Raw genomic sequence first — 57,371 nt, 5'->3', positions numbered from 1 at the left:
CGCCGTGCTGGGGGCGCTTATGGGCGTCTTTGGCGCCGAGCTGAACCTGCAGGCTCGCCTGCAGTCGCCTTGGATTCTCGTGCCTTTCGCGTTGTTTTTCGTCGCCTTCGCTCTCGCCATGTTCGGGCTGTTCGAGCTTCGTTTACCGCAAGCGGTCGGCGATCGCCTCGAACGCGTTGCTGGAAACGCCAAGGGCGGGTCGTTTGTTGGCGCCGCACTGCTTGGCGCCGTATCCAGCTTGCTCGTCTCGCCATGCGTTTCAGCCCCGCTAGCAGGCGCGCTGCTCTATATCAGCGCCAGCGGCGATGCGCTGGGCGGTGGGCTCAAGCTGCTTGCCCTCGGCCTGGGCATGGGCACGCCTCTGATTCTATTTGCCATCGGAGGCGGCGCATTGTTCCCAAAGAGCGGCCCGTGGATGTTAACCGTGCGCAACGTCTTCGGCGTATTGCTGCTGGCAGTTGCCGTCTGGATGCTTGAACGGGTCCTGCCTGGCTCGGTGTCGCTTGCGCTGTGGGGCTTGCTGGCCGCTGGTACAGCGCTGTTTCTCGGTACGCTTGAGCTCACACCGAAGAATACGCAGCAGAAACTTGCACAGCTTCTTGGCCTGGCGTTGCTCGTGTACGCGTTGGCAGCTTGGGTCGGTGCGCTACAAGGAGGCTCAGACCCGTTGCGCCCGCTACCCCAGCCGATGTCCGCTGTGGGCGCCACCTCGGCCAGCAAAACGGAAATCTGGCGCACGGTTTCCACCCCGGCTGAACTCGACGCCGAACTTGACGCCGCGCAGGCCGCCGGTCAGCCACTGCTGCTCGACTGGTATGCCGACTGGTGCATCAGCTGCAAGGTAATCGAACGTGAGGTTCTCGCAGCAGCACAGATTGTCCCCCGCCTAGCCGACTACCGCTTGGTCCGCTTCGACATAACCGACAGCAACCGCGAGCAGCGTGCACTGCTTGACCGCTATAACCTTTTCGGCCCGCCTGCGGTTCTTTTCTTCGATCGCACCGGAAACGAATTGACTGATGTCAGGGTGGTCGGTGAGATTGATGCCAAACAGTTCGCCGCACGGCTAGATCTAGCCGAAGCATCTCTTTAGAGCGATCCCTGCCGCAATCTCCAGACATAATGTCGGTATTTACGCCGATCAAGACATGACTGGACAGTCAGCACTGGGTTCGTGCATAGTTTTTCCCCTAACCGATGAGCGTCCCGCGACGCCTTCCGGACAGAACAACAAGGAATACTCATGGCAACGTTTCTGGTCCTCCACGGCCCGAATCTGAATATGCTTGGCACTCGCGAACCCGGGGTCTATGGGAACACCACACTGGCGAAGATCAATCATGATCTGGAGCAGCGAGCCCGAGATGCAGGCCACCACTTGATGCACCTGCAATCCAACGCCGAGTACGAGCTGATCGAGCGAATCCATGCTGCACGCAGCGAAGGCGTCGACTTTATATTGATCAATCCCGCCGCTTTTACGCATACGAGCGTTGCGCTACGTGACGCGCTGCTGGCGGTGAGCATCCCATTCATCGAAGTGCACCTTTCAAACGTGCACAAGCGTGAACCTTTCCGCCATCACTCTTATTTCTCGGATGTCGCGGTAGGAGTGATCTGCGGCCTTGGCGCCATTGGCTACCGCCTGGCATTGGAGGCCGCCCTGGAACAACTCGCTGCTTCCTGACAGGACCGTGCGCGACTCGCGCCCAGCCTCGAAGAAGCGCACAGCAATGCCCTTTGAACTTACCTCTGGAGTCACCGCTTCATGGATATTCGCAAAGTCAAGAAACTGATCGAGCTGCTGGAAGAGTCCGGTATCGATGAACTGGAAATTCACGAAGGCGAAGAGTCAGTTCGCATCAGCCGTCACAGCAAGCAGGCCGCAGTGCAGCAGCCCTATTTCGCTCAGGCCCCGATGCCAGCGCCAGCAGCCGCTCCTGCCGCAGCACCAGCAGCCGACACCGCACCGGCTCAGCCAAAGCTAAACGGCACCGTAGTTCGTTCGCCGATGGTCGGCACCTTCTACCGCGCCTCTTCTCCAGAAGCGGCAAGCTTTGTTGAAGTCGGCCAGAGCGTTAAAAAAGGCGACATTCTCTGCATCGTCGAAGCTATGAAGATGATGAACCACATCGAGGCCGAAACCAGCGGCACCATCGAATCCATCCTGGTGGAGAATGGTCAGCCGGTCGAATACGACCAGCCGCTGTTCACCATCGTTTGAACCGCGGAGAGCCAGCGATGTTGGAAAAAGTACTAATCGCCAACCGCGGCGAGATTGCCCTGCGGATTTTGCGAGCCTGCAAAGAGCTGGGGATCAAGACCGTCGCGGTTCACTCCACCGCCGACCGGGAGCTGATGCACCTGGCCTTGGCCGACGAGTCAGTCTGCATCGGCCCGGCCCTCGCGACCAACTCCTACCTGCACATTCCCTCGATTATTGCCGCCGCAGAGGTAACCGGTGCCACGGCGATACATCCGGGCTATGGCTTTTTGGCTGAAAACGCCGACTTCGCCGAACAAGTGGAAAAGTCCGGCTTTGCCTTCGTTGGCCCTAAAGCGGAAACGATTCGCCTGATGGGTGACAAGGTGTCGGCCAAGGATGCAATGATCAAAGCCGGCGTACCTGTAGTCCCTGGCTCTGACGGGCCGCTGCCGGAAGATGAAGCCGAAGCGCTGCGCATCGCTCGCGAAGTTGGCTATCCGGTGATCATCAAGGCTGCCGGTGGTGGCGGCGGGCGCGGTATGCGCGTGGTTCACCATGAGGAAGAGTTGATCAAGTCGGCCAAGCTGACACGCACCGAAGCGGGAGCGGCGTTTGGCAATCCGATGGTTTATCTCGAGAAGTTCCTGGGCAACCCACGCCACGTAGAAGTTCAGGTGTTGTCCGATGGCCAAGGCAACGCTGTGCATCTTGGCGACCGCGACTGCTCGCTTCAGCGCCGCCATCAAAAGGTTCTGGAAGAAGCACCTGCCCCGTACATTGACGAAAAGGCACGCGCTGAAGTACTCAAACGCTGCACCGACGCCTGCGTCGAGATCGGCTACCGGGGCGCCGGTACTTTCGAGTTCCTGTACGAAGACGGTCGTTTCTATTTCATTGAAATGAATACCCGTGTCCAGGTGGAGCATCCGGTGACCGAAATGGTGACTGGCGTCGACATCGTCAAAGAGATGCTCAGCATTGCGGCTGGCAATAAGCTCTCAATCAAGCAGGAAGACGTGGTCATTCGCGGACATTCGCTGGAATGCAGGATCAACGCCGAAGACCCCTCAAACTTCCTGCCCAGCCCCGGCAAAGTGAAGCACTTCCATGCGCCTGGCGGCAATGGAGTGCGTGTCGACTCGCACCTGTACAGCGGCTATTCGGTACCACCGAACTACGATTCGCTGATTGGCAAGCTGATCACATACGGTGCAACGCGTGAAGAAGCCATGGCCCGCATGCGCAACGCTCTGGACGAAATCGTAGTCGACGGCATTAAGACCAACATTCCGCTTCACCGGGATCTTGTCCGTGATGACGGATTCTGCAAAGGCGGCGTGAACATCCATTACCTGGAAAAGAAGCTGGGAATGGACAAGCACTGATACGGTGCTGAGCTTGAAGAAATGGGGCTGCCGACTGGCAGCCCTTTTCTTTTCTCGGATCAGCCAGATGGAAGCTGCCAGCCTGCTCCAGTAACATTTCAACCCTCTGACCGCTGTCCCGGTCGTTCGCTCCGAGAGGTTCCAATGCCCTGGTTACAACTTCGTCTTGCCATCTCCCCCGAACAGGCGGAATCCCTCGAAGACGCGCTTCTGGGCGTTGGTGCTGTGTCGGTAACCTTCATGGACGCCGAAGACCAGCCAATATTCGAACCCGACCTCAATACGACACCGCTATGGTCACACACCCATTTGCTGGCACTGTTCGAAGGCGATACGGATGAAAGCAATCTGCTGGCCCACCTGCGGCTGCTTACAGGCGGCGCATTGCCTGAGTATCAGCTTGAGCGCATCGAAGATCAGGACTGGGAACGCAGCTGGATGGATAACTTTCATCCAATCCGTTTCGGCAGACGTCTATGGATCGTGCCAAGCTGGCATGCTGCTCCAGAGCCGGACGCCGTGAATTTGCTGCTCGACCCCGGCTTGGCGTTTGGCACTGGCACTCACCCGACCACAGCGCTCTGCCTGGAGTGGTTGGACGGCCAGCCGCTTGAGGGGCTGGAGGTACTGGATTTCGGCTGTGGCTCGGGCATCCTCGCTATCGCTGCCCTGCTCTTAGGCGCAAAGCAAGCGGTGGGAACAGACATTGATGTCCAAGCCTTGGAGGCATCGCGTGACAATGCCGGGCGCAACGGCATCGATCCGATGCGCTTTCCGTTGTATCTGCCTGAACAGCTTCCCGAGACACAGGCCGATGTGGTCGTCGCCAACATCCTGGCTGGCCCGCTGGTCACGCTGGCCCCGCGCATTATTGAAAGGGTCAAGCCCGGCGGCCGCCTGGCTCTGTCCGGCATATTGGCCGAGCAGTCCGAAGAGGTTCGTGCTGCCTATGCAGGCCAATTCGACCTCGATCCAACTGCAGAGAAGGATGGCTGGGTTCGGATAACCGGAAGGCGCCATCTTTGATACAAGTCCCAGCCCAAACAGCTATATCGATCCAGAGGAGTGCAGTTTGACGGTGCGCATGCGCTAGACTACCGGCATTTCCGCCGGACCAACGCATGACCAGCTTCGTCACTCAGTGCCCACATTGCCAGACCAGCTTTCGTGTCAACCGCACCCAGCTTGCTGCTGCGCAGGGTGTGGTGCGGTGTGGTGCCTGCATGGAGCTGTTCAACGCTGCCCGCTATCTGCAGCAGGCGGACATTACAGGTAGCACACCCGAGAGCCCGGACGCCTCGAACCCCGCAGCCTTCAACGAAACGTTACCCAACATCCGCCTGCGCGCTGAGCATCCGGAGAAAAAAGACGACACGCTGTGGATCCACGATGATTTGGATCTGGATAGCCTGGACCTCGACGAGGAACTGGCGAAGCTTGAGCGACAGGAGCTTGAGCTGTCCCGAGAGTTGCTGCAACTGGCGCCAAAAGCGAGGGACCAACAGCAGGTCCATCCAGCAGCGAAGGAAGACGACGAGGCGTGGGCAGAGCAGCTGCTGAAAGCGGAATCGGTACCCCATATCGGAGTCGAACCGCTCCAGGAGGACCTGGCTGATGGAACCGAACCCACCATCGACACTCCGGCCTTTCGCTTTGCCCCGGTGACTGCCGATCACCCTGCTCCGCCTAGTCCCCTGGCTCCCTCCAACGACCACGTCGTCGCTCAACTGAAATCACCGGGACGCGCCGAACCCGTTTTCGAGGGTTTAGCCGACCCCGACGATGGCTTGCCGCACCCCACGCCTGCAAGCAGATCAGGAGGCGACGACGAAGATGCGTCAAGCCTATCGGCACGCGACAGGCCCAGTGATCGGCTTTTCGATCTTGAAGACGAGCCGTTGCAGCTCGATTGGGAGGCCCGGAGGCGCCCTTGGGGACGCTGGCTGGGCTGGGGTTTCCTGAATCTAATTGCCTTGCTCGCACTCGCGGGTCAGTACGTCACCTATAATTTTGACGAGTTGGCGCGCCAGGATGAGTACCGACCATGGCTCGAGCGCATCTGCCCCGCTCTCGGTTGTGAGCTTCCGCCAAGGGTGGACATCAGCCAGATCAAAAGCAGCAATCTGGTAGTGCGCAGCCATCCCGAATTCGCTGGGGCACTCGTGGTCGATGCGATAATCTACAACCGCGCGCCGTTCCCGCAGCCGTTCCCGCTACTTGAAGTTCGTTTCGCCGATATTCAGGGCAAGACTTTGGCGCAACGGGTCTTCAAACCCGGGGAATACCTCTCCGGCGAGCTGGCTGGTCAGTTACAGATGCCTTCACAAATTCCAATTCATATCGCCTTGGACATCCTTGATCCTGGCATCAGCGCCGTGAATTACAGTCTCGCCTTCCGGTCTCCCGACTAGGAATCGGCTACGCCTGGATAGCCGCTGGCGGTTAGCGTGAGCTCGTTCGGCCCACGTCCTTCGGTCGGTTATAGGCCCGGGGACTGTTCAGATTTTGTTCAAAACAGTCTTTAACCCGTCACCCGTAGCGGGTATTATGCACACCCTTTTTTGCTGTCCCGATCGACCTAACAAGCAGGCTCCAGGCAGGGAATCTTCATGTCAGCGGTATGCATCGGCCCCTATGTTCTTCCAAATCGATTGATTCTCGCGCCAATGGCTGGCGTGACGGATCAGCCGTTTCGCCAGTTATGTCGACGCTTGGGTGCAGGCATGGTGGTGTCGGAAATGGTGACCAGCGATGTTCGGCTATGGAACAGCCGCAAATCGCGGCTGCGCTTGATACATGAAGGTGATCCAGAGCCCCGCTCGGTGCAGATCGCTGGTGGCGATCCACAGATGCTCGCCGACGCCGCCGTTCGCAATGTCGAACTGGGAGCACAGATCATCGACATCAACATGGGGTGCCCAGCCAAGAAGGTTTGCAACAAGGCAGCTGGCTCCGCGCTCATGAAGGATGAACGGCTAGTTTCAGAAATCCTCAGGGCCGTTGTCGGCGCGGTTGATGTGCCGGTGACCCTGAAGATCCGCACCGGCTGGGACAGAGAGAACAAGAACGGACTGACAGTTGCGAGAATCGCTGAACAGTCCGGTATCGCTGCATTAGCTGTACACGGCCGTACCCGTGCGGATCTGTACACCGGCGAGGCGGAATACGAAACAGTTGCTGCTATCAAGCAAGCCGTCTCGATTCCGGTATTTGCCAACGGGGATATCGATACACCACATAAAGCCAGTCAGGTACTTGAAAAAACCGGGGCAGATGCGCTGCTTATCGGCCGAGCGGCTCAAGGGCAGCCTTGGATCTTTCGCGAGATCAACCACTATCTGGCTACTGGCGAGCTGATGCCGCCGCCAGGATTGAGTGAGGTAGAGCGAATCCTGCTGCAGCATCTTGAAGCGCTACATAGCTTTTATGGCGATGTGATGGGCGTGCGTATCGCCCGAAAGCACGTCAGTTGGTATCTGGCAACACTACCCGGCGCGCTTGAATATCGCCGCCGGTTCAATGGTTTGGAAGACAGGGAAGCGCAATGCGCCAGTGTTCGCGAGTTCTTTGCGGAACGCCGAACAAACCCTGATTCGGGGGAAGGAAAAGGGGTGGCTGCATGACGCTGTTGAACGAAACATTGTTAACTGGAACAACATCCGTGAGCGACAACGTGAACCTCAAGCAACACCTCAACACGCCGAGCGAAGCAGGCCAGACCCTGCGTGGCAGTGTCGAAAAGGCGTTGCATAACTACTTCGCCCATCTAGAAGGCGCGGACGTTACCGACGTTTACAACCTCGTGCTTTCCGAGGTGGAAGCCCCACTGCTGGAAACCGTGATGAATTATGTCAAAGGCAACCAGACCAAGGCCTCTGAACTGCTGGGCCTTAACCGCGGAACCTTGCGCAAGAAACTCAAGCAGTACGATCTTCTCTGATCAGCGGCACGCTCCGATGGAACGGTGCAAGCCGTCTCCCGGGAGCACTCCGCTTGTAGCCTGTAGCTCCTAGGAAATGTCTATGACCGACCAAAGCACCCGCCTACCCGTCCGCCGCGCGTTGATCAGCGTGTCCGATAAAACGGGCGTTGTTGATTTCGCCCGCGAACTCGTCGCCATGGGCGTCGAAATCCTGTCCACCGGCGGTACCTTCAAGCTGCTGCGTGACAACGACATCGCTGCGGTCGAAGTGGCGGATTACACAGGCTTTCCGGAGATGATGGACGGCCGGGTTAAAACCCTGCACCCCAAGATCCACGGCGGCATACTTGGTCGGCGCGACTTGGACGGTGCCGTCATGAGCGAGCATGGCATCAACCCGATCGACCTGGTTGCGGTCAACCTCTATCCCTTTGCCGCAACTGTCGCCAAGCCTGGCTGCACGCTCCCGGATGCAATCGAGAACATCGACATCGGCGGCCCGACCATGGTCCGCAGCGCAGCGAAGAATCACAAGGATGTCGCTATCGTCGTCAACGCCGATGATTACGCCGACGTTATTGAGAACATCAAGAGTGGCGGTCTGACCTATTCCCAGCGCTTCGATCTGGCGTTGAAAGCCTTCGAGCACACCGCGTCCTATGACGGCATGATCGCCAACTACCTGGGCACGATCGACCAGAGCGTTGAAACACTTTCCACCGAAGGGCGCAGCCTGCTTCCTCGCACCTTCACCACGCAATTCGTCAAGGCGCAAGACATGCGCTACGGCGAGAACCCGCATCAGATCGCGGCGTTCTACGTCGAAACCGCCGACGAAGCGTGCGTTGCCACTGCCCGTCAATTGCAGGGCAAGGAATTGTCCTTCAATAACGTCGCCGATACCGACGCTGCCCTCGAGTGTGTAAAGAGCTTCGTCAAGCCGGCCTGCGTTATCGTCAAACACGCCAACCCTTGCGGCGTCGCAGTGGTTCCGGAAAACGAAGGCGGTATCCGCCAGGCTTACGAGCTGGCCTATGCCACCGACAGCGAGTCGGCATTTGGCGGCATCATCGCCTTCAACCGCGAACTTGACGGCGAAACAGCAAAAGCCATCGTAGAGCGCCAGTTCGTCGAGGTAATCATTGCCCCAAGCATTTCAGCCGATGCCCGCGAAGTCGTAGCCAGTAAAGCCAATGTACGCCTGCTTGAGTGCGGCCAGTGGCCAGCGGAGCGCGCGCCTGGTTGGGATTTCAAGCGAGTCAATGGTGGGCTGCTGGTACAGAGCCGCGACATCGGCATGATCAACCAAGCCGACCTCAAGGTCGTCACTCAGCGCGCGCCATCGGAGCAGGAGATTCACGACCTGATCTTTGCATGGAAGGTGGCAAAGTTCGTTAAGTCCAACGCCATTGTCTACGCCAAGCACCGGCAGACTGTCGGTGTAGGTGCAGGCCAGATGAGCCGTGTCAATTCTGCTCGTATCGCCGCTATCAAGGCTGAGCATGCCGGCCTGCCAGTTCCTGGTGCCGTCATGGCAAGTGACGCTTTTTTCCCGTTCCGCGACGGCATCGACAACGCGGCCAAAGCCGGCATCACGGCGGTGATTCAACCAGGCGGTTCGATGCGCGACGCCGAAGTGATTGCCGCTGCTGACGAGGCAGGCATCGCCATGGTGTTTACCGGCATGCGGCATTTCAGACATTAAAGCCCGCAGGCCTGAGGCCGACGGAGCTGGGCGCACTGCTTCAGCTCCTATGGCCTCGGGCTTTCAGCGCTCAGACGAGAGAATCAAGCATGAAGGTACTGATCATCGGCAGCGGCGGTCGTGAGCACGCTCTGGCCTGGAAGGTCGCGCAGGATCCACGCGTCGAGAAAGTTTTCGTCGCACCCGGTAACGCCGGCACCGCTACAGAAGCAAAATGCGAGAACGTCGCCATCGACGTGCTGGCCATCGAACAGCTGGCTGACTTCGCCGAACAGAACGTGCAGTTGACCATCGTCGGCCCGGAAGCTCCTCTGGTAAAAGGCGTAGTCGATCTTTTCCGCACACGCGGTCTCGACTGTTTCGGGCCGACCGCTGCCGCCGCACAACTGGAAGGCTCCAAGGCATTTACCAAGGATTTCCTGGCCCGCCATAAGATCCCTACCGCCGACTACCAAAACTTCACCGAGATCGCACCTGCACTCGCCTATCTGCAAGCCAAAGGTGCCCCGATCGTGATCAAGGCCGATGGCCTGGCCGCTGGCAAGGGCGTGATCGTTGCCATGACCCTGGCCGAAGCAGAAGAAGCCGTGCGCGACATGCTCTCCGGCAACGCCTTTGGCGACGCCGGCGCGCGGGTAGTGATCGAAGAGTATCTCGACGGCGAAGAAGCGAGCTTCATCGTAATGGTCGACGGCACCAACGTCTTGCCGATGGCAACCAGTCAGGACCACAAGCGTGTAGGCGATGGCGACACCGGCCCTAATACGGGCGGAATGGGCGCTTATTCGCCAGCACCGGTGGTGACCGCCGAGGTTCATCAGCGGGTGATGGATGAAGTCATCTGGCCGACCGTCAAGGGCATGGCTGCCGAAGGCAACGTCTATACTGGCTTTCTGTACGCGGGGCTGATGATTGATCGCCATGGCGCGCCCAAGGTTATCGAATTCAACTGCCGCTTTGGCGATCCGGAAACCCAGCCGATCATGCTGCGCCTGCAGTCAAGTTTGGTATTGCTGGTAGAAGCGGCTCTGGCCAAGGCGCTGAACAAGATCGAGGCGCAGTGGGACTCGCGACCGAGCCTTGGCGTGGTGCTCGCCGCCGGCGGTTATCCTGGGGATTACGAAAAAGGCGCGGCGATTCGCGGCCTTGACGCCGCAGCTCAACTGGAAGGCAAGGTCTTTCATGCCGGGACTGCGTTGAAAGATGGAACGGTGAGAACTTCCGGTGGGCGCGTACTCTGCGCCACTGCCCTTGGCGATACGGTGTCCGAAGCCCAGCAGAATGCCTATGGGTTGGCTGCGCGTATCGAGTGGGACGGACACTTTTATCGTCACGATATCGGGTATCGTGCAATCGCCCGTGAACAAGGCGAACGCTAAGCAGGACTATTATTGCTGCAATGTGCGCAACGGCAAACCTTAACGGCCGTTGCGCACATTACCGGACGCCAGGGCGATGGCTATAATCCACCGTCACACACTTGAAGGGACTTCAATCGTGCGTCGACTCCGAGTCGCCATTGCTTTTACCTTCAGTCTGTTACTGGCTGCGCTGACCGCTTGGCCGGCATTCGCAGCTACTCCTGAGCCGACTCTCCTTACCACGTCTACCGAGGCCATTGGCGTAACAGAGCCCAACTGGCGCTTGCTCATTGACCAGTCTGGCCTTCTGACCCTTGAGGAGATTCTGGACCAGCGCAACCTGTTTCAGCGTATCGACGAATATTCGTATGCTGCACCTGCAACCGATAATGCCGTCTGGCTACAGGTAACCCTTCCCGCTTTCACAGATCCTAACTGGCTGCGAATCTTTGCGCCCCGCGTGCAATACCTGGATTTTTACCTCCTCCGCGACGGCGAGCTTGAAAGGCACGTGGAAACTGGCGAGCTGAGGCCGCTCGAGTCACGGCCGTTGCCCACTCGTTCATACCTGTTTTCGTTGCCCAACGACAACGAGCCTCGCGAAGCCTATATACGGTTACAGTCGTCACACCCAATCATGGCCTGGTTTCGGACGGTCGACGAAGCCGGTCTTGTCGAGCTGGCGCGTCCGGCTTATTTGTTCGGTGCGCTATTTGGTGCACTGGCCCTTCTGACGATCTACAACCTGCTGCGCTTCGCCTATACATTGAGCTACAGCCACATCTGGCTCGCATTGCTGCACGGCGCATTGCTGACCAGTGCGGTAGCCAACCTTGGCCTGCTGGCGGTTTGGTCACCCACGCTGATCTACAGTCAGCCGCTGATTGCAGATATGGCGGCATTGCTGACCTGCGTTTCCATACTGGCTTTCACCTATGGTTTCTTCCATCACCGAAAGCTTCGCTGGGTAACCTGGCTGCTTGCGCTCGAAGCAGCGCTGGTCATTGCCTTGGCGGCGACCATCCTCTTTGCCGACCGACTCTGGTTCAGTTGGCTGATATACGTCATGGTGCTGGGTACCGCCATCAGCGTTACCGTCATCGCTATCCACCACTGGCGACAGAGCTACGAGCCCGCCCGCCTCCTGGTTGCAGGCATGCTGCTATTCGATGGTGGCTTCGTCTCGGTACTGCCGGTTCTGCTGGGCTTCAATCAGTTCGATCCCGACTGGCTGACGGGGATCATGTTCAGCGTCTCGACCTGCTCAGGCCTGATCCTCAGCTTCGCGCTCCTCGAGCGGCAACGGCAGATCCACTCCGACAACCGCAACCAACATACAGCCGAAGCCGTTAATAGCGCGGAGCTGCGAACCAAGGCAGATTTTCTGGCCAAGATCAGCCATGAGATTCGTACCCCAATGAATGGCGTACTCGGTATGAGTGAGCTGCTGCTCAGCACCTCGCTTTCGGCCAAGCAACGCGACTACGTGCAGACGATTCACAGCTCAGGCAACGAGCTGCTCAACCTGATCAACGAGATCCTGGACATCTCCAAGCTTGAATCCGGGCAGATCGAACTTGATGACGTGCAGTTCGATCTCAACGCCCTCATTGAAGATTGTTTGAGCATCTTCCGCGCCAAGGCCGAACAGCAGCGAGTTGAGTTGATCAGCTTCGTTCAGCCACAGATGCCGCATGTCGTAGCAGGGGATCCCACCCGCTTGCGCCAGGCTGTGCTTAATCTGCTCGAGAACGCCTTCAAGCAGACAGAAGAAGGTGAAGTATTGTTGACCGCAGCGGTCGACGATCGCGATGGACAGCCCCAGCTGCGCATCACCGTACAGGACAGTGGCCGACCGCTCGAAATCGAGGAGCGAGATGCACTGCTCAATGCCGCCCTGGACAGCCGCGACTTTCTCGCCGCAACCCGTCATGGCGGCCGCCTCGGCTTGATCATTGCCAGACAACTGGTCCATCTGATGGACGGCGAGTTCGGTATCCAGATCGGTGGGTTTGCGGGAAATACCCTTTGGATAAGCTTGCCCCTGGGGGCCGAAATCGCCGAGCCGGCTAACGACCTCGACAATCAGCTCAAAGGTGCGCGGATTCTGGTAGTTGACGACAACGATACCTGCCGGAAAGTGCTGGGCCAGCAGTGCAGCAGCTGGGGCATGGAGGTCAGCGCAGTTGCTTCAGGCAAGGAGGCGCTGGCACTTCTACGAACCAAAGCGCATCTACGCGACTATTTCGATGCGGTCTTGCTCGATCAGGACATGCCGGGCATGACCGGCATGCAGCTGGCCAGCAGAATCAAGGAAGACTTCAGCCTCAACCACGACATCTTGCTGATCATGCTGACAGGCATGAGCAGCGCACCGAGCAAAATCATTGCACGCAACGCCGGCATCAAACGCATCCTGGCCAAACCTGTCGCCGGATACACCCTCAAAACAACCTTGGCGGACGAACTGGCTCGCCGCAGCGCCATTGTCCAATCCTCGGTAATGCACGCCAGTACGCCGCTTGAGGTGCCGGATGACTTCCGCATCCTGGTCGCTGAAGACAACAGCATTTCCACCAAAGTCATCCGCGGCATGTTGAGCAAGCTCAACCTGAAGCCGGATACGGCCAGCAACGGAGCAGAAGCGCTGGCGCTGATCAAGGCGCGTCCTTATGACCTGGTTCTGATGGATTGCGAGATGCCTGTCATGGATGGCTTCGAGGCGACAGCACAGCTACGCGCCTGGGAGGCGTATGAGGCGCGCCCACGCACTCCCGTGGTTGCGCTTACCGCTCACATTCTCAGCGAGCATCGTGAGCGTGCCCGAGAGGCCGGCATGGACGGACATATGGCCAAGCCCGTTGAAATGTCCCAACTGCGCGAACTGATCGAACACTGGACGCGTATCCGGGAGGCTGCAGCGGACCGCTGAACGTGGTTACCGCTTATCGGGTTGCCGCAAGTACTGAACGTCGCTGATGATCAGCAGGCTTTCCGGTTGGGCCGGCATCCGCGACTCGTCCGTATGAAGATCCTGAGCCGGCACCGCATAGCTCATCAGCCGTGTCAGCATGCGCAGTGCACTTTTCAGCAACTCGATTGCCAGCGGCTCCCCTGGACAGCGGTGCCCCTTAGCAGCGTCGCCGCCTCCCTGGGTAAGAAAGCTGAAAGCATCGCCTTCCCAGCTGGCGAAACGCTCAGGCCGAAACGCCTCGGGCTGATCCCAGAGCCGCTTATCGCGGTTGGTGCCGTAGAGATCCAGCAACACTCGCGTACCCTTCTCGAACGAATAACCCTTCCATTCGAAATCCTTTCGCACCCGTGCCGCAGTGAAGGGAAAAAAAGCGTGCAACCGCCGCACCTCCTGCGCGAAGGGTTCGAGCTGCGAATCCTCTTTCTGTAACCGCTCCCGCCATTGCGGGTGCGCCAGTAATTCCAGCGCTGCGTAGATAATGAATCGTGTCACCGCAACCGTCGGGCGCAGCAAGTTGAGCATTTCAACCGCAGCTACCCGCTCATCCAGCAAATCCCCGCCCGGGTCACGATGCCGTGCAACCTTCGCCAACGCTCGATCATCGGCGATATCTAACGCGCCTGCGCGCAGCTGACTGATCAGCTCGATCATCCAGGTCTCGGCATCTTTGCGGGCCTTACGGGCACGCCAGTGACGAGCTCCGATACCACCGGCGCCGTCAATCATGGCGGCTAGCTGATCACGACGGCAAATCACCTCGCCCTCGGCAAGCGGTACGCCCGCCCACTCGCAGACCGTACGAGTGAGGATCGTCTGCACCTCAGGCATCAAAACCAGGCGATCTATACCCTGCCACTTCTCGATGGCCGCACCCCAATGAATCTCATGCAATCGCACCAGTTCAAGGACAGACTTCTCTGACAGCAACGACATGAACAACTGTTTGCGATGCCGATGAGGCTCGTCATCCAGTCCCTGGACGCCGCCTTGACCAAACAACGTTTTCTGCAGCATGCGAGGCGCAGCGTGATGTCGCTCGAAGAGTTGCTCGTCGTAAAAAAGCTTCGCCGCTTCTTTACCACTCATACAAATGGTGTTCTGCATCAACAGCCGAACCTGGAAAATATCTGTCTCGAGCCTCTGGCAACGACTGGGGATAAATGAGTAGCCTTCGCCAAGTAACGAAAGCGAGCTTTCCGCCTCTGGAACCCGTGGAATGTCTGGCATGAGCACACCTTTCGTGGATTGTTTGAGGATGGACCTCATCCTGCGGTCTGGGTGCCCGCTTCGACATGCCTTTGAATCGTTAATGAACAAAACGTCCGGTTCGCTGCCGATAAAGGACCGGCCGAACTATTCCGCGACGCAGCTAACTCACTGTCCGAATCTCTGCTTCGAGGCATAAGCCGTCGCCAAGGAGCCAACTCAATGATGAAGAGGAGCGATGTCGCCTGGACTCTGGTCGGCATCACGGCTGTACTGCTATCGGGTTATCTGCTGTACCAAGAGGTTCAAAACCTTTCACTGGCTGAGCTTACCGACAGTCTTGGTGCCATCGGCCAGCACGACTGGATCTTGGCTGGGCTCTCAACCCTCGGTGCTTACTTCGCTCTGGCCTGGTACGACCGAATAGCCATTGCCCACCTTGGGAAGAACATCTCGTGGTGGTTCATCACACTCTGTTCGTTCACAACCTACGCCCTCGCTCACAATATAGGTGCGTCCGTTTTTTCCGGCGCTGTGGTGCGTTATCGCGCATATCGCAGTAAAGGCCTCACACCTCAGGAAATTGGTGTACTGATCGTATTTTGTTCACTGACTTTTTTGCTCGGCACACTGCTGTCCGGCGGGATTGTGCTCATCGTCAGGCCGGAACTACTCAATAGGCTCGTCGATGCAGACCCACGATTATCAATCGCAATAGGCATAGCGCTGCTGAGTCTCATCGGGCTCTACGTGATAGGTGCCTGGCGCCACTTCTCGCCAATGCAGATCGGCAAATGGCGAATCACCTACCCTCGGCTACCCATCGTCGGCAAACAACTGATTGCAGCACCGCTTGAGCTCGCCTGTGCAGCCGCAATCATCTACTTTGCTCTGCCGGAGGCAGGTAATCCCGGCTATCTCGTGGTGCTAGGCGTGTTTCTCGGCTCCTTCTCGCTAGCGCTGCTGTCGCACGCGCCTGGCGGACTCGGGGTGCTCGAAGTGACATTTCTTGCCGCCCTGCCGGAACTGCCAACAGCTGATGTCCTCGCCGCCCTGATCGTATTCAGGGCTTTTTATCTGTTGCTGCCACTTGCTTTGGCGATATTGGTGGTAGCTCTTTTCGAGGCGAGGCAGTGGTCGCAAGGACGAGGCAACGGCCTCAGTGGCAAGTGAGCGTGTCACCAAACGACACCATTGGCCTATGGCTATGCGCGGCTCGCTGCGCGATCATCTTGCCTCTTACGAGACGAAGCAGATCTAGATGACCGATACCCAAACCAACCGCGCCAGCGCCAGTTCTGGCGAACACAAACCTCGCCCGCTGATGGACCTGGCGATCAGCATCATTATTCCGTCGCTGATCCTGATGAAACTCAGTGCAGAGGATCGCCTTGGCGCGGACGGCGCACTATTGCTGGCGCTAGCGTTCCCGCTCTGCTGGGGCCTGTTCGAGCTGGTGAAGTACCGCAAGTTCAACTGGATCGCGCTGTTGGGCCTTATAAGCGTGCTGCTTACTGGCGGTATCGGGCTACTTCAGCTCGACCCGAAATGGCTAGCGGTTAAGGAAGCTGCGATTCCAGGCATCATCGGCATTGCCGTATTGGCATCAACCCGCACTCGCTTCCCGTTGATCCGTACCCTGCTGTACAACCCCAAGGTGCTGAACGTAAACAAGGTTCACGAACAGCTTGAGCGCAATGGGCAAACCGCTCACTTCGAAACGAGACTCCTACGTGCCACCTACTTTCTCAGCGGCACGTTCTTCTTTTCGTCCTTCATGAACTATGTGCTGGCGAAGTGGATCGTCCACAGCCCGGCTGGTAGCGAGGCTTTCAACGCGGAACTGGGCAGAATGACGTTGCTTAGCTATCCAATGATCGCGATCCCCAGCATGCTCATGATGATGGCCATCTTCTATTACCTCTGGAAGACCATCCACGGTCTGACAGGACTGCGCCTGGAAGACATCATCGCCAACCAGACGAAGGCGGATAGGCAATCCTGAGGAACGACGGGTTACGCTGACATCAACAGCATCCACAGGGGCAAGCTGATCACAGCCAATAGCGTGGAGAGAAAAACGGTCGAGCTCACCGCGCGGGTGTCGTCTCGATTGACCACGAAAGCCAGTACGTTGACGCCGCTCGGGCAAGCCGCCAGTAACACCAGCACGCTTAGTGCGTCGTGGCTCAGTCCCGGCATCAAACCGCCGACATACCACACCAGCAGCGGAAACAGACCTAGCTTCACCAGCGCGAGCGCCAGCACAGTAGCGCTGGGTCTCAGTCGATAACGTGACAAACTGATCCCAAGCACCATCAATGCACAGGGCAATGCAGCCTGGGCAAGCCAGTCCGCCACACGCCATATTGGCACTGGAAGGTCCAATCCCGACGCGTTCAAGAGCGCGCCGAGCAAAAGCCCCACAATCAGAGGATTCGCCAGGTTCTTGAGCAACGCCGTGCCGCTAACTTTCTGCACTGACCCGAGTGCACTGTAGAAGCTCTGAAGCGAGAACAGGATCAGGCTGTGAAAAACCAGGATGGCGAATACGTATACCAGACTCTCCGGCCCGAGCAGAGTCGTCACCAGTGGTATACCGACGAGGACATTGTTGGAGTAGGCCGCTGTCAAACCTAGCGGCGAAGCTCTTCCTAGCAACCGGTGCGCGATCAGCGATACCAGGACGAAAACGGTAAGTACGGGTAAAAAATAGGCCAGCAGGAGCGTAGGAGACATTCCATCACTCAACTGCGCCCGGGCAATGCCAGTAAAAAGCACCGCAGGCATGAACAGCTTGAACGTGATATTGGCCAGTCCTGTCGATGCTTCACCATCCAGCCAGCCGCGCCACCCCAGCAAGTAGCCGAGCATGATCAAGCCGAAGATCGGCAGGATTGCCTGAAACACCACCACGCGGCTTCTCCAACAAATGTCGCGACACAGAGCCGCTCACAAAAAGGCCGCACAGATTAACCGAGTCGTGCCTCAACTCACCACAGAAGCCAAAGCTTATGGCCAGTTTCAATCTGCTTGGTCAGGCTTGGGAATGTTGCGCAGTGTCAGCAACGGCAGCTGTCGCGGCCTCGGCCAGGACATCAAGCACAACGGAAAGATCGCCATGCCAGTCCTGAGTATTGATGCCGAAGGTGTTTTCAAACTTGGCGCAATCGAGGACAGACCACGCTGGCCGGCGCGCAGGAGTGGGATACTGGGACGTGGAAATCGGCGACACCTTGGGGCGTTTTGGGAGCATTTCCTTGGCCTCTGCCTGACGGAAAATTTCCTCGGCGAAATCGAACCAGGTACATGGCGATCGCCCACTGTAATGGTACAGGCCCCAGGCAAGTACGCCGTTCTTTGCGTAGCGCCGCGCCAGTTCCAGGAGTGCATCGGCGATACTGCCCGCCTGAGTAGGGCAACCGAACTGGTCGGCAACGACTGAGAGCGAGTCACGCTGGCTACCGAGGCGCAACATCGTTTTCACGAAATTATGGCCCTGCGTTCCGTAGACCCAACTCGTCCGCATGATGATGTGCTGGTCCAGCACCGCCTGAATGGCCTGTTCGCCAGCCAACTTGCTGGCGCCGTAGACACCTGTTGGCGCGACCTCGTCCTCTTCGCGATACGGCGTCTGAGCCTCGCCGGAGAACACATAGTCGGTCGATATATGCAGCAAAGGAATGGAGCAAGACCGGGCTGCCTCCGCAAGCGTTGCCGCGCCATCGCGGTTCACGCTGTACGCTTGCTCGCAGTGCGACTCGGCGTTATCGACGTGTGTGTACGCCGCGGCGTTAATGATGATCCCAGGCTTGAGCCGGCTTACGACGCTCGCAACTTGCCCCGCGTCGGCAATGTCCAGTTGAGCACGCGTCATGCCGAGCGCCTCAAGGCCATAGCCATTGGCACGGCTTACCAATTCGCGCCCGACCTGGCCGCCGGCTCCGCATACTAGGATTCGCATTTGAATAACGCCTCATTCAAGGCCAGCCGTGAACGGCAGGCATGGATCTGTAACAGACTCGATGATACACACAGAGCGCTGGAACTCGCGTATTAGCGCATGCGCGCTTCGTTCAGGCCAGCATAAATGGGTTTTGTTCCGCTCCGTTCGGAGGGTAGTGAGAATAATTTCACTTTTTGATTGGCTTACCGCGATAACGCTGTAATGGACCACATGCGAGCCGACTTCAAGCGTACCGGTAACCCTCCAAGAATATAGCCGGCAATCCTAACACGAGTGAAACTCGATGCCCGCGACACGGACCAAACAGAACAGGCACATCGATGAGCGCCTGCGTTTCGTACCGGTCCACTGCTACGAGGAGTCCCGTCATGCCCAGAGGCGATAAATCCAAATACACCGACAAGCAGCAACGTAAAGCCGAGCACATTGAGGAAAGCTACGAAGAGCGGGGCGTTTCTGAGAAAGAAGCCGAGGCAAGAGCATGGGCTACTGTCAACAAGCAGTCTGGGGGTGGCGAACGTAAAGGCGGCTCAGGACAGGAGAAATCGAAGACAGCCAAACGGGCCGACCGCAAGGATTCTGCACACCGCGCAGCTGAAACTCGCGCCGGCGATTCGCCGAACCAGCGTTCAGCGCGCAGCAACAGATCAGACAGTACGTCGCTCAACGATCTGACTCGCGATGAGCTGATGAAAAAAGCGCAGAAGCGTGACATTCGCGGCCGCTCGAAGATGCGCAAGAACGAACTGATCGAGGCGTTAAGCTGATGCAACGCGAACAAGAGCCCGACCCGCGGGACGACGGAACCCCGGGCCCGCTTCCGGAACCAGAGCGACAGGATCCCGACGACCCGACTCCCATCGAGGAGCCTGGTGGCTCCGAGCGTACTGACGTGGGTAGCGGCTAAACTTTCCGCCGCCAGATCTATCACATCTTAGCGCCCAGCGAGACGCCGACAGGTGCAGTAGGCAACAGGCTGCGAACAACATCAGCCTTAGAGAATTCAGGAGACCGTGATGAGCTATGTGCAACTGAGCGACAAACAGACCTTACGCGAGCGTGCTCGCCAGCATGTCGAAAACGGCGCGGTGACCGAGAGCTACTCGGCCGATCGCGAAACGGTAATCAACCTGCTCAATGAGGCGCTTGCCACAGAGCTGGTGTGCTACCTGCGCTACAAGCGTCACTACTACATGGCCACCGGCCTCAAATCGAGCGTGGCCGCCGACGAGTTTCTCGAACATGCCAACGAAGAGCAGGAGCATGCTGACCGGTTGGCTGAGCGTATCGTGCAGCTTGGTGGGGCCCCTGACTTCAATCCGGACAGCCTTACTGAACGCGCCCACGCGCAATATGCGGAAGGTAACGGACTGCGCGACATGGTGTTCGAAAACCTGGTGGCCGAACGTATCGCGATCGACAGTTACCGTGAAATCGTCCAGTACATTGGGGATAAAGATCCGACAACACGACGAATTTTCGAAGATATCCTCGCCCAGGAGGAAGAACACGCCGACGACCTGGCTGGCCTGCTTGACGGCATGAACTGAGCAGATTTGTACACGCTCGGGCGATTAGCCCGACGCGCTCGGATGAGTTAGAAAAAAGGCCACCCGAAGGTGGCCTCAAAAGGAAAGAGAGTACAGCTCAGCCAGCAGCTGCGGGACGCATATAGGAGATCGGTGCGGTCTGGGACTCCTCGAACGTCACCATTTCCCATGCATCCTTCTGTTCCATCAGGGTGCGCAGCAAACGATTGTTCAAGGCATGTCCGGATTTAAAGCCGCGGAATTCGCCGATCAGACTGGTGCCCAACAAGTAAAGATCACCGATTGCATCGAGAATCTTGTGCTTCACGAACTCGTCCTCATAACGCAGGCCGTCTTCGTTGAGCACATGGTCTTCATCGACCACGATAGCGTTTTCAACGCTCCCACCCAGGGCCAGGTTGTGCGAGCGGAGGAATTCGATATCGCGCATGAAACCGAAGGTTCTGGCGCGACTGACTTCCTTTACAAAGGAAGTGCTGGAGAAATCCACGCTGGCGGTCTGGGTGCGACCCCGGAAAACCGGATGGTCGAAATCGATCTCGAAACTCACCTTGAAGCCCTCGAATGGGAGGAACGTGGCGCGTTTATCGCCATCCTCTACAGACACTTCACGGGTGATGCGGATGAATTTCTTGGGGGCTTCCTGCTCCTGCAGGCCGGCTGATTGAATCAGGAATACGAAGGGACCAGCGCTACCGTCCATGATGGGCACTTCCGACGCGGACAGCTCGACGAAAGCATTGTCGATACCAAGCCCAGCCATGGCTGAGAGCAGATGCTCGACCGTATCGACCTTGACGTCACCGCTGATCAGCGTGGTCGACATAGTCGTTTCACCGACATTTTCCGCCCGTGCGGCAATCTGTACGGGCGGGTTGAGATCGGTGCGACAGAACACAATTCCGGTGTCCACAGGAGCCGGTTTCAGGGTCAGGTAAACCTTCTCCCCCGAGTGCAGGCCAACACCAGTGGCTCGTATGATGTTCTTTAAGGTGCGTTGTCTGATCATGGCTTGGTTTCGCTAGTACGCTGTTGCGAATGGTTTCCAACAATGGCAGCGATCATAGCAGAACCCAACTTTGCTGAATACCAATCACCCCTATACTCCTGATACATTCAATCAATCAGCCTGACGACGCAGAAATGCTGGAATGTCTAGGTAATCCAAGTCTTCCTGTGGGTTCATCTTCGCAGCGGTAGCCGCTGCGTGCGCCTGATTGCGCATGACGGTCGGGCGATCCAGATCCCTGTAATTAACCGCGGCCTGATCCTGGCGTGGGGCTGGCGCGGTCTGCGGAGCAACCGAGGCAGTGTGTATCGTGTTATCTACAACCTTGACCGGCTTCTCATTGCGCGGACCGAGACCCGTTGCAACGACGGTCACATGCAGCTCGTCAAGCATGTCAGGGTCGATCACCGCACCAACCTTGACGGTCGCCTCGTCGGACGCGAACGCCTCGATAATCTCGCCGACCGCAGCGTATTCGCCGAGAGAGAGGTCAAGACCAGCGGTAATGTTGACCAGAATGCCCCGAGCACCCTGAAGGTTGACGTCTTCGAGAAGAGGGTTGCGAATTGCAGCCTCGGTTGCCTCGCGAGCGCGGTTCGGACCGGTGGCACAACCTGTGCCCATCATGGCCATACCCATCTCGCCCATGACTGTTTTAACGTCGGCGAAGTCGACGTTCATCAAACCCGGACGCTGCATGATGTCCGAGATGCCGCGTACAGCTCCGGTCAGAACGTCGTCCGCCTTGGCGAATGCAGCGAGCAGGCTCGCATCTTTCCCCAGAATCGTAAGCAGCTTTTCGTTGGGAATGGTGATCAACGAGTCGACACATTCCGACAGCTGGCGGATACCTTCATCGGCGACCTGCATGCGGCGACGGCCTTCGAATGGGAATGGGCGAGTCACGACCGCCACGGTCAGAATGCCCATTTCCTTCGCCACGGAGGCAATGACAGGGGCAGCGCCGGTGCCGGTGCCACCGCCCATGCCAGTGGTGATGAACACCATGTCGGCGCCCTGCAGCACCTCGGCGATGCGCTCGCGATCATCCATCGCGGCCTGACGGCCAATATCCGGGTTGGTGCCAGCACCCAAACCTTTGGTAATGGCCGACCCCAACTGCAATACGGTCCGCGCTTCGATCTTCTTCAGCGCTTGAGCGTCGGTGTTGGCGCAGATGAATTCAACACCTTCGACGCTGTTGCGCACCATGTGATTGACAGCGTTGCCGCCGCCTCCGCCTACGCCAATGACCTTAATCACTGCACTTTGCGGGGTATGATCTACGAGTTCGAACATTTCCCTCTCTCCTTCCAGCTTTCTAGTTTTAGTTACAGCCGCACTGCTCAGAAATTGCCCTGGATCCAGCTTTTCAGCCGGTCCACGACAGACGTCTTGGGTTCGTCGGCAAAGTTGCCGAGACCAGATATGGACGTGCCATCGGTCTGCTTGCGCATTCCGTACAGCAACAGGCCCACACCCGTTGAATAGATGGGATTGCGGACCACGTCCGCGAGTCCATTGACGCTATGCGGCACGCCCAGGCGTACCGGCATGTGAAAGATCTCTTCGGCCAGCTCGACAGCACCTTCCATCTTTGCTGTACCGCCAGTGAGGACAATTCCTGCAGGAACCAGATCCTCGTAGCCACTGCGACGCAGCTCGGCCTGAATCAGTGTAAAGAGCTCGTCATAACGCGGCTCCACGACTTCGGCCAATGCCTGACGCGAGAGTTCCCGCGGCGGCCTGTCTCCGACGCTCGGTACCTTGATGGTCTCGCCTGGCCCTGCGAGCTTGGCCAACGCACAGGCGTAGCGGATCTTGATCTCTTCGGCATACTGAGTCGGGGTACGCAATGCCATGGCGATGTCGTTGGTAACCTGATCACCGGCAATCGGAATGACAGCAGTGTGCCGGATAGCGCCTTCGGTAAAGATGCAGATGTCCGTGGTGCCGCCACCGATATCCACCAGGCAGACGCCCAGCTCCTTTTCATCGTCGGTCAACACGGCATGAGCGGAGGCGAGCTGCTCAAGGATGATGTCGTCGACTTCGAGCCCACAGCGACGCACGCACTTCTCGATATTCTGCGCTGCGTTTACCGCGCAAGTGACCACATGGACCTTGGCTTCAAGGCGAACTCCGGACATCCCGAGTGGCTCTCGCACGCCCTCCTGATTATCGATCACGTAGTCCTGCGGCAAGGTATGCAGCACACGCTGATCCGCCGGGATAGCAACAGCTTGCGCAGCGTCGAGGACACGGTCGAGGTCTGCACTGCTGACCTCGCGGTCACGGATCGCAACGATCCCGTGTGAATTCAGGCTGCGGATATGGTTGCCGGCCAAACCGACGAATGCCGAGTGAATGCGGCAGCCCGCCATCAGCTGTGCCTCTTCAACCGCCCGCTGAATCGACTGCACGGTGGACTCGATATTGACCACCACGCCCTTTTTCAACCCACGCGATGGATGAGTACCGATCCCGACAATCTCAAGCTCGCCATCCGGCGTTACTTCGCCAACCAGCGCCACCACCTTGGAGGTGCCGATATCCAGACCGACGATCATCTTGCCGCTTTGCACGCTAGCCATGTGTTTCGTTCCTCAATTCTTCGCAACGACGGGCTCGCCCGCCGTGGTCGGACTCGGCTCGCGCCACGCAACGGCAAGGCCATTGGCGTAGCGAAGGTCGATCCGAGCAATTCTTTCGCTCTCCTGCTTCAGCTCTTGCTGATAGATGGCAGTGAAGCGCCGCATTTTTTCGATTACCTGATCTCGTCCCAGAAGCAGCTCGATACCCTGGCCGGTCGTTACGTACCAGCTTCCCCGAGCACGCAGCTCAAGACGGGCTATGGAAAAGCCAAGCGGCCGCAGCATCTGACTTAGCATTTGGTATTGCTGCATCACCCGCTGCTGGGCCCGCTTCGGACCGTACAATTGTGGCAAGTGTTCATAGCGAGTCAGATCCTGCGGTTCAAAGGCCTGACCGTTGTTATTAAGCAGCGACTCATCCCCCCAACGAGCCACGGGTAACTGCTCGTCAAGACGCACCATGACCTCATCCGGCCAGACCCGGCGCGCTTCTACGTGCGCAATCCAAGGCATCTGCTCAAGGTCGCTACGCAAAGCGTCGAGATCAACTTTGAAAAAACTGGCTTCGACGAACGGCGCCATACGCGCCTGCACCGCTTGCTGATCGATATAGGTCAATTCGCCCCGGACGCTGACCTTGGCAATTGGCCGATCGGCATAGGGCGCGATGTACTCGCCCAACTTGTAGAGCCCGACAACCAGAGCAACCAGCAACACCGGCCACATCACACGCTTGAGCGAGGCCATGCTCGGCCGTGGCAAGCGTGCCGAAAGCGGCTCGCGCTGGACCAAACGACTCGCGCCCCGCTGCGCAGGCTTGCGTAGTGCACGGCCGGAGGCGGGTTGAGAGTGACGCAGCGTGGTGAGCATGGCTTAGTTCCCGGTCGCCATGCTGGCATCCAGAATGGCAAGCACGAGCTGCTGGAAATCCAAACCTGCAGCTCGCGCCGCCATCGGCACCAGGCTGTGATCGGTCATTCCTGGGACAGTATTAACCTCCAGAAGCCAGAACCCCCCGGCAGCATCCTGCATCACATCGACACGCGCCCAACCCTGGATACCTACAGCGTCACAGGCTCGAGCCGCTAGTTCTTTCAGTTCCTGCTCCTTGGCCTCGCCCAGCCCGCAGGGAATCCGATACTGGGTATCGTTGGCGACATACTTCGCGTCGTAGTCGTAGAAGGAGTGAGGAGTGCCCAGTCCAATCGGAGGCAGCACCTCGCCGCGCAAGGTGGCGATTGTGAACTCGGGCCCCTGGATCCACTGCTCGACGAGGACTTGCGAGTCGTACCTACTCGCGGCGCGCCAAGCTGCAATCAGCTCATCGACGTTCGCGACCTTCGCCATTCCGATACTGGACCCTTCATGAGCAGGCTTGACGATGAGGGGGAAGCCCAGGCCTTCAGCAGCAGCCCGGCAGTCAGCCTCATTCGCCAGCACGGCATGCCGCGGGGTCGGTAGGTCAAGACTCTGCCATACCTGCTTCGTGCGCAGCTTATCCATGGCGAGCGCCGAGGCGAGTATTCCACTGCCGGTATAAGGAATGCCGGCACACTCGAGCAGGCCCTGCATGCTGCCGTCTTCACCGCCGCGCCCGTGAAGCACGATAAAGGCTCGGTCAATCTGTTCGCTGCTCAACCGGGCCAGCAAGGTATCGTCAACGTCGATTCCGAATGCGTTGACTCCGGCCGCCTGCAGCGCCGAAAGCACAGCCGCACCCGATTTCAGGGAAACCTCGCGCTCAGCGCTTTTGCCACCATAGAGCACGGCAACCCGGCCAAATGCCTTGGGATCACGAGTCGATTGCAAGGCGGTCATTCGCTCTTCCTCGCGGCGCTTGCAGCGCCATCAAACAGGGGACTTTTGATGAGTTGAGGGGCCAGCCCGCCGATATCGCCCGCGCCCTGGCAAAGCAAAATGTCGCCTGGAAGCAGCAGCGGCTTGACCAGCGGGGCCAGATCGACCCCACGCTCGAAGTAGATTGGATCGAGCTGTCCACGCTGGCGGATGCTGTGGCACAGATGCCGACTGTCGGCACCCGGAATAGGCTCCTCGCCGGCCGGGTAGACCTCCATCATGAGCAGCACATTTGCCTCGTTCAGCACCTGCACGAAGTCGTCATAAAGATCGCGGGTTCTGCTGAAACGGTGTGGCTGGTAGACCATCACCAATCGACGCTCGGGCCAGCCGCCGCGAACGGCCTGGATCACCGCTGCGACTTCACGGGGGTGGTGACCGTAATCATCGACCAGCATGACGCTGCCGCCATCGACAGGCAGCTCGCCGTAAACCTGGAAGCGACGGCCCACACCGCCAAACTGAGACAACCCCTGGACAATAGCGTCGTCGTCGATACCTTCATCGGTAGCGATGGCGATAGTTGCCAGGGCGTTGAGCACATTATGATTGCCCGGCATGTTGACGGACACATCGAGCGCATCAAAGCCATCACGCAGCACCGTGAAGTAGGTGCGCATTCCTTCCTGGCGAATGTTGATCGCCCTGACGTCTGCATCTTCGTGCGTGCCGTAGGTGGTTATAGGGCGACCTATCTGCGGGATGATCTCGCGTACCACTGGATCATCAACGCACAATACCGCCAGCCCATAGAACGGAAGGTTGTGCAAAAACTCGACGAAGGTTTTTTTCAGCTTGCCGAAGTCGCCGCCATACGTGCTCATGTGGTCGGCATCGATATTGGTTACAACAGCGACCATGGGTTGCAGGTGAAGGAAGCTGGCGTCGCTTTCGTCGGCTTCGGCGATCAGATACCGGCTGGAACCCAACTGGGCGTTCGTGCCGGCCGCTGTCAGACGACCGCCGATCACGAACGTCGGGTCGAGTCCACCTGCAGCAAAAACCGAGGCCAGCAAGCTCGTTGTGGTGGTCTTGCCATGGGTGCCTGCCACGGCGATGCCGTGCCGATAGCGCATCAATTCCGCGAGCATCTCGGCACGCGGCACAACCGGAATGCGCTGTTCAAGCGCAAAAGCGACTTCCGGGTTGGACGCATTAACCGCACTGGAAACCACCAACACATCGGCGCCAACAACGTTTTCGGCCTGATGATCGATGAAAATTCGTGCCCCGAACTTCTCCAAGCGCTCAGTGCTTGCGGAGGCTTTCAGATCCGAACCGGAGACGTCATAGCCGAGATTCAGCAGCACCTCAGCGATACCGCACATGCCAACGCCACCAACTCCGACAAAGTGAATTCGGCGGATACGGCGCATACGCCGCACTTCTGCCTTGACCGCAGCAGGGGACTTAGCCATGCGCCACCTCCAGGCAAATGTCCACGACGGTTCGGGTAGCGTCCGGCCGAGCCAGCTGGCGTGCCGTGGCTCCCATCGTCTTGAGTTTTTCCGGCTGCATCATCACCTCGGTCAGCTGCGCGGCCAGCGCGGCAGCATCGGTTTTTGCTTGTGGGAGAAGAACGGCGGCGCCCTCCTTCGCCAGGTATTCGGCGTTACGCGTTTGGTGATCGTCGATCGCATGGGGTAACGGCACGAGAAACGAAGGCAGTCCAGCTGCGGCCAGTTCGCATACCGTCAGCGCACCGGAGCGGCAGATCACCAGGTCCGCCCAGGCGTAAGCGCGGGCCATATCTTTTATGAAAGGTGCGACCTCCGCCTCGACGCCCGCCGCTCCGTAGCGCTCCTGCGTCACATCAGCGTGCAGCTTGCCCGCCTGATGGAATACCTCAGGGCGTAGCTCGCCAGGTAACCGGGCGAGCGCTTCAGGCAACAGCTTGTTCAACGGCTCCGCGCCGAGGCTGCCGCCAAGCACCAGCAGCCGGGGCCGACGGCCTTGCAGCGTCTGCCGGGGCGTTTCGAGGAACAGCTCATGGCGAACCGGATTTCCCGTAGTCCGACGTTTGACGCTATCCGCGAACGTACCCGGAAAGGCCTGGCAGACCCGCTGCGCGAATGGCACCAGGCTGCGGTTGGCCGTTCCAGCAACAGCGTTCTGCTCATGGATGACCAGCGGGACTCCAGCGAGCTTTGCAGCCAGTCCGCCCGGCCCTGTCACATAACCGCCGAGACCAAGCACACATACAGGCTGAAGTTCACGAATAACGCGGCGAGCTTGCCCCAGCGAGCGCAATAGCTGAAACGGTGCTTTGAGCAACGAAGTCGCGCCTTTGCCACGCAGGCCACTCACCTGAATAAGGTGCAGGGGCAGCCCGGCAGCAGGAACCACCTCATTCTCGATGCCTCGTGGCGTACCCAGCCAGTGCACGCGGTAGCCACGGTTCTGGAACTCATGAGCGCAGGCCAGTGCCGGGAACACATGCCCCCCGGTTCCGCCAGCCATGATCAAGACGTTACCGCCCATGCAGCACCCCCTTGCTATTGGGTGCAGGCACTTCGTCGAAATCGTCTTCGCTGAACTCGACATCTTCGCTGCCGAGAACCGTACGGCTTTCCCACTCGATCCGCAGCAGCAACGCCATGCTGGCGCAGGTGACCACCAGCGAACTCCCACCGTAGCTAAGGAACGGCAGGGTCAGGCCCTTCGTCGGTAGCAGTCCGATATTCACGCCCACGTTGATCAGAAACTGACCGAGCCAAAGGAACGCAACGCCCCAGGCGATATAGGCAGCGAAGAACTGGCGCGCCCGCTCGGCCGCAAGCCCTATGTACAGGGCGCGCACACCAACGAAAGCGAACAGCAGAATAGTCAGCAGCGCGCCAACCATGCCGAGCTCTTCGGCGAGGACCGAAAAGACGAAATCGGTATGAGCCTCAGGCAGGTAGAACTGCTTCTGAACGCTGTTACCAAGACCGACTCCCAGCCACTCGCCGCGACCAAAGGCGATCAAGGCCTGAGTCAACTGGTAACCCGCTCCATATTGATCAGCCCAGGGATCGGTAAAGGTGATCAGTCGCTGCAAACGATATTCCTGCGTCTGTACCAGAATGAAGACCGCACCGACGGCCAGCAGAACCAGCAAGCTGAACCGAATCAGCCCGACGCCCCCAAGAAACAGCATGGCCACCGCGGCGCCCATCATCACTACGGTCGCGCCAAAGTCCGGCTCGAGCAGGAGCAGCATGGCCATGGGAAGGAGGACGAGAAACGGCTTGAGGAAGCCCCAGAGGCTTTCGCGAACTTCTTGCTGACGGCGCACCAGGTAACCGGCGAGATAAACAACGACAAAGAGCTTGGCCAACTCCGACGGCTGCACGTTGAATGCACCGAAGCCGATCCAGCGCATGGAACCGTTCACCTCGCGTCCGATTCCCGGTATCAGCACCAGAATCAGTAGCACGAAGGCGCCTATCAACAGCATCCAGTCCAGCCGCTGCCAGACCGACAGGGGCACCAGCAACACCAGTGCCGCAGCGCCAAGGCCGAGCAGGACATAAATCAGGTGGCGGACCATGTAATACATCGGATTATCCGCATTCACCGCCGCGACTTCAGAAGAAGCTGAGGTGATCATCACCAAGCCGAGGCCCAACAACGCCAGACAGCCAGCAAGCATCGGGAAGTCGAGGTCGATGCCGCGTCGACTGAACAACGGTGACGGTGCGCTGCGCAAGAAAGCGATCATCAGTTGAGCGCCTCCACCGCTGCGGCGAACTGACGTCCGCGATCTTCAAAGTTCTGGAACATGTCGAGGCTGGCACATGCAGGCGATAGGAGGACGGCGTCGCCTGGCTGGGCAAGCTTGGATGCCAGCTGTACGGCATCCTGCAGTGTCTGAACACGGTGAATAGGTGCAGCCCCTTCAAGCGCAGCAGCGAGCAGCTCAGCATCGCGCCCCAGCAAGACGACCGCGCGGCATTGATGCGAGACAGGACTGTGCAAGGCCGAGAAATCGGCGCCTTTGCCGTCGCCGCCTGCGATGAGCACCAATTCGCCTGGGATGTCGCTACCCAGCCCATCGATCGCAGCTAGCGCAGCGCCAACATTGGTCGCCTTCGAATCATCGTAATAGGTCACGCCTTTACGCTCACCGACCCACTGACAGCGATGAGCAAGGCCGGTGAAGTCGCGCAAGGTTGCGAGCATCGGCTCGAACGGAAGACCAACGGCGTAACCGAGCGCCAAGGCTGCCAATGCATTGGACTGGTTGTGAGCGCCGCGCATTTTCAACTTGTTGGCTGGCATCAGCGCATCGAATTGAAAGGCGAGGTACTTCTGGCCGCTTTCTTCGAACAACCCAAACCCTTTGAAATCAGGTTTGCCGAGACCGAAAGACCAGGTGGGAAGATCGTCGGCAACCAGCGGTCGGCTCAGGCGATCGTCACGATTGATCACCACCTGCCGAGCACCGCGAAATATGCGGTGTTTAGCCTGATGGTACGCCGGGAGCCCGTCGTAACGATCCATATGATCTTCACTGATGTTCAGGCAGGTCGCGACCTCAGCGTTCAACTGGTCCGTGGTTTCCAGCTGGAAGCTAGAGAGTTCAAGGACGTAAAGCTCGACCTCGTCGCTGAGCAGATCCAGCGCGGGCGTTCCCAGATTTCCGCCTACGGCTACCTTCCGACCGGCCGCGGCAGCCATTTCACCGACTAGGCTGGTCACGGTGCTCTTCGCATTGGAACCGGTAATGGCCACGATTGGCGCCTTGGCTTCGCGAGCGAACAGCTCAATGTCTCCGGACAGCTTCACACCGTTAGCCGCAGCCGTCTGCAATGCTGGCGTGCTGAGCGGTAGGCCCGGACTCACCAACAGCTCGCTGGCTCGGCATAAAAACTGAGGATCGAGCTCGCCGCAGCGAACCTCAATATCGGGATACTGGGCTTTCAGAGTGGCCAGCTCCGGCGGGTTCGCACGCGTGTCGGCAACAGCAAAAGGCACACCGCGGCGCGCCAGATGGCGAACCAGGGACATGCCGCTTTTGCCGAGACCTACGACGATGCGGAACTGATCGGAAACGATGAGCACTCTGTGTTACCTCAACTTCAACGTGGCGAGACCGACCAGCACGAGGATCACGGTGATGATCCAGAAGCGCACAATCACCCTGGGCTCAGGCCAGCCCTTTAGCTCGAAATGGTGATGAATCGGCGCCATGCGAAAGACGCGCTTACCAGTCAACTTGAACGAGGCGACCTGGATCATGACCGACAGGGTTTCCATCACGAAAACGCCGCCCATGATGAACAGGACCACTTCTTGCCGGACGATCACCGCGATGGTTCCCAAGGCAGCGCCAAGGGCCAACGCGCCGACGTCGCCCATGAAAACCTGGGCGGGATAGGTGTTGAACCAGAGAAAGCCGAGTCCTGCACCGATCAGCGCACCGCAGAAAACGATCAGCTCGCCCGCACCGGCGATATAAGGAATCAGCAAGTATTCCGCGAAATTAACGTTGCCAGACAGGTAGCAGAAAATGCCGAGGCCCCCTCCCACCATCACGGTTGGCATGATCGCAAGCCCGTCGAGGCCGTCAGTGAGGTTCACGGCATTGCTCGAGCCGACAATCACAAAGTAAGTCAGTACGACAAAGCCGATGCCCAACGGTATCTCGATGTTCTTCAGCAACGGCAGAATCAGCGTCGTCTCGACCGAGGTCGTTGCGGTCATATAAAGGAAGATCGCAGCGCCGATACCAAAGACAGACTGCCAGAAATACTTCCAGCGGCTCGGAAGGCCACGCGAGTTTTTTTCGATCACCTTACGGTAGTCATCCACCCAGCCAATCGCGCCGAACAGGAGGGTTACCGCCAGCACCACCCACACATAACGATTGGAAAGGTCAGCCCAGAGCAGCGTGCTGACTGCGATGGCACTGAGTATCAATGCGCCGCCCATGGTCGGCGTTCCGGATTTGGACAGATGTGTCTGCGGGCCATCCGTGCGTACCGCCTGGCCGATCTGACGCAGCTGCAGGGTGCGAATGAGCCATGGCCCCAGCCACAGAGACAGGACCAGCGCGGTCAACACGCCAAGAATTCCGCGCAGCGACAGATACTGAAAGACAGCGAAGCCCGTGTGGAATTGTTGCAGGTACTCGGCGAGCAACAGCAGCATCAATGTTTCTCCATGCCGGATGCGGAAAGCGCGGCGACGATCTTGTCCATCGCTGCACTCCGTGATCCCTTGATCAAAATGGTGGTTGCGCTGCCCTGTTCCAGACGCAGCGTTTCGATCAGGCTGTGCTGATCTGGGAAATGCCGCGCGCCATGACCAAAAGCCTCTACGGCATGCTTCATCAGCGTCCCAACGGCGAATAAGGTGCTGACCTTGCCTGCGGCATAACGGCCCACTTCTTGATGACCCTGTTCAGCCCATGAGCCGAGTTCGCCCATATCGCCAAGCACCAACACGGTCCGCCCAGCAAAACCCGCCAGCACATCAATAGCTGCGCAGATGGACGCTGGGTTCGCGTTGTATGTGTCGTCTATCAGACGAACGCCGTTACCCAACATCTGCGCCACGCCCCGACCCTTTACGGGTTGCAAGCTTTCAAGGCCGAGGACGATATGATCGGGTGCGACACCCATTGCGCTTGCGGCTGCAGCGGCGGCCAGCGCATTGGCAACACTGTGGCGGCCGAGCAAATTGAGCTGAACGCGCGCGGACCCGGCAGGCCCGGTGAGAACGAAGTTGGGGCAGCCGCGCTGATCGTAGGCAATCGAAGCAGGATGGAAGTCGGCAAGTGTGCTCTTGATGGCGAAGCTCACGACGCGCTTACCTGCTGCCCGCCGCTCCCAGGTTGGGAAGGCCCGGTCATCACGATTAAGCACCGCGATGCCATCTGAACCGAGCCCGTCCAGTATCTCGCCCTTGGCCTCGACGATCTTTTCCGGACCGCCGAACTCTCCTACGTGGGCGGTGCCCGCATTGGTAATCAAGCTGACATCTGGCCGAGTCAGGCTAACGGTATAAGCGATCTCACCAACGCGCGAAGCGCCCAGCTCGATTACCGCAGCCTTATGCTTAGGGGCCAACTCGAGCAGCGTGAGCGGCGCCCCCAGGTCATTGTTGAGATTGCCGCGAGTAGCGTGAACCGCTTCGACGCCATAAGCAGCGCGCAGGATGCTGGCAAGCAGTTCCTTCACACTCGTCTTGCCACTGGAACCCGTAATTGCAGCGACTGGACCGTTGAAAGCGTCGCGATTGAGCGCGCCCAGCTGGCCGAGCGCGATACGGCTATCGGCGACAACAAGCTGAGGCAGCGAAACCTCGGGCACATGTCGCTCGACCAGTGCGGCGACGGCACCCTTGGCTGCGACGTCTGCCAGGTAAGCATGGCCGTCGAAGCGAGGCCCGGTGAGCGCGATGAAAAGCTGTCCAGGCTCGATCGATCGACTATCGGTACTAACGGAGCTAAAAGTCGCATCGGCATTGATCAGCTTGGCTGACAACGGTGCGATCAGATCAGTCAGGCGCTTGATTTCAAGCATGGGGGTTCCTCCAGGCAGCCAGGGCTGTCGACGCCTGCTCGAGATCGGAGAATGGCAGGCGCTCGCCTTCTATCTCCTGGTAGTCCTCATGTCCCTTGCCAGCCAGCAGTACGACGTCGTCAACACCGCTGTTTTCAATGCAGCGGGCAATGGCTGCGGCACGCCCCGGCACAAAGACCGCTTGTTCGGGTGCGCTGAAACCAGCGCGAATCTCATCGAGAATCTGCATCGGGTCTTCGTTACGGGGGTTGTCGTCGGTCACCACGACGTAATCTGCCAGGCGCTCGGCAACCTGAGCCATCAGCGAGCGCTTACCACGGTCGCGATCACCTCCGCAGCCGAACAAACACAGCAGCTTTCCGCGAGTGTGGGGTCGCAAGGCACCAAGGACCTTTTCCAGCGCATCTGGGGTATGGGCGTAATCGACTACCACCAGGGGACGGTCGCCACCACCCAGCCGCTGCATGCGTCCGGCAGGGCCGCCAACGTCCTTCAGCGCAGTGAGAATTTCATCGAGCGGATAGTTCATGCCCAGCAAGGCGCCCACCGCCGCAAGCACATTGCTGACGTTGAACCGGCCGAGCAGTGGGCTACGCAGCGAACGCTCGCCCTGAGGCGTCACCAGTCGAGCATGAATTCCGGCATCGTCCAGACGCGCCTCGGGGCAATAGAGATAAGCCGAGGCATCTTCCAAGCTATAACTGATCAGCCGTGACTCAGCGTGCTCTGCCGCAAGCGAGCGGCCCAAGGCGTCATCCAGATTGATCACTCGACACTTCAGCCCAGGCATTTTGAACAGCCGTGCCTTGACCTCGCCGTAGGCTTCCATCGAACCGTGATAGTCGAGGTGGTCTCGGGAAAGATTAGTGAACACAGCCACGTCGAATGCGAGCGCAGCGACGCGACCCTGCGCCAGACCATGCGAGGAGACTTCCATGGCCACGGCACGGGCACCCTGCTTGCGCAGGCTTGCCAGGTTGGCCTGTACACCGATCGCATCTGGCGTTGTGTGCTGACCCAGTGCCAGCTCCCCATGGAAACCGTTGCCGAGGGTGCCGATAATCCCGCAACGCTCGCCCAAGCGATCCAGCGCTTGGGCGATCAGATAGGTCACACTGGTCTTGCCGTTGGTACCGGTTACGCCGACAAGGTGCAAACTGCGGCTTGGCTCGCCATAGAAGCGACCAGCAATCGCCGAAAGCTGTCCTGCAAGATTGCGAACCGGTACCAACTCAGCCTGCCCATCGGCCATCTCCGCAGCGCCCTCGACCTCATAGGCGACGGCGGCCGCACCGTGGGCGATAGCATCCGCTACGTGAGAGCGGCCGTCCTGTTTGTATCCGGGCACAGCTAAGAACAAGTCACCCGGACGGACCTTTCTGCTATCGAGCGTCAGTTCACGAATCAAGGTTTCGCTCGCGGCTTGAGGCAGTAGCTGGTTCAACGGCATCGGCATCAGATACGGCCTCCCTTTGTCTTTTCCGCGTCGGCGGTCTTGATGTCTTCAGGAGGCAAGTTATCGGGCGTGATATTCATCAGACGCAGGGCCCCGGACATAACACGGCTAAACACCGGCGCCGAAACCAGCCCACCGTAATAACCGCTTTTGCTGGGCTCATCGATAACCACTGCGATGGCAATGCGCGGGTCGCTCATGGGACCGAAACCCGCGAACATCGACCGGTAGGCGTTTTCCTCATAGCCCCGGCTGTTTGACGACGCTTTGCGGGCAGTACCGCTTTTGCCAGCTACGTGATATCCCGGCACCTGAGCGCGGAAGACACCGCGCGGTGCTTCGATCACATCCTGGAGCATGATCTGAAGGGTTTTGGCCACTTGCGGCGACACCACTTCTACGCCTTCGGGCTTATGGTCAACACGGGTTAGTGACATCGGCACCATACGGCCATCATTAGCCAGCGCGCCATAGGCGTGAGCCAGTTGTACAGCGGTGACTGACAGGCCGTAGCCATACGAAAGCGTGGCGGTTTCGGCCTGTCGCCATTCTCGATGAGTCGGGAGGTTGCCGACTCGCTCGCCAGGGAAGCCCAGCCCGGTATCCTGTCCAAAACCCACCTTGCGCATGATTTCGTGAATCGCCGCCCCACCTATATCGAAGGCAACCTTGCTCATGCCAACGTTGGAAGAGTTGATAAGAATCCCCGTCAGGCTCAGTTCACGGCCCTGTGTCTTCGAAACGTCGCGGATGGTATAGCGCCCTATGCGCAGCGACCCCGGCCAGACCTCCACCATGTCGCTGGGCTTCCACCGACCTGTTTCCAGCGCTGCGCTCATGGAGATGGGCTTCATGGTCGAGCCTGGCTCGAACAGGTCCGTCATGGCCCGGTTACGCATCGCCGCTGGCTGCAGGTTGCGGCGGTTGTTCGGGTTGTAGGTCGGCTGATTGACCATGGCCAGGACTTCACCGGTTTTTACATCGAGCACCACCAGACTGCCCGCCTTGGCACCAAACTCCAGCAACGCATTGCGCAGTTCCCGGTGCGCCAGGTATTGCAGACGCAGGTCGATAGACAGCGCAAGCGCTTTGCCGGCCTTGGCGTTCTTGACTACCTGGACGTCCTTGATCAGCCGACCACGGCGATCCTTGAGAACCTGCCGCTTGCCGGGCACCCCTGCCAACCACTCGTTATAGGCCAGCTCCATGCCTTCCCGTCCGTGGTCGTCTATGTCGGTAAAACCAACGACGTGAGCGGCCACCTCCCCAGCGGGGTAGAAACGACGAAACTCCTCCTGCGCATAAACGCCGGGAATTTCCAGATCAAGCACTCGCTGCCCCTGCTCAGGCGTCAGCCCCCGCACCAGGTACATGAACTCCCGCTCAGCCTGCTCCCTGAGGCGCTGGGTCAACCCCGCGGCGTCTTGCCCGAGGGCTTTGGCGAGCTCAGCCCAACGAGACTGCGCGCTTTGCAGCTCGCGCGGATTAGCCCATAGCGTGGTGACAGGGGTACTGACCGCCAAGGGCTCACCATGGCGGTCGGTCATGAGTCCACGGTGAGCGGGGATCGGAATGTGGCGCACGCTGCGCGCGTCACCCTGTCCTTTAAGGAAGGCCTGGTCTAGAACCTGAAGATCTACGATTCGCCACCCGATCGCGCCGACCATTCCAGACAGCAAAGCCAGCACGATGCGAAAACGCCAAGGATAAAGCGCGCCCTGAAGCTTCATGGGGCCACCAGCCTGACGTCTTTCGCTTCTGGGATGTGCATCTTCAATTGCTCGGAAGCCAGCGTTTCGATGCGACTGTGAGCAGTCCAGGTGCTTTGCTCGAGTATCAAACGCCCCCATTCCGCCTGCGCCTTGTCTCGCACGCTAAGCTCGCCGTAAAGCTCGTTGAGCAATTGCCGATTCCAGTGCGCGCTATAGGCGACACCGATCGCCGACAGAAGCACGGCAATAAACATCACCAGCATCAATAAGCTGCCGTTGGGCATCGCGCTTCGGAGCTGAGTCACCGCAACTTCTCCGCAACTCTCATCACGGCACTGCGTGAACGTGGGTTCACCTTGACTTCGTCGGCAGACGCGTACTGTGGCTTGCCTAGAACCTTCAGGCGCGGCACGAACTTTTCGGGAATGATTGGAAGATCACGTGGAAGAGTGTCGGCCTCGCCTTTCGCATGCCGCCGCATGAATTGCTTGACGATGCGGTCTTCCAGCGAATGGAAACTGATCACGACCAGCCGGCCGCCGACTTCAAGTGCTTCGAGCGCCGCATCAAGCCCGGCTTCCAGGTCGCCGAGCTCGTTGTTTATGAAAATGCGCAACCCCTGAAAGGCTCGCGTTGCCGGATTCTTGCCTTTTTCCCAAGCGGGATTGGCTACCGTCAGGACCTGAGCGAGGTCAGCCGTCCGCTCGAATGGCTGCTCGGCACGGCGCTGTACCACCGCGCGCGCCATGCGCTTGGCAAAGCGTTCCTCACCATACTCTTTAAAAACACGAGCGATATCTTCTTCAGTCGCCGTTGCGATCCACTCTGCAGCGCTGACCCCGCGATCGGGGTTCATGCGCATGTCCAGAGGACCGTCATTCAAAAAGCTGAATCCGCGCTCAGGGTCATCGAGCTGCGGCGAAGATACGCCCAAATCCAGGAGCACGCCGCTGAGAGTGCCTGTCCAGCCGCGCTGCTCTAACTCGAAGCCAAGCTCGGCGAAACTTCGCTGCACAACGACAAAGCGGCCATCCTCGGCCGCCAGTGCTTGCCCCGTAGCGATTGCTAGCGGGTCCTTGTCGAATCCCAGCAAACAGCCATCAGGCCCTAGCTGCTGCAGCAGCAGTCGGCTATGCCCGCCGCGCCCGAATGTTCCGTCCAGATAGCGCCCATCCGAGCGCACGTCGAGCGCCGCAACGGCCTCATCGAGCAACACGGTTACATGGTTGTAGCTGCTGATCTGGCTCACAGGATTAGGTCACGCAATTCTTCCGGCAATGCGCCGGGTTGTTTGATGGCCGCCAGGTCCGCATCTGCTTGCGCGTTCCAGTCGTCCTCGTTCCACAGGCTGAACTTGTTCAACTGCCCGACGAGCATGGCTCGCTTGTCCAGCCCCGCGTATTCGCGCAAACGCGGCGGTACCAGCACTCGTCCATTGCCGTCCAATTCCAGGTCCACGGCATTGCCAATCAGCAAACGCTGCAGGCGACGACTCTCTTCCCTTAAAGAAGGCAGCTCTCTCAGTTTGGCTTCGATTTGCTCCCATTCAGGCAGCGGATAGATCGCCAGGCATCGATCTACCGCATCGATGGTGATGATCAGCTGTCCCTCGCAACGCGAAACGAGCTCGTCACGATACCGGCTGGGCATAGCTAGCCGCCCTTTGGCATCGAGACTGATGGCGTTTGCTCCGCGAAACACGGCTGCGCTTCCCCTGAATTAGCGTTCCAAGCCCATAAATACCCACTTCATTCCACTTTCTACCACTTGTGCGCACTATAGAAATGCAGCAGCCCCACCGTCAAGGTGAGCCCGACGGGAAAAACCCTTATGTGGCGGGAATTTAGCAACCGAAACGGAGATAAACGGTAAACCGGAGGAAGGTGCTGAATAAGATATTCAGCAGATGCAGAAACCTGCACTTCAAACTTAAAGTGTTTTCTGAAGAGCAAGACTTTTTTGGACTAACAAGGCGGGATGTTGCAGAAAAGTCGGAGAGTCGATCTGTAAGCCGGGTTCTGTCGAGGACAGTCATTCCTCTACGACAGCCATCACTGACTGCCTCTAGCAACCTACCCGGATCCAGCGCGGGCCACGCCGATGGATCCCTATTTGGTCTTGCTCCAAGTGGGGTTTACCTAGCCACGAACTGTTACCAGCCGCGCGGTGCGCTCTTACCGCACCTTTTCACCCTTACCGGCGCCGAAGCGCTTAGGCGGTTATTTTCTGTGGCACTTTCCGTAGGCTCACGCCCCCCAGGCGTTACCTGGCACTTCGCCCTATGGAGCCCGGACTTTCCTCCCTCCCTTCTTGCGGAACAAAAAGGGACAGCGACTGTCCGATCGACTCTCCGACGGCCAGAGTACTTGTCTACGTCTGGACCTGCAACCCGACAGCGGCCTCCGTCGATATCACCACAACGCAGCGAGGCCACCTGGCACGATTATCAGCCGCCATCCTTACTCTGCAAGGCGAGCTGATACAGCAGGTTCTTTCTGACCCCGGTTATCTCGGAGGCGACCGCCGCCGCACGCTTGACCGGCAGTTCAGCTAACAGCAACTGCAAAACCCGACGAGCATCTTCATCAACCTCGTCATTTTCATCCGGCGCTTCCCAGCCACCCACCACAAGCACGCACTCGCCGCGCCGCTGGTTGCTATCAGACGCTACCCAGGCGCGTAATGCGCCCAGCGGTGAGTCTTTGAGTGTTTCGAACGTCTTGGTTAACTCGCGCCCCAACACCGCCGGCCGATCTGGGCCGAAGACCGTCTCGAGGTCACTCAGTGCATCAAGGATGCGATGCGGCGCCTCATAGAAAATCAACGTACGGGGCTCAGTCCGCAAATGTTCCAGTCGAGCGCGGCGCGCGGCCTGCTTGGCAGGGAGAAATCCCTCGAAGATGAATCGGTCCGATGGCAAGCCAGCAGCGCAAAGCGCCACAATGAGTGCACAGGCACCAGGCAGCGGAACGACTTGTATACCGGCCGCGCGAGACTGCCGAACCAGGTGGTAACCCGGATCGGAGATCAGCGGCGTGCCTGCATCGGAAATCAGCGCCACGTTATCTCCGGCCAGAAGCCGTTTGATAAACCGCCCACCCTCGTCACGCTCATTGTGCTCATGACAGGCAGCCAGCGGCGTAGTGATGCCGAAATGCTGCAGTAACCTGGAAGAATGACGGGTATCTTCCGCCGCAATCAACGCTACCTCGGAGAGCACACGGAGCGCCCGAGCACTGATATCTTCAAGATTGCCTATCGGCGTAGCGACGACATAGAGCGTGCCTGCAGCGGAATTCACATCACCTGGCGCAGTCACAGGGCGTACCTCTTTTATTAAAAACGCGCATTGTAGCCCGTTTAAGGGCCGCAACATCGCGACCCCGCCAGCGCTTGGGTACAATCCGCCGATACCCGCCAGCGCCTATCAGGAATGATCACATGACGGTTCGCTTTCGCCCGCTTATCTTCTTATGCATCGCCGCCGTGCTTTCGGCCTGTGCCAGCTCGCCGTCGTCTACGCTCGGCGAATTGCCTCGCACACCACAGGCATCGACACAGCAATTACTCAAAGAAGCTGACGCCAGCGATCCGACCAAGGCGGCGTCGCTGCGACTGTCTGCCGCCGACCAGAGCCTGCAGCAGGGCAATGCGGAACAAGCTCGACAGATTCTCGGGCAGATCGACATCGATACGCTGATGCCCGCGCAGCAAATATTTGCCAGAACGCTGGAAGCGGAGCTGGCATTGGCTGCCGGAGAGCCGAAAGGCGCGCTTCAGGCATTACAGCACCCAGTATTTGAGCGCCTGGCAGAACTACCAGTTGACCAGCAGCTACGGACTCAACTGGCCCGCGCCAATGCATTCGAGGCGAACAACCAGCCTCTCGACGCAGCTCGCGAACGGACCTTCATCGCCCCCCTGCTAAGTGGAGAGCAGGCTGAGAAAAATCACGATGCGATCTGGTCGCTTGTTTCGGACCTGTCAACCGAGCAACTTCAGCCGACCGCTGACACCGACCTCGCCGGATGGATAAGCCTGGCAGTGGCCGTTAAACAGTCCGGCACTATCAGCCAGCAAAAACGCGCCATCGACGCCTGGCTACAACAGCATCCCAACCACCCCGCCGCAATACGACTGCCGGACTCGCTACAAAAGATAAGGGAGCTGGCTGACAAGCCCTTGTCCCATGTAGCCCTGCTGTTGCCGATGGACGGCCCGCTTGCCAGTGTCGCCCGCGCTCTGCGGGACGGATTCCTAGCCGCACACCTCGCCGAACAGAGCAATCTGAAAATCGAGCTGTTCGACAGCTCACGGTTTCCCTCTATCGACGAGTTTTACCGACGGGCATCGGCCGCAGGCGTCGAATTGGTTATCGGGCCACTGGACAAAGACACGGTCCGCCAGCTGGCCGACCGCGAGCGATTGCCCATCACAACGCTCGCCCTCAACTACAGCGACGCCGATCAGACGATCCCTCCGCAACTGTTCCAGTTTGGACTGGCGGCCGAAGATGAAGCGCGCGAAGTGGCGCGCCGCGCCTGGACCGATGGGCACCGCCGCGCAGTCGCTCTGACACCAAGAGGTGACTGGGGTAACCGAGTGTTTGAAGCATTCCGCCAAGAATGGCAAGACTTAGGCGGAACAGTGGCTGCAGCCGAACCACTGGCCGAGCCAATCGAGCTGGCCAATCAGATCGCCGAACTGCTGCAGATAAGCAGCAACGGCACTGACTCGCAGCCTTCACGCCGCCAGGATATCGATTTCCTCTTCCTCGCCGCGACACCACAGCAAGCGCAGCAAGTCAAACCAACCCTCATATTCCAGTACGCCGGCGACCTGCCCGTCTATGCCACTTCGCACCTCCACGCCGCCACGGATAACCGCACGCAATACCTGGACCTCGAAGGCATTCGCTTTACCGAGACCCCTTGGTTGCTTGATCCACAGCTTCCGCTTCGCCAGGAGATCGAACGCAAGTGGCCTCAGGCACGCGGCAGCCTTGGCAGGCTTTATGCCATGGGCGCCGACGCTTATCTCCTGGCGCCGCGTCTGAGTCAGCTCTTGGCCGTCCCGGAAACCCGGATAGATGGCCTGTCAGGCACGCTCAACATTACGCCGCAACAGCGAATCGAACGACGCCTGCCGTGGGCCATGTTTCATGATGGAGAAGTCCAGCCATTACCGGACACGCCTAATTGAGTGCGACCAGCAAGCAGACCAGCGGAAAGCTCGCTGAAGATACCGCTCAGCAATATCTCCAGACGCAAGGGCTGCGACTGCTACATCGAAACTGGACGTGCCGTAGCGGCGAGCTCGATCTGGTCATGCTTGACGGCGATACAGTAGTATTCGTCGAGGTTCGCTACAGACGCCACGCCGCATGGGGCGGCGCCCTTGAGAGCGTAGACGTGCATAAACAGCAGAAGCTGATCAAGGCGGCGCAGCTTTTTCTAGTGAAAGAGAGCTGCTGGGCAACACACCCCTGCCGCTTCGACGTCGTCGCGATAGGATCGGGCAGCAATGCAGCGAAGCCCAACTGGATCCGAAACGCTTTCGACAGCTGAAGATAAGCTCTGTAGCGGAACGGCGTTTCGCTAATACCAAACCTGTATGAAAAGACTCCTGCGGCACGGCCCTGGAGCCCCAGCCGTCACTGAAGGTTAATCACCGATGGATATGCAATCCCGTATACGCCAGCTTTTCCAGGCCAGCATTGAAACCAAACAGAATGCAATGGAGGTGCTGGCGCCCAGCATCGAGCAGGCTGGACAGGTTATGGTCAACACGCTGCTCAGTGAAGGCAAGATCCTGACCTGCGGAAACGGCGGATCAGCCGGCGACGCGCAACATTTTTCCTCGGAGTTGCTTAACCGCTTCGAGCGCGAGCGCCCAAGCCTTCCCGCAATCGCCCTGACGACTGACAGCTCAACGCTGACTTCAATTGCCAACGACTACAGCTACAACGAGGTTTTTTCCAAACAAATTCGCGCGCTGGGCCAGCCAGGCGACGTGCTGCTTGCCATTTCCACTAGCGGCAACTCGGCTAACGTCATTCAGGCGATTCAGGCCGCACACGACCGCGAGATGCAGGTCGTCGCGCTCACTGGTCGCGACGGCGGCGGAATGGCCTCTCTGCTGCTACCGGAGGACGTTGAAATTCGCGTTCCGGCAAAGGTCACGGCGCGCATCCAGGAGGTACACCTTCTGGCCATTCATTGCCTATGCGACTTGATAGACAACCAACTGTTTGGGAGCGAAGAATGAAATCGGTTCAGTTGCAGAGCTTTGCGCTTGTGCTGTGCGTGGCCATTACCGGCTGCAGCTCAGTGCTCACCGCTACACGCGACGACCCCATCAGCGACAATCGCGGAACACGGACGATCGGAAGCACGATCGATGATTCGCTAATCGAGACAAAAGCTGCGGTGAATATTGCCAAGGCCCACCCGGACCTGGACCGAGCGTCTCATGTCATCGTTGCCAGCTACAACGGGGTCGTCTTGCTTGCGGGTCAAACACCGCGGGCAGAATTGAAACAACTGGCTGAACAGGCCGCTAGCTCCGTACAGCGCGTCAAACGCGTGCACAACGAAATACAGGTCCTCAAACCTTCGTCTGCCTTGGCTCGGAGTAATGACTCTTGGCTGACGACCAAGATCAAGGCACAGATGCTCACTGACGCGACCGTGCCCGGCTCACGCATCAAAGTCATCACCGAGAACGGCATCGTTTACCTGCTGGGCCTCGTCAGCCGCCAGGAGGGCAACCGGGCAACGAGCGTAGTGCAAGGCGTATCGGGCGTGCAGCGCATCGTTAAACTGTTTGAGTACATCGACTGATAGCAGCAACAAGACGAATCAGCACCGGAGGACCGGTGCTGACAGCCACAAGCTATCATCCCATCTAAGCCGCTGGGCTTAGCACTCTGGTTACTTGACAACCTTCAGGCTAGGACGCCCTGCCGGAGCCGCACGCGACGATGCGCCTGAGCCTTTCGACGAATCGTCAACGGATGGATTGTCATCAGGCGGGGTGGGCTCAACCTCAAACACCATGCCCTGCCCGTTCTCGCGTGCGTAGATGGCCATTACGGCTGCCGACGGGACATGCAGGTTATGCGGCACACCACCGAAGCGCCCCTCGAAACGGATCGACTGATTATCCATTTGCAGTTGACGCACCGCAGCTGGCGCCACGTTCAATACGATCTGACCGTCGCTGGCAAAGCCATCGGGCACTTGAACACCTGGATGCTCTACGTTGACCAACAAATGCGGAGTACAGTCGTTGTCTACGATCCAATCGTACAACGCGCGCACCAGGTAAGGACGACTTGATGTCATATGCTGCCTCTCTTAACGCATGCCGCGCTCAACGGCGGATAAACTGACCTGAAAGGCCTCGCGAGCAAAATTTATCTCCATGTAGTCGAGTAGCGGCTTTGCTGCTCGAGGTAAGTCGATACCGAGTTTGGGTAAACGCCACAGGATAGGCAACAGGCAGCAGTCCACCAGACTGATTTCATCACTCATGAAGAACGGCTTTTCGGCAAAAATGGGTGACACGCCTGTCAGGCTCTCGCGAAGCTCCTTGCGGGCCTGCAATCGCGCGGCCTCAGCAGTACGGCGATCATCGATACGGTCCACCAGGGCACACCAGTCGCGCTGCACCCTATGCACGAGCAGCCGAGTGTTCGCCCTAGCCACAGGATAGACCGGAAGCAACGGCGGGTGCGGATACCGCTCTTCAAGGTACTCGGTGATCACATTGGGCTCATACAACGCAAGGTCCCGATCCACCAGCGTAGGCAGGCTTGCGTAAGGGTTCACTTCAGTCAACCTGACCGGACAGCGAGCGGGGTCAACGTCGATTATTTCGACGCTGACGCCTTTCTCAGCGAGCACATAACGCACCCGATGCGAGTAATGGTCGGCGGGATCGGAATAGCAGGCCAACCGATTGGTAGCGGCCATAGGTCCCTCCTCGTTGGAATTTATAGATCGGCAGAAAAAAACGCGCGCCCATAAGGGCGCGCGCAGGGCACAACAATATCAAGCTGAATCAGTGAACGTCTTTCCAGTATTCACGCTTCAGCAGATAAGCGAATACAAAGAAGAACGCCAGGAACAACAACACGTAGGTACCGATGCGCTGACTTTCAAGCTTGACCGGGTTCGCTGAATAAGCGAGGAAGGTCACCAGATTCTTGATCTTCTCATCATACTCAGCCTCCGTGAGTGCTCCAGTGCCTGGCACAACGGTTAAGGCATGACAGTCTTCGTGAGTGATCGGCGTGCCGGTCAGCGGATCGAATTGCTTGCGACCATCCTCAACCACTTGAACCTGCTTACATGCAACCGACTCACCCTCTGGCAACTTGCCTGGCAGCACCTGCCGGCCCTGTAGCGGCGCCAGTACGTGTGGCATACCAACGTTTGGGAACACCGTATTGTTAACGCCGTAGGGACGGGACGGGTCTTCGTAGAAGCTGCGTAAGTACGTATACAGCCAGTCGTTACCACGCACCCTCGCCACCAGCGTCAGGTCCGGCGGAGCCGCACCGAACCAAGTCTTGGCTTCGTCCGGCGTCATGCCAATCTTCATGTGATCGCCAATCTTGGCATCAGGAAAGACTACGTTCTCGAGCATGACCTCTTCAGGAATGCCCAGATCGTTAGCGACTCGCTCATAACGCTGATACTTCGCGCTGTGACAACCCATGCAATAGTTCGCGAAGGTCTGTAAACCGTCTTGCAGTGCCACCTTGTCAGTCAGGTCGACGTCGACCTCATCAAGAGGAACACTCACACCTGCGGCGAAACCAAAAGCCGGCACCAGTGCAAAAATCAATGCAGCAATTTGCTTTTTCATCAGCCAGCCACCCTTTGCGGAACTACTTTTGTCTTCTCAAGCTTGGTGTAAAACGGCATCAAGATGAAGTAACCGAAGTAGATAGCAGTACAGATCCGAGATACCAACGTGCGCTCAGGCGTAGGCGCAAGCACACCAAGCACACCGAGGATGATGAAAGAGATGCAGAACAACACCAGCGCGATCTTGCTCATCCAGCCTTTGTAGCGCATCGACTTGACCGGACTACGATCCAACCAAGGCAATACGAACAGCACGGCGATAGCAGCGCCCATGGCGATCACGCCGAGCAACTTGTCTGGCACAGCCCGCAGAATGGCGTAGTAAGGCGTGAAGTACCAAACAGGCGCAATATGTTCTGGCGTCTTGAATGGGTTAGCCGCCTCGAAGTTTGGTTTTTCGAGGAAGTAGCCACCCATCTCTGGGAAGAAGAACACGATGGCACAGAATACAAACAGGAACACCACCACACCCACGATATCCTTCACCGTGTAATACGGGTGGAACGGAATTCCATCGAGCGGGATGCCTGCCTCGTTCTTGCTCTTCTTGATATCGACGCCCATCGGGTTGTTCGAACCAACCTCGTGCAGCGCTAGGATGTGCAGCACAACCAGCCCAAGAATCACGATCGGCAAGGCGATAACGTGCAGAGCGAAGAAGCGGTTCAGAGTGATACCCGAGATCAGGTAATCACCACGAATCCACTGGGTCAGGTCGTCCCCGATCACCGGAATGGCACCGAACAGCGAAATGATCACCTGGGCACCCCAGTAGGACATCTGACCCCAAGGCAGAAGATAGCCCATGAACGCTTCGGCCATCAGAGCGAGGTAGATCATCATCCCGAAGATCCAGACCAGCTCACGCGGCTTCTGATAGGAGCCGTAGAGAATCCCGCGGAACATATGAAGATAGACCACGACGAAAAACGCCGACGCACCCGTGGAGTGCAGGTAGCGGATGATCCAGCCGTATTCCACATCCCGCATGATGTATTCGACGGACGCGAACGCACCCTCAGCTGAGGGCTCGAAGCTCATCGTCAGCCAGATTCCGGTCAGGATCTGATTGACCAGAACTAGCAAAGCCAAGGAACCGAAAAAATACAATACGTTGAAGTTTTTCGGAGCGTAATACTTACTCAGATGGTCTTCCCACATCTTGGTCGCGGGGAAGCGCGCATCAACCCATTCCATGAACTTGCTCATCACGCGCTCTCCTGATCCACGCCGATAACGACCACAGAGTCGGTTTCGTAAGTGTGAGGGGGAACCGGCAGATTCAAGGGCGCAGGCTGGCCCTTGTAGACACGGCCTGCCATGTCATATTTTGAACCGTGGCACGGGCAGAAGTAGCCGCCGAGCCAATCGGCGCCGAGATCAGCAGCCGCCACTTCGGGTCGAAACGATGGGGAACATCCGAGGTGCGTACAGAGTCCGACGACAATCAGCAGTTCCGGTTTGATCGAGCGAACGACCGGGTCGACATATTCAGGCTGCACGGAGGCTTCCGATTTCGGATCGGCAACTGCCTCGCTTAGCTTGTCCAGGTTAGCCAGCGCCTCCTCGGTACGACGCACAATGAACACCGGCTGACCGCGCCATTCCGCAACCATCTGCTGGCCTGGCTCGATCTTGCTGATATTTACCTTAACCGGTGCACCGGCTGCCTTGGCCTTGGCACTTGGGAACCACGATCCCACAAACGGGACCGCGGCACCCACCGCTCCTGCAGCACCTACTACCGAAGTAGCGGCTACGAGGAAGCGACGCCGGCCAGCATTCACGCCGTCATTGCTCATTCAGTCGTCTCCCATCAGTTTCTTATGGCCTACCGAAAGCAGGCGTCTACTACGTAAAAACAGCCGCGAAAAAATTCGCCAAATGGTAAAGAAAAGCCCCTTCTATGACAAGGTAATAACCGGATACAACGCAGCGCCAAGCCCCGAAAATCGGGGCTCGTAACGTGACAAGCTGTCGCAGGAACGAAACGACCGCCTTTAGAATCGACACCCATAAAAAAACGCCCAGCTCCGCGAAGAGCTGGGCGTTTTTTTGAGAAGCCTGAATTAGCGCTTCGAGTATTGCGGACGCTTACGCGCCTTACGCAGACCGACTTTCTTACGCTCAACTTCGCGAGCATCGCGAGTAACGAAGCCAGCCTTACGCAGCGCAGGACGCAGAGTCTCGTCGTAATCCATCAGAGCACGGGTGATACCGTGACGGATAGCACCCGCCTGCCCACTCACACCACCACCGAGAACAGTGACATAGATGTCGAACTTTTCGACAGTTTCAGTCAGTTCCAGAGGCTGACGAACAACCATACGAGCAGTCTCGCGCCCGAAGAAGTTATCCAGCTCACGGTTGTTGATGGAAATCTTGCCAGTACCCGGACGCAGGAATACGCGCGCGGTTGCAGTCTTGCGACGGCCAGTGCCGTAGTTTTGAGTCGCCGACATAATGAACTATTCCGTTAAATCTTCAGTTCTTGGGGCTGCTGAGCGGTGTGCGGGTGGTTCGCACCCTTGTACACCTTCAGCTTACGGTACATGTCGCGACCCAGCGGATTCTTGGGCAGCATGCCCTTGACCGCGGTCTCGATCACACGCTCTGGCGCCTTGGCGATCAGCTTCTCGAAGTTGATCGACTTGATGCCACCCGGGAAACCGGAGTGAGAGTAGTACATCTTGTCGGTGGTCTTCGCACCGGTAACACGCACTTGCTCGGCGTTGATAACGACGATGTAATCACCGGTATCGACGTGAGGGGTGTATTCCGCCTTGTGCTTGCCACGCAGGCGGCTAGCGATTTCGGTTGCCAGACGACCCAGGGTCTGGCCGGCAGCGTCGACGACGAACCAGTCGCGCTTGACGGTTTCCGGTTTAGCAGTAAAAGTCTTCATTCGTTATAGCCTCAGGGGCCGCCCTGAAAATAAGACGGCGAATCTTACTGAATGGTGCTCGCCCTGGCAAGGCCAGGACAGCCGGAAACAGACGCTATCGGGGGCTCGGGTCAGCGCGTCCGCTACGGCAGTGTTCGGTAGGCTAGGCATCCCCTACCTCGTGTTTGCGTCAACGGGCTAGGCATCCCCGGCGACAGGCTGCGGAATTATCCGGATTGCGGGCAAAATAGCAAGCACGTTCGGCGTGCGTTTACCGGAAAGCTAAGCCAGCGGACACCTAATAAGCATCATCCGGTGCCCTCAACAACCTTAAGGGTCGTGATCGGGTGAAACTTATCGACCGTTTCACCGATCGGACTCAGCAAAAACCATCAGCAAAAAGGATAGAACATGGAACTGCGCCAGCTTGGCCGCACCGATCTGACAGTAAGTGCCTTATGCCTCGGCAGCATGACCTGGGGCGAGCAAAACGACCAGGATGAGGCATTTGCCCAACTAGACCGTGCCAAAGCGGCAGGCATCAACTTTCTCGACACCGCCGAAATGTATCCAGTGCCACCCCGCGCGGAGACTTACGCGACCACCGAACGCTACATAGGCAACTATTTCAAGGCCCGGGGAAATCGCGCGGACTGGATTCTCGCCAGCAAAGTTGCCGGCCCTGGTAACGGCATCACCCACATCCGCGACGGGCAATTGAAGATGAATCGCCAACACATCGTCGCCGCACTTGATGCCAGCCTGCAACGCCTACAGACCGACTGGATCGACCTTTATCAGCTGCATTGGCCTGAGCGCAGTACGAACTTTTTTGGGCAGCTTGGCTACCGGCATCAGAATGAGAATCTCACCCCGATCGAGGAAACACTCGAGGTACTCGATGAACAGGTAAAAGCTGGAAAAATTCGCCATATTGGACTTTCGAACGAAACGCCATGGGGCACCATGAAGTTCCTGCAGCTTGCAGAGTCGATGGGCTGGCCACGCGCCGTTTCGATTCAGAACCCCTACAACCTGCTCAATCGCACCTTCGAGGTAGGCCTGGCGGAAATTGCCATCCGCGAACATTGCGGGCTGCTGGCTTATTCACCGCTAGCCTTTGGCATGCTCAGCGGCAAATATGAGCAAGGCGCACGACCGGCAGGAGCGAGGATCACGCTATTCAGCCGTTTCGCACGTTACTCCAACGCCCAGTCGCTAGCGGCCTGCTCTCGTTACGTAGCGCTCGCCCGGGAGCACAACCTTGACCCGGCGCAAATGGCGCTGGCTTTTGTAACCCAGCAACCATTCGTCACGAGCAACATCATTGGTGCCACGTCGCTCAATCAGCTGGAAAGCAATCTCGCCAGCACTGAGCTGGCGCTTTCACCCGAGGTGCTCGAAGCCATCGAGGCGATTCATACCCAGCAACCCAACCCTGCTCCTTGACCGGACTAGCACCTACCCCAGTGGTGATGCAGAGGTACAGGCCGCGGCACCGCTGGCACAGCCATCCATGGGGGCATCTTGAAAGATGATTGCTACCGAATTGCTTGCACCGACCAGCCTCTTGCTTGGCTGGCTGATCTATGCGGCTGGATTGGTATGGGCCAGCATCCGAGCACCCTGGGTGGAGCTGTTCAGTGACACCCGCCGCCAGCATCTGCTGTTCGGCGCGGTGTTGGCAATCTTCCTTTTGTGGCTGGTGCGCCGGGATTTCGATTCGGGGCTCTCATTCCACTTCATTGGCCTGACCGCGGTGACGCTATTGCTCGATTGGCCCCTGGCGATCCTTGCGGCTTTGATTGCACAGCTAGGATTGGCCGCCACCGGCCATCAACAGTTGGCGGCCCTCGGCCTCAATGGAGTATTGCTCGTATTGATTCCCGTTACGGTAACGGAGCTTTGTGCGATCGCGGTCGAGAGAACCCAGCCGCGAAATCTTTTTGTTTATATCTTCTTTTCAGGATTCTTTGCGGCCGGCCTCGCGGCACTGTTCTGCATTCTCGCTGGACTCGGCATCCTGCTGCTCGACGATCGCTATCCAATGCCGCCGTGGCTGGCCGATTTTGCCGGCTACATCTGGCTTGTGATGTTCCCCGAAGCCTTCATCAACGGCACAGTCGTGAGCGCGCTGGTCGTGTTCTATCCGGACTGGATGGAAACCTTTAACCGAAGCCGCTACCTTCAGGCGCCATGGAAGGACGAGGGCAACAAACAGGCCTAGAGATATTTTCTAACGAGGACTATAAATCGCTTGCTCTCAGTGCGAGCGAGGCGGGACGTCATCGGAAAACAAGTCCTCGTCCAGTTCATTACCTGGAATCGCATGCTCCTCCGAAGCCCAGGCACCAAGATCGATCAACTTGCAGCGCTCGGAACAAAACGGACGACTGGGGCTTTTCAAACTCCATTCAACCGGCGCACCGCAGGTAGGGCATTCGACAACCGTAGCACTCATTTCCGACCTCCTCGTAGCGTCAGATAAAAATTATGTAAACGCTCAACTTCGCGTGTGAGCCACATCAGATCGCGATCATTGACCAGAACGTCATCCGCATGACTCAGACGCTCTTCTCGACTGAGCTGCGCCTTGAGAATGGCGCGGATCTGCGTTTCGGTGGTTGCATCACGCCGAACAGCTCGCTCCAGCTGTAGCGCCTCAGGCACATCGACCACCAGTACGCGATCGACCTGGCGGTACTGGCCGGACTCGATCAACAAGGGCGAGACCATGATCGCATAGGGTGAAGCGGCCCGAGCCAGGTGCGCCGTTGTCTCCTCACGGATCAGCGGATGCAACAATGCCTCTAACCACTTGCGCTGATCTGGGTTGCGAAAGATCAAGTCGCGCAGAGCTGCTCTATTCAGACTACCGTCAGGTGACAGAACCTGCTCGCCAAACCGATCGACAATTGCCCCCAGCGCAGGCCTGCCCGGCTCGACGACCCAGCGAGCGGCGTGATCCGCATCGACCCAGTGCACACCGAGGCGACCGAACGCCTCTACCACTGCGCTCTTTCCGCTGCCGATACCGCCGGTTAATCCCAGGACCCAAGGTTTCATCACACCCATCCAGACGGAAAAAAACGACGCGCAGTAGTAACGCCACGAAAGCAAGGACGCAAGTGCTAAGACGACCAGTGACCCGGTCGTGGTCGAGGAGCCGCTCAGTGCAATCAGACAGCGAGGACGGCTGCCAATATAGACGTGTCGCTAAGCGTGCCGTCGGCCCAGCCGGCACGGGCGAGCTGTACCGTTAGAAGCGGGCAAACTGAAGATAGGCCGAGGTGATCTGGTCACCCCAAAGCAGAGCGATCCAGCCCGCAATTGCCAGATAGGGGCCAAAAGGAATTGTCGTGCCGCTATCGGCCTTCTGCATACGCAACATAACGGTACCCAACACCGCACCCACGACAGACGAGAGCAGAATGGTCAACGGCAATACCTGCCAACCACCCCAGGCGCCAAGCATGGCCAGCAACTTGAAGTCACCGTAGCCCATACCTTCTTTTCCGGTTACGAGCTTGAACAGCCAGTACACCATCCACAGGCTGAGATACCCCGCCACTGCTCCCCACACAGCATCGGGCAACGGGGCGAACAGGCCGGACACATTGATGATCAACCCAAGCCATAACAACGGTAAGACGATGGAATCAGGCAACAGCTGATGATCGACATCGATCATGCTCATCGCCAAGAGCCCCCACGTCAGCACCAGCATGACACCCGCCTGCCAGGAAAAACCGAAGTGCAAGGCCACGTAGCCAGACAACACTCCACAGAGCAACTCGATAAACGGGTAGCGCTTGCTAATCGGCGCTCGGCACGAAGCGCACTTGCCGCGCAAAACCAGCCAGCTGACTAAAGGAATATTTTCCCAGGCCCGGATCTGATGATCGCAATGCGGGCAATGAGAGTGAGGCAGGACGAGGTTGAAAGGCACTGTTTGCTCGGCTGGCAATTCAAGAAACTCACGCGCCTGAGCGCGCCAGTCCCGCTGCATCATAATTGGCATACGGTGGATCACCACATTCAGGAAGCTGCCGACTAGCAGACCCAACACGAGCGCGCACAAAACAAAGGCCAGCGGGGTGCTGGCCAAAAACGTAGCAACATCCATTCTTAGACCACGGCCCCCAACTGGAAGATCGGGAGGTACATGGCAATGATCAAACCGCCAACCAGCACACCTAACACAGCCATGATCATGGGCTCCATCAGTGCGGTTAAGCCGTCGACCATATTGTCCACTTCGTCCTCATAAAAGGTCGCGACCTTTGCAAGCATCTGATCCAGCGAGCCCGACTCCTCACCGATGGCCGCCATTTGGATAGCCATGCTCGGAAATGTGCCGGTCGTGCGCATGGAAAAATTCAGCTGCATACCGCTGGAGACGTCACTTTTCACCTTCATCGTCGCATTACGGAATACCACGTTACCTGTGGCACCTGCCACGGAGTCCAACGCGTCCACCAGCGGCACACCCGCGGCGAAGGTCGTTGCCAGGGTCCGTGCGAAACGAGCCACCGCCGATTTGTAGAGGATGTCACCGACAATCGGCATCTTGAGCAGGAGCCGGTCAAACCAGTTGCGGAAACCCTCGGATTTGCTGTGGGCAGTTTTAAAGCCATAAGCGGCCCCGAACATCCCAAGCAAAACCAGATGCCACCAGGCTTGCAGAGCTTCTGAAATGCCGATCACAAACACGGTGAATGCTGGCAGCTCGGCACCGAAGTTGGCAAAAACGTCTTGGAACTGAGGGACAACCTTGATCAACAGGATTGCCGATACGATGATCGCTACGAGTATGACGGCGATAGGGTAGTTCATCGCCTTTTTGATCTTCGCTTTGAGTGCCTCAGTCTTTTCCTTATAGGTCGCGACACGATCCAGCAAGGTCTCCAGCGAGCCGGACTGTTCTCCTGAATCAACCAAGTTGCAATACAAATCATCGAAGTATTTGGGCTGCTTGCGCAACGCGCTGGCGAAGCTGTTACCCGAGGCAACGTCCTGCTTCAGGTCGTCCACCAACTTGCGCATATTCGGATTATCGAAACCCTCGCCAATGATGTCGAACGACTGTAACAGCGGAACGCCAGCCTTCATCATGGTTGCCATCTGCCGGGTAAACAAGGCGATGTCCATCGGCTTGATCTTCTTGCCGGCACTGAACAGCGACGCCGACTTCTTGCGCACTTTTTGCGGATTGACACCCTGCTTACGGAGCTGCGCCTTGACCAACGCTGGGCTGACACCGCTCAGCTCGCCTTTGATCTTCGCGCCCTGCCTGTTCGTCCCTTCCCAGGTGAAGACACTGGTTTTAATCGCTTTCTGCGCCATGTTAGTCCTTGGTCACCCGGTTGACTTCTTCCAGGCTCGTCACGCCCTGCATGGCTTTGACTAGAGCCGAAGTCCGCAGGTCATTGAAGCCGTCTTTACGCATCTGGGTGGAAATGTCGATGGAATTGCCGTCTTCCATGATAATCCTGGCCAGGGCTGGCGTGTTTTTAACCACTTCATAAATACCGACACGACCTTTATAGCCGCCTGTGCAATTCTCGCAGCCCACCGGACCGTAGATCTTGAACGTGCCAATCTTATCGGCCGGAAATCCTTCTTCCAGCAGTGCTTCACGCGGCAATTCGACTTCTTTCTTGCAACTGTTACACAGCTTTCGCGCCAGACGTTGGGCGATGATCAGGTTCACTGACGTGGCGATATTGAAGGCCGCCACACCCATGTTGCGCAGGCGTGTCAGGGTTTCTGCGGCGCTGTTCGTATGAAGCGTCGACATCACCATGTGACCCGTCTGTGCCGCCTTGATGGCGATCTCTGCAGTCTCCAGGTCGCGAATCTCCCCGACCATGATCACATCCGGGTCCTGACGCAGAAACGCCCTAAGCGCCTGGGAGAAGTCCATTCCTTGACGAGGGTTAACGTTGACTTGGTTGATACCTTCGAGGTTGATCTCAACCGGATCTTCCGCAGTGGAGATGTTTACATCGACTGTATTGAGAATGTTCAGGCCGGTATAGAGCGATACTGTCTTACCCGACCCCGTTGGGCCGGTAACGAGGATCATGCCCTGCGGCTGCTTGAGCGCGCTCAGGTACAACTCCTTTTGGTCTTCCTCATAACCCAGCGCATCGATACCCATCTGGGCACTGGAGGGGTCGAGAATCCGCATCACGATCTTCTCGCCCCACAGGGTCGGCAACGTGTTCACGCGAAAGTCGATGGCTTTGGTCTTGGACAGCTTCATCTTGATCCGACCATCCTGCGGTTTGCGCCGCTCGGATATGTCCAGCCCAGCCATGACCTTGAGGCGTGCAGAAATTCGGGGCGCTAGCTGGATCGGCGGCCTTGCGACTTCGTGCAGGATGCCATCCGTACGGAGGCGAACTCGAAAGGCTTTCTCATAAGGCTCGAAGTGCAGGTCGGAGGATCCGCCGCGGATGGCGTCGAGCAGCATCTTGTTGACGAAGCGCACGACGGGAGCATCATCAGCAGCTTCTCCCACATCTTCGCTCGACCCATCGTCCGACACACTCTGAACGTCCACTCCGTCCAGATCCACCTCGCCTAGATCTTCCAGCCCGGATGTAGCACTCTCGAAGAATTTATCGATAGCCAACCCGAGCTTGTCATCTTCAACGAGGATCGCTTCAGTTGTCAGCCCGGTGCTGAACTGGATATCCGTCACCGCCTGATGATTGGTCGGATCAGAAACCGCCACGAACAGCTTATGGCCTCGCTTGAGCAATGGCAGCACACGGTGCTGGCGGGCCAATTTTTCCGAGACGACATCCTTTAGCTGGCTCTCCTTATCCAGCGCGTTAAGGTCCATATAGGCAACGCCGAACTGGTCGGCTGCCAACTCAGCCACCGCACGACCATTGGCGAGTTTGTTCTGCACGACATAGGTGACCAGCGACAGCTTATTACGCGCAGCCTGCTGTTGCGCTTGTTGCGCCGCCTTGTCATCAAGCAGCCCGGTTAGCACCATCTGTTTGGCGAGGCCGGAAAGTGCAATGTTGTCCGTCATGGCATAGGTCCCCCCGTATTAATGCCACGCCTTATAACGCAGATAAGGAAGGGTGCCAAACGGCGTCGCGCCAAGTGACAAGAATTGTCAGAAGGGCACGCATCCAGGCAGCGTGCATGGTTCACATAGGCTCGGATAGCCGCGTGTTTCGCGGGACCCAATAGTTGGCACGCCGGCTGCAGTAGTGATTGCAGGCTCAACGCCTGAACATTTCAAGGAGAAACACATGAAAGCTCAGATGCAAAAAGGTTTTACCCTGATTGAATTGATGATCGTTGTAGCGATCATTGGTATTTTGGCAGCAGTGGCGTTGCCGGCTTATCAGGATTATACGATTCGAGCACGCGTTACCGAAGGTGTGGGTCTTGCCTCCAGTGCTAAGTCTCTTATCGCAGAAAATGCAAATACCCAAGCCGAACTGCTTGCCGTAGCTACTGCATGGAATGCCCAAGCAAACAACTCTGGCGCAGTAAGTAAATACGTCGCGTCCGTGCTAGTTGACGATGCTACTGGCGAAGTGACCGTTACGTTCAACGAAGACAACGTTGGCAACATCCCAGCTGCTGCAACGCTGGTCTACACACCGTACATTCAAACTGGCAACGGCGCCGTTCAACTTGCCAACAACTTCGGCACCGGCAATACTGGTTCTGTTGATTGGGGCTGCGCTTCCACAGCCAACCTAGTTTCCGCCGGCCGCGGCCTTACAACTCTGACCGCTGGCACACTGCCTGCCCAGTTCGCTCCGAGCGAGTGCCGCTAAGCGTAGTGATTGTGCAACCCGTGCGGTTGCGTAACACCAGTGTCATTCAAAACCCCGCCCTTATCGGCGGGGTTTTGTTTGTATGCTCATGAATTTCTCGCTGTACGGTCTAGAATTTTGGAGCTCCGTCATGCCTGCCCGCATCAAGGCGTCTCTGATGCACCTTGCCGCCTCGATAGTTATAGCTTTCCTTATCTTGATATTGGTGTTTGTCCTCTGGTACCCCACCCCCCTACACGAAGCGCTGGCAATCACCCAGATATTCTTGTTGCTGCTGCTCGTCGACGTAGTCCTTGGCCCACTGTTGACCTTGTTGATATTCAAAGTCGGCAAGAGGACCCTGACCATGGATCTGATGATCATCGCCTGCCTGCAGCTGGCCGCGCTGGGCTATGGTCTCTGGGTCGTAGCAGAAGGACGCCCGGTATGGATTGTTTATAACGTCGATCGGTTCGATGTGGTAACGGCGTTGGATATCGAGCCCCGCAAACTGGACGAAGCCCCAATTCAATACCGCAACGCTTCCTGGTCTGGACCACGATGGGTCGGGGCGGTAAGACCTGATGATCCCGAGCAGCGCCAGAAAATTCTTTTCGAAGCGGCGCTGGGCGGCAGCGACATAGCGCAGCGCCCTGGCCTATATAGGCCCATGTCAGATATGGCCGAGGCCATACGTCAGCGCGCGCAACCACTCAGAAAGCTGAACGACTTCAACGAAGCCACATTGGTTAGAAAGGCGTTACAGGACTGGCCCACCGCTACCGCTTGGGTACCACTGATGGCACGCGCCAAACCGATGGTCGTGCTGCTCAGCGAGAACAAAAGTAGCGTAGTTGCCATTGTCGACCTCAGGCCATGGTAGTGAGCACGCCTGGAAAAGCACCAGTTCAATAGATCGTGGTCTGGCTAACGCGGTCACCCTTATAGGATCGAGCTGCGATACCTGGGATCGCGTTCCGTATGATGGCTTCGTCGAAGGCGATTCTGTCATTACCGCGAGCGACACTCCAGCCTTGAAACCCTAACCGCACCGTCCCTCGCGAACATCGGAATACGCCTTCGCCTATTCCAACCTACGCCTCCTTCGGATTCAGCCATTCAAACGAAGACGCCCTGCATCAGCAGGGCGCCTTTTTAGTCAAACTAACAGCTTAAATAACGCCGTTCATACGCAGCAGATCAATCACCTGCTTGGCCCCCTCTTCCGCTGTTAGCGACTCAGTATCGATCACCAGATCAGCGTCCACCGGTACATCATAGGGGAAGGAGTCACCTGGGATATTGTCGCCACCCGCCGCATATAGCCCCTGCGGATCGCGCTGCTGGCAAGTCTGCGGTGAAGCCTGGACGTAGACGGTAATCGTACGGTCTGTGCCTATTAG

At 58.1% G+C, this 57,371-nt stretch carries 57 protein-coding genes and 1 other RNA gene (2 of these 58 only partly in view); 24 read left to right on the top strand and 34 right to left on the bottom strand.

Going from position 1 to position 57,371, the window contains the following annotated elements; translation table 11 throughout:
* From JQR87_RS04725 to JQR87_RS04675, 11 genes are all read left to right on the top strand, one after another.
* Nucleotides 1-1,093 carry the 3' portion of a protein-disulfide reductase DsbD gene (locus tag JQR87_RS04725; protein WP_407292055.1) on the top strand. The gene continues 689 nt to the left of window position 1, outside the view, so 1,093 of the gene's 1,782 nt are visible here — the last part of the coding sequence; the start codon falls outside the window, past its left edge; the stop codon is at nt 1,091-1,093.
* Nucleotides 1,094-1,243: 150 nt separating this feature from the next.
* Entirely contained in the window at nt 1,244-1,687 is a 444-nt protein-coding gene (aroQ, locus tag JQR87_RS04720) for a type II 3-dehydroquinate dehydratase (protein WP_407292056.1), read from the top strand.
* Nucleotides 1,688-1,768: 81 nt separating this feature from the next.
* Complete coding sequence (gene accB / locus JQR87_RS04715) at nt 1,769-2,224, top strand: acetyl-CoA carboxylase biotin carboxyl carrier protein (protein ID WP_407292057.1); 456 nt, start codon at nt 1,769-1,771, stop codon at nt 2,222-2,224.
* 17 nt (nt 2,225-2,241) lie between these two features.
* Nucleotides 2,242-3,591, top strand: coding sequence for an acetyl-CoA carboxylase biotin carboxylase subunit (accC, locus tag JQR87_RS04710; protein WP_407292058.1), 1,350 nt, complete (start codon nt 2,242-2,244; stop codon nt 3,589-3,591).
* 144 nt (nt 3,592-3,735) lie between these two features.
* The gene (gene prmA, locus JQR87_RS04705; protein WP_407292059.1) at nt 3,736-4,617 is read left to right on the top strand and encodes a 50S ribosomal protein L11 methyltransferase; all 882 of its coding nucleotides are present in this window, start codon (nt 3,736-3,738) and stop codon (nt 4,615-4,617) included.
* 95 nt (nt 4,618-4,712) lie between these two features.
* Nucleotides 4,713-6,002, top strand: coding sequence for a DUF3426 domain-containing protein (locus JQR87_RS04700; protein WP_407292060.1), 1,290 nt, complete (start codon nt 4,713-4,715; stop codon nt 6,000-6,002).
* A 198-nt stretch (nt 6,003-6,200) separates the two neighbouring features.
* On the top strand, nt 6,201-7,214 hold the full coding sequence (dusB, locus tag JQR87_RS04695; RefSeq protein ID WP_407292062.1) for a tRNA dihydrouridine synthase DusB: 1,014 nt from the start codon (nt 6,201-6,203) through the stop codon (nt 7,212-7,214).
* A complete protein-coding gene (gene fis, locus JQR87_RS04690; RefSeq protein ID WP_021208373.1) occupies nt 7,211-7,531 on the top strand; it encodes a DNA-binding transcriptional regulator Fis in 321 nt (106 codons plus the stop codon). Before dusB ends, fis begins: the two co-directional genes overlap by 4 nt.
* A gap of 82 nt (nt 7,532-7,613) precedes the next feature.
* Nucleotides 7,614-9,218, top strand: coding sequence for a bifunctional phosphoribosylaminoimidazolecarboxamide formyltransferase/IMP cyclohydrolase (gene purH / locus JQR87_RS04685; RefSeq protein WP_407292064.1), 1,605 nt, complete (start codon nt 7,614-7,616; stop codon nt 9,216-9,218).
* Between the two features lie 89 nt (nt 9,219-9,307).
* Nucleotides 9,308-10,597: a phosphoribosylamine--glycine ligase gene (purD, locus tag JQR87_RS04680; RefSeq protein ID WP_407292065.1), complete on the top strand. Its 1,290-nt coding sequence runs from the start codon at nt 9,308-9,310 to the stop codon at nt 10,595-10,597.
* A 118-nt stretch (nt 10,598-10,715) separates the two neighbouring features.
* On the top strand, nt 10,716-13,511 hold the full coding sequence (locus JQR87_RS04675) for a hybrid sensor histidine kinase/response regulator (RefSeq protein WP_407292066.1): 2,796 nt from the start codon (nt 10,716-10,718) through the stop codon (nt 13,509-13,511).
* A gap of 6 nt (nt 13,512-13,517) precedes the next feature.
* On the opposite strand, the gene JQR87_RS04670 is transcribed toward JQR87_RS04675, so the two are convergent.
* Nucleotides 13,518-14,780, bottom strand: coding sequence for a cytochrome P450 (locus tag JQR87_RS04670; RefSeq protein WP_407292067.1), 1,263 nt, complete (start codon nt 14,778-14,780; stop codon nt 13,518-13,520).
* A 201-nt stretch (nt 14,781-14,981) separates the two neighbouring features.
* Between JQR87_RS04670 and JQR87_RS04665 the strand changes: the two genes are divergently transcribed.
* Together JQR87_RS04665 and JQR87_RS04660 are read left to right on the top strand one after the other, a co-directional pair.
* Nucleotides 14,982-15,932: a lysylphosphatidylglycerol synthase transmembrane domain-containing protein gene (locus JQR87_RS04665; protein ID WP_407292069.1), complete on the top strand. Its 951-nt coding sequence runs from the start codon at nt 14,982-14,984 to the stop codon at nt 15,930-15,932.
* 88 nt (nt 15,933-16,020) lie between these two features.
* A complete protein-coding gene (locus JQR87_RS04660) occupies nt 16,021-16,764 on the top strand; it encodes a VC0807 family protein (protein WP_407292070.1) in 744 nt (247 codons plus the stop codon).
* An 11-nt stretch (nt 16,765-16,775) separates the two neighbouring features.
* Here the strand turns inward: JQR87_RS04660 and JQR87_RS04655 are convergent, their stop codons facing one another.
* Nucleotides 16,776-17,675: an AEC family transporter gene (locus JQR87_RS04655; RefSeq protein WP_407292072.1), complete on the bottom strand. Its 900-nt coding sequence runs from the start codon at nt 17,673-17,675 to the stop codon at nt 16,776-16,778.
* A 121-nt stretch (nt 17,676-17,796) separates the two neighbouring features.
* Nucleotides 17,797-18,723, bottom strand: coding sequence for a dTDP-4-dehydrorhamnose reductase (rfbD, locus tag JQR87_RS04650; RefSeq protein ID WP_407292074.1), 927 nt, complete (start codon nt 18,721-18,723; stop codon nt 17,797-17,799).
* 371 nt (nt 18,724-19,094) lie between these two features.
* On the opposite strand from rfbD, the gene JQR87_RS04645 reads away from it, so the two are divergent.
* The 3 genes from JQR87_RS04645 to JQR87_RS04635 all read left to right on the top strand — a co-directional run bounded on the left by JQR87_RS04645 (nt 19,095) and on the right by JQR87_RS04635 (nt 20,276).
* The gene (locus JQR87_RS04645) at nt 19,095-19,493 is read left to right on the top strand and encodes a Rho termination factor N-terminal domain-containing protein (protein WP_407297822.1); all 399 of its coding nucleotides are present in this window, start codon (nt 19,095-19,097) and stop codon (nt 19,491-19,493) included.
* Nucleotides 19,493-19,633 (top strand): hypothetical protein, encoded by a 141-nt coding sequence (locus tag JQR87_RS04640; protein ID WP_407292075.1) that lies wholly within the window; start codon nt 19,493-19,495, stop codon nt 19,631-19,633. Before JQR87_RS04645 ends, JQR87_RS04640 begins: the two co-directional genes overlap by 1 nt.
* Before the next feature lie 109 nt (nt 19,634-19,742).
* On the top strand, nt 19,743-20,276 hold the full coding sequence (locus JQR87_RS04635) for a ferritin-like domain-containing protein (RefSeq protein ID WP_407292076.1): 534 nt from the start codon (nt 19,743-19,745) through the stop codon (nt 20,274-20,276).
* Between the two features lie 97 nt (nt 20,277-20,373).
* Here the strand turns inward: JQR87_RS04635 and lpxC are convergent, their stop codons facing one another.
* From lpxC to rsmI, 18 genes are all read right to left on the bottom strand, one after another.
* On the bottom strand, nt 20,374-21,285 hold the full coding sequence (lpxC, locus tag JQR87_RS04630; protein WP_407292078.1) for a UDP-3-O-acyl-N-acetylglucosamine deacetylase: 912 nt from the start codon (nt 21,283-21,285) through the stop codon (nt 20,374-20,376).
* A gap of 111 nt (nt 21,286-21,396) precedes the next feature.
* Complete coding sequence (gene ftsZ / locus JQR87_RS04625) at nt 21,397-22,584, bottom strand: cell division protein FtsZ (RefSeq protein WP_407292079.1); 1,188 nt, start codon at nt 22,582-22,584, stop codon at nt 21,397-21,399.
* Between the two features lie 47 nt (nt 22,585-22,631).
* Nucleotides 22,632-23,879 carry a cell division protein FtsA gene (gene ftsA / locus JQR87_RS04620; protein WP_407292081.1) on the bottom strand — a complete coding sequence of 416 codons (1,248 nt, stop codon included), beginning with the start codon at nt 23,877-23,879 and terminating at the stop codon, nt 22,632-22,634.
* A 12-nt stretch (nt 23,880-23,891) separates the two neighbouring features.
* The gene (locus JQR87_RS04615) at nt 23,892-24,749 is read right to left on the bottom strand and encodes a cell division protein FtsQ/DivIB (protein ID WP_407292083.1); all 858 of its coding nucleotides are present in this window, start codon (nt 24,747-24,749) and stop codon (nt 23,892-23,894) included.
* 3 nt (nt 24,750-24,752) lie between these two features.
* Complete coding sequence (locus JQR87_RS04610) at nt 24,753-25,697, bottom strand: D-alanine--D-alanine ligase (protein WP_407292085.1); 945 nt, start codon at nt 25,695-25,697, stop codon at nt 24,753-24,755.
* Nucleotides 25,694-27,154, bottom strand: coding sequence for a UDP-N-acetylmuramate--L-alanine ligase (gene murC, locus JQR87_RS04605; protein ID WP_407292086.1), 1,461 nt, complete (start codon nt 27,152-27,154; stop codon nt 25,694-25,696). The genes JQR87_RS04610 and murC overlap by 4 nt, the downstream gene beginning before the upstream one ends.
* Nucleotides 27,147-28,217: an undecaprenyldiphospho-muramoylpentapeptide beta-N-acetylglucosaminyltransferase gene (gene murG, locus JQR87_RS04600; protein WP_407292087.1), complete on the bottom strand. Its 1,071-nt coding sequence runs from the start codon at nt 28,215-28,217 to the stop codon at nt 27,147-27,149. The genes murC and murG overlap by 8 nt, the downstream gene beginning before the upstream one ends.
* A complete protein-coding gene (gene ftsW / locus JQR87_RS04595; protein ID WP_407292089.1) occupies nt 28,207-29,439 on the bottom strand; it encodes a putative lipid II flippase FtsW in 1,233 nt (410 codons plus the stop codon). The genes murG and ftsW overlap by 11 nt, the downstream gene beginning before the upstream one ends.
* Nucleotides 29,439-30,782: a UDP-N-acetylmuramoyl-L-alanine--D-glutamate ligase gene (gene murD, locus JQR87_RS04590; RefSeq protein ID WP_407292091.1), complete on the bottom strand. Its 1,344-nt coding sequence runs from the start codon at nt 30,780-30,782 to the stop codon at nt 29,439-29,441. Before murD ends, ftsW begins: the two co-directional genes overlap by 1 nt.
* A gap of 6 nt (nt 30,783-30,788) precedes the next feature.
* The gene (gene mraY / locus JQR87_RS04585) at nt 30,789-31,871 is read right to left on the bottom strand and encodes a phospho-N-acetylmuramoyl-pentapeptide-transferase (RefSeq protein WP_407292092.1); all 1,083 of its coding nucleotides are present in this window, start codon (nt 31,869-31,871) and stop codon (nt 30,789-30,791) included.
* The gene (locus tag JQR87_RS04580; RefSeq protein ID WP_407292093.1) at nt 31,871-33,247 is read right to left on the bottom strand and encodes a UDP-N-acetylmuramoyl-tripeptide--D-alanyl-D-alanine ligase; all 1,377 of its coding nucleotides are present in this window, start codon (nt 33,245-33,247) and stop codon (nt 31,871-31,873) included. The genes mraY and JQR87_RS04580 overlap by 1 nt, the downstream gene beginning before the upstream one ends.
* Nucleotides 33,240-34,703 carry a UDP-N-acetylmuramoyl-L-alanyl-D-glutamate--2,6-diaminopimelate ligase gene (locus JQR87_RS04575; RefSeq protein WP_407292095.1) on the bottom strand — a complete coding sequence of 488 codons (1,464 nt, stop codon included), beginning with the start codon at nt 34,701-34,703 and terminating at the stop codon, nt 33,240-33,242. The genes JQR87_RS04580 and JQR87_RS04575 overlap by 8 nt, the downstream gene beginning before the upstream one ends.
* On the bottom strand, nt 34,703-36,433 hold the full coding sequence (locus tag JQR87_RS04570; RefSeq protein ID WP_407292096.1) for a peptidoglycan D,D-transpeptidase FtsI family protein: 1,731 nt from the start codon (nt 36,431-36,433) through the stop codon (nt 34,703-34,705). Before JQR87_RS04570 ends, JQR87_RS04575 begins: the two co-directional genes overlap by 1 nt.
* Entirely contained in the window at nt 36,430-36,699 is a 270-nt protein-coding gene (gene ftsL / locus JQR87_RS04565) for a cell division protein FtsL (protein WP_407297824.1), read from the bottom strand. The genes JQR87_RS04570 and ftsL overlap by 4 nt, the downstream gene beginning before the upstream one ends.
* Before the next feature lie 17 nt (nt 36,700-36,716).
* Entirely contained in the window at nt 36,717-37,664 is a 948-nt protein-coding gene (rsmH, locus tag JQR87_RS04560; protein ID WP_407292098.1) for a 16S rRNA (cytosine(1402)-N(4))-methyltransferase RsmH, read from the bottom strand.
* Entirely contained in the window at nt 37,661-38,116 is a 456-nt protein-coding gene (gene mraZ / locus JQR87_RS04555; RefSeq protein ID WP_407292099.1) for a division/cell wall cluster transcriptional repressor MraZ, read from the bottom strand. Before mraZ ends, rsmH begins: the two co-directional genes overlap by 4 nt.
* A 290-nt stretch (nt 38,117-38,406) precedes the next feature.
* Nucleotides 38,407-38,765, bottom strand: an RNA gene (gene rnpB, locus JQR87_RS04550) — RNase P RNA component class A.
* Between the two features lie 96 nt (nt 38,766-38,861).
* On the bottom strand, nt 38,862-39,734 hold the full coding sequence (gene rsmI, locus JQR87_RS04545; RefSeq protein WP_407292100.1) for a 16S rRNA (cytidine(1402)-2'-O)-methyltransferase: 873 nt from the start codon (nt 39,732-39,734) through the stop codon (nt 38,862-38,864).
* 122 nt (nt 39,735-39,856) lie between these two features.
* On the opposite strand from rsmI, the gene JQR87_RS04540 reads away from it, so the two are divergent.
* The 4 genes from JQR87_RS04540 to JQR87_RS04525 all read left to right on the top strand — a co-directional run bounded on the left by JQR87_RS04540 (nt 39,857) and on the right by JQR87_RS04525 (nt 43,257).
* Nucleotides 39,857-41,617, top strand: a complete 1,761-nt coding sequence (locus JQR87_RS04540; protein WP_407292101.1) for a penicillin-binding protein activator — start codon at nt 39,857-39,859, stop codon at nt 41,615-41,617.
* On the top strand, nt 41,614-41,982 hold the full coding sequence (locus JQR87_RS04535; RefSeq protein ID WP_407292103.1) for a YraN family protein: 369 nt from the start codon (nt 41,614-41,616) through the stop codon (nt 41,980-41,982). The genes JQR87_RS04540 and JQR87_RS04535 overlap by 4 nt, the downstream gene beginning before the upstream one ends.
* Before the next feature lie 106 nt (nt 41,983-42,088).
* The gene (locus JQR87_RS04530; RefSeq protein WP_407292105.1) at nt 42,089-42,682 is read left to right on the top strand and encodes a phosphoheptose isomerase; all 594 of its coding nucleotides are present in this window, start codon (nt 42,089-42,091) and stop codon (nt 42,680-42,682) included.
* Nucleotides 42,679-43,257, top strand: coding sequence for a BON domain-containing protein (locus JQR87_RS04525; RefSeq protein WP_407292107.1), 579 nt, complete (start codon nt 42,679-42,681; stop codon nt 43,255-43,257). Before JQR87_RS04530 ends, JQR87_RS04525 begins: the two co-directional genes overlap by 4 nt.
* 90 nt (nt 43,258-43,347) lie before the next feature.
* On the opposite strand, the gene JQR87_RS04520 is transcribed toward JQR87_RS04525, so the two are convergent.
* From JQR87_RS04520 to rplM, 7 genes are all read right to left on the bottom strand, one after another.
* Nucleotides 43,348-43,761, bottom strand: coding sequence for a ClpXP protease specificity-enhancing factor (locus tag JQR87_RS04520; protein WP_407292109.1), 414 nt, complete (start codon nt 43,759-43,761; stop codon nt 43,348-43,350).
* A gap of 12 nt (nt 43,762-43,773) precedes the next feature.
* Nucleotides 43,774-44,391, bottom strand: a complete 618-nt coding sequence (locus tag JQR87_RS04515) for a glutathione S-transferase N-terminal domain-containing protein (protein WP_407292110.1) — start codon at nt 44,389-44,391, stop codon at nt 43,774-43,776.
* A gap of 88 nt (nt 44,392-44,479) precedes the next feature.
* A complete protein-coding gene (locus JQR87_RS04510; protein WP_407292111.1) occupies nt 44,480-45,289 on the bottom strand; it encodes a cytochrome c1 in 810 nt (269 codons plus the stop codon).
* Nucleotides 45,289-46,500: a cytochrome b gene (locus tag JQR87_RS04505; RefSeq protein WP_407292113.1), complete on the bottom strand. Its 1,212-nt coding sequence runs from the start codon at nt 46,498-46,500 to the stop codon at nt 45,289-45,291. The genes JQR87_RS04510 and JQR87_RS04505 overlap by 1 nt, the downstream gene beginning before the upstream one ends.
* Entirely contained in the window at nt 46,500-47,093 is a 594-nt protein-coding gene (gene petA, locus JQR87_RS04500) for a ubiquinol-cytochrome c reductase iron-sulfur subunit (protein WP_407292115.1), read from the bottom strand. The genes JQR87_RS04505 and petA overlap by 1 nt, the downstream gene beginning before the upstream one ends.
* 267 nt (nt 47,094-47,360) lie before the next feature.
* Complete coding sequence (gene rpsI, locus JQR87_RS04495; protein ID WP_131649936.1) at nt 47,361-47,753, bottom strand: 30S ribosomal protein S9; 393 nt, start codon at nt 47,751-47,753, stop codon at nt 47,361-47,363.
* Nucleotides 47,754-47,767: 14 nt separating this feature from the next.
* Entirely contained in the window at nt 47,768-48,196 is a 429-nt protein-coding gene (gene rplM, locus JQR87_RS04490) for a 50S ribosomal protein L13 (RefSeq protein WP_019342644.1), read from the bottom strand.
* Nucleotides 48,197-48,586: 390 nt separating this feature from the next.
* Between rplM and JQR87_RS04485 the strand changes: the two genes are divergently transcribed.
* Nucleotides 48,587-49,624, top strand: a complete 1,038-nt coding sequence (locus tag JQR87_RS04485; protein ID WP_407292116.1) for an NADP(H)-dependent aldo-keto reductase — start codon at nt 48,587-48,589, stop codon at nt 49,622-49,624.
* Nucleotides 49,625-49,709: 85 nt separating this feature from the next.
* Complete coding sequence (locus JQR87_RS04480) at nt 49,710-50,402, top strand: energy-coupling factor ABC transporter permease (RefSeq protein WP_407292118.1); 693 nt, start codon at nt 49,710-49,712, stop codon at nt 50,400-50,402.
* Nucleotides 50,403-50,438: 36 nt separating this feature from the next.
* Here JQR87_RS04480 and yacG read toward each other — a convergent pair whose 3' ends face one another.
* From yacG to pilB, 5 genes are all read right to left on the bottom strand, one after another.
* On the bottom strand, nt 50,439-50,636 hold the full coding sequence (gene yacG, locus JQR87_RS04475; protein ID WP_407292121.1) for a DNA gyrase inhibitor YacG: 198 nt from the start codon (nt 50,634-50,636) through the stop codon (nt 50,439-50,441).
* Nucleotides 50,633-51,241: a dephospho-CoA kinase gene (coaE, locus tag JQR87_RS04470; protein ID WP_407292122.1), complete on the bottom strand. Its 609-nt coding sequence runs from the start codon at nt 51,239-51,241 to the stop codon at nt 50,633-50,635. The genes yacG and coaE overlap by 4 nt, the downstream gene beginning before the upstream one ends.
* 193 nt (nt 51,242-51,434) lie before the next feature.
* Nucleotides 51,435-52,301: a prepilin peptidase gene (locus JQR87_RS04465; protein ID WP_407292125.1), complete on the bottom strand. Its 867-nt coding sequence runs from the start codon at nt 52,299-52,301 to the stop codon at nt 51,435-51,437.
* A 2-nt stretch (nt 52,302-52,303) separates the two neighbouring features.
* Complete coding sequence (locus JQR87_RS04460) at nt 52,304-53,521, bottom strand: type II secretion system F family protein (protein ID WP_407292128.1); 1,218 nt, start codon at nt 53,519-53,521, stop codon at nt 52,304-52,306.
* A 1-nt stretch (nt 53,522) separates the two neighbouring features.
* Entirely contained in the window at nt 53,523-55,226 is a 1,704-nt protein-coding gene (gene pilB, locus JQR87_RS04455; RefSeq protein WP_407292131.1) for a type IV-A pilus assembly ATPase PilB, read from the bottom strand.
* 226 nt (nt 55,227-55,452) lie between these two features.
* Here pilB and JQR87_RS04450 point away from each other — a divergent pair, with 226 nt between their 5' ends.
* Nucleotides 55,453-55,989: a pilin gene (locus JQR87_RS04450; protein ID WP_407292133.1), complete on the top strand. Its 537-nt coding sequence runs from the start codon at nt 55,453-55,455 to the stop codon at nt 55,987-55,989.
* 130 nt (nt 55,990-56,119) lie between these two features.
* Nucleotides 56,120-56,851 (top strand): TfpX/TfpZ family type IV pilin accessory protein, encoded by a 732-nt coding sequence (gene tfpZ, locus JQR87_RS04445; protein WP_407292134.1) that lies wholly within the window; start codon nt 56,120-56,122, stop codon nt 56,849-56,851.
* 289 nt (nt 56,852-57,140) lie between these two features.
* Here the strand turns inward: tfpZ and cysN are convergent, their stop codons facing one another.
* Nucleotides 57,141-57,371 carry the 3' portion of a sulfate adenylyltransferase subunit CysN gene (gene cysN / locus JQR87_RS04440; protein ID WP_407292137.1) on the bottom strand. It continues 1,668 nt past the right edge of the window, so 231 of the gene's 1,899 nt are visible here — the last part of the coding sequence; its start codon lies off the right edge, out of view; its stop codon occupies nt 57,141-57,143.

Origin of the sequence: Stutzerimonas stutzeri, from assembly GCF_051028275.1 — a bacterium.
GTDB classification, from domain to species: domain Bacteria; phylum Pseudomonadota; class Gammaproteobacteria; order Pseudomonadales; family Pseudomonadaceae; genus Stutzerimonas; species Stutzerimonas stutzeri_AS.
Note: the sequence above shows the minus strand (reverse complement) of the source record. Positions and strands in the feature narration are given on the sequence as shown.

Coding starts and splice junctions, on each gene's coding strand:
- JQR87_RS04460 (WP_407292128.1), bottom strand. CDS start 53,521: ATGGCGCAGAAAGCGATTAAAACCAGTGTCTTCACCTGGGAAGGGACG.
- JQR87_RS04665 (WP_407292069.1), top strand. CDS start 14,982: ATGATGAAGAGGAGCGATGTCGCCTGGACTCTGGTCGGCATCACGGCT.
- fis (WP_021208373.1), top strand. CDS start 7,211: ATGACGCTGTTGAACGAAACATTGTTAACTGGAACAACATCCGTGAGC.
- JQR87_RS04635 (WP_407292076.1), top strand. CDS start 19,743: ATGAGCTATGTGCAACTGAGCGACAAACAGACCTTACGCGAGCGTGCT.
- lpxC (WP_407292078.1), bottom strand. CDS start 21,285: ATGATCAGACAACGCACCTTAAAGAACATCATACGAGCCACTGGTGTT.
- JQR87_RS04615 (WP_407292083.1), bottom strand. CDS start 24,749: ATGCTCACCACGCTGCGTCACTCTCAACCCGCCTCCGGCCGTGCACTA.
- ftsA (WP_407292081.1), bottom strand. CDS start 23,879: ATGGCTAGCGTGCAAAGCGGCAAGATGATCGTCGGTCTGGATATCGGC.
- JQR87_RS04485 (WP_407292116.1), top strand. CDS start 48,587: ATGGAACTGCGCCAGCTTGGCCGCACCGATCTGACAGTAAGTGCCTTA.
- JQR87_RS04540 (WP_407292101.1), top strand. CDS start 39,857: ATGACGGTTCGCTTTCGCCCGCTTATCTTCTTATGCATCGCCGCCGTG.
- JQR87_RS04525 (WP_407292107.1), top strand. CDS start 42,679: ATGAAATCGGTTCAGTTGCAGAGCTTTGCGCTTGTGCTGTGCGTGGCC.
- ftsL (WP_407297824.1), bottom strand. CDS start 36,699: ATGCCCAACGGCAGCTTATTGATGCTGGTGATGTTTATTGCCGTGCTT.
- rpsI (WP_131649936.1), bottom strand. CDS start 47,753: ATGTCGGCGACTCAAAACTACGGCACTGGCCGTCGCAAGACTGCAACC.
- JQR87_RS04505 (WP_407292113.1), bottom strand. CDS start 46,500: ATGAGCAAGTTCATGGAATGGGTTGATGCGCGCTTCCCCGCGACCAAG.
- yacG (WP_407292121.1), bottom strand. CDS start 50,636: ATGAGTGCTACGGTTGTCGAATGCCCTACCTGCGGTGCGCCGGTTGAA.
- JQR87_RS04480 (WP_407292118.1), top strand. CDS start 49,710: ATGATTGCTACCGAATTGCTTGCACCGACCAGCCTCTTGCTTGGCTGG.
- JQR87_RS04450 (WP_407292133.1), top strand. CDS start 55,453: ATGAAAGCTCAGATGCAAAAAGGTTTTACCCTGATTGAATTGATGATC.
- JQR87_RS04645 (WP_407297822.1), top strand. CDS start 19,095: ATGCCCAGAGGCGATAAATCCAAATACACCGACAAGCAGCAACGTAAA.
- rplM (WP_019342644.1), bottom strand. CDS start 48,196: ATGAAGACTTTTACTGCTAAACCGGAAACCGTCAAGCGCGACTGGTTC.
- rfbD (WP_407292074.1), bottom strand. CDS start 18,723: ATGCGAATCCTAGTATGCGGAGCCGGCGGCCAGGTCGGGCGCGAATTG.
- purD (WP_407292065.1), top strand. CDS start 9,308: ATGAAGGTACTGATCATCGGCAGCGGCGGTCGTGAGCACGCTCTGGCC.
- mraY (WP_407292092.1), bottom strand. CDS start 31,871: ATGCTGCTGTTGCTCGCCGAGTACCTGCAACAATTCCACACGGGCTTC.
- JQR87_RS04670 (WP_407292067.1), bottom strand. CDS start 14,780: ATGCCAGACATTCCACGGGTTCCAGAGGCGGAAAGCTCGCTTTCGTTA.
- JQR87_RS04580 (WP_407292093.1), bottom strand. CDS start 33,247: ATGCTTGAAATCAAGCGCCTGACTGATCTGATCGCACCGTTGTCAGCC.
- JQR87_RS04640 (WP_407292075.1), top strand. CDS start 19,493: ATGCAACGCGAACAAGAGCCCGACCCGCGGGACGACGGAACCCCGGGC.
- murG (WP_407292087.1), bottom strand. CDS start 28,217: ATGGGCGGTAACGTCTTGATCATGGCTGGCGGAACCGGGGGGCATGTG.
- JQR87_RS04575 (WP_407292095.1), bottom strand. CDS start 34,703: ATGCCGATGCCGTTGAACCAGCTACTGCCTCAAGCCGCGAGCGAAACC.
- JQR87_RS04465 (WP_407292125.1), bottom strand. CDS start 52,301: ATGGATGTTGCTACGTTTTTGGCCAGCACCCCGCTGGCCTTTGTTTTG.
- JQR87_RS04510 (WP_407292111.1), bottom strand. CDS start 45,289: ATGAAAAAGCAAATTGCTGCATTGATTTTTGCACTGGTGCCGGCTTTT.
- JQR87_RS04660 (WP_407292070.1), top strand. CDS start 16,021: ATGACCGATACCCAAACCAACCGCGCCAGCGCCAGTTCTGGCGAACAC.
- JQR87_RS04530 (WP_407292105.1), top strand. CDS start 42,089: ATGGATATGCAATCCCGTATACGCCAGCTTTTCCAGGCCAGCATTGAA.
- ftsZ (WP_407292079.1), bottom strand. CDS start 22,584: ATGTTCGAACTCGTAGATCATACCCCGCAAAGTGCAGTGATTAAGGTC.
- petA (WP_407292115.1), bottom strand. CDS start 47,093: ATGAGCAATGACGGCGTGAATGCTGGCCGGCGTCGCTTCCTCGTAGCC.
- JQR87_RS04610 (WP_407292085.1), bottom strand. CDS start 25,697: ATGACCGCCTTGCAATCGACTCGTGATCCCAAGGCATTTGGCCGGGTT.
- JQR87_RS04520 (WP_407292109.1), bottom strand. CDS start 43,761: ATGACATCAAGTCGTCCTTACCTGGTGCGCGCGTTGTACGATTGGATC.
- JQR87_RS04570 (WP_407292096.1), bottom strand. CDS start 36,433: ATGAAGCTTCAGGGCGCGCTTTATCCTTGGCGTTTTCGCATCGTGCTG.
- purH (WP_407292064.1), top strand. CDS start 7,614: ATGACCGACCAAAGCACCCGCCTACCCGTCCGCCGCGCGTTGATCAGC.
- aroQ (WP_407292056.1), top strand. CDS start 1,244: ATGGCAACGTTTCTGGTCCTCCACGGCCCGAATCTGAATATGCTTGGC.
- accB (WP_407292057.1), top strand. CDS start 1,769: ATGGATATTCGCAAAGTCAAGAAACTGATCGAGCTGCTGGAAGAGTCC.
- JQR87_RS04700 (WP_407292060.1), top strand. CDS start 4,713: ATGACCAGCTTCGTCACTCAGTGCCCACATTGCCAGACCAGCTTTCGT.
- dusB (WP_407292062.1), top strand. CDS start 6,201: ATGTCAGCGGTATGCATCGGCCCCTATGTTCTTCCAAATCGATTGATT.
- murC (WP_407292086.1), bottom strand. CDS start 27,154: ATGGCTAAGTCCCCTGCTGCGGTCAAGGCAGAAGTGCGGCGTATGCGC.
- prmA (WP_407292059.1), top strand. CDS start 3,736: ATGCCCTGGTTACAACTTCGTCTTGCCATCTCCCCCGAACAGGCGGAA.
- pilB (WP_407292131.1), bottom strand. CDS start 55,226: ATGACGGACAACATTGCACTTTCCGGCCTCGCCAAACAGATGGTGCTA.
- JQR87_RS04515 (WP_407292110.1), bottom strand. CDS start 44,391: ATGGCCGCTACCAATCGGTTGGCCTGCTATTCCGATCCCGCCGACCAT.
- coaE (WP_407292122.1), bottom strand. CDS start 51,241: ATGAAACCTTGGGTCCTGGGATTAACCGGCGGTATCGGCAGCGGAAAG.
- tfpZ (WP_407292134.1), top strand. CDS start 56,120: ATGCCTGCCCGCATCAAGGCGTCTCTGATGCACCTTGCCGCCTCGATA.
- ftsW (WP_407292089.1), bottom strand. CDS start 29,439: ATGATCGCTTTCTTGCGCAGCGCACCGTCACCGTTGTTCAGTCGACGC.
- accC (WP_407292058.1), top strand. CDS start 2,242: ATGTTGGAAAAAGTACTAATCGCCAACCGCGGCGAGATTGCCCTGCGG.